Annotated in this window: 35 protein-coding genes and 1 other RNA gene; 13 read left to right on the forward strand and 23 right to left on the reverse strand. The window is 64.9% G+C overall.

Annotated features, from left to right (window positions below):
- Positions 1-79: 79 nt before the first annotated feature.
- The 3 genes from recR to dnaX form a co-directional block, all read right to left on the reverse strand.
- A complete protein-coding gene (gene recR, locus ACO6VM_RS21550; protein WP_110991795.1) occupies positions 80-682 on the reverse strand; it encodes a recombination mediator RecR in 603 nt (200 codons plus the stop codon).
- An 88-nt stretch (positions 683-770) separates the two neighbouring features.
- Complete coding sequence (locus ACO6VM_RS21555) at positions 771-1,106, reverse strand: YbaB/EbfC family nucleoid-associated protein (protein ID WP_110991796.1); 336 nt, start codon at positions 1,104-1,106, stop codon at positions 771-773.
- Positions 1,107-1,170: 64 nt separating this feature from the next.
- Complete coding sequence (dnaX, locus tag ACO6VM_RS21560; protein ID WP_422403799.1) at positions 1,171-3,237, reverse strand: DNA polymerase III subunit gamma/tau; 2,067 nt, start codon at positions 3,235-3,237, stop codon at positions 1,171-1,173.
- 132 nt (positions 3,238-3,369) lie between these two features.
- Between dnaX and ACO6VM_RS21565 the strand changes: the two genes are divergently transcribed.
- Positions 3,370-4,137, forward strand: a complete 768-nt coding sequence (locus ACO6VM_RS21565) for a substrate-binding periplasmic protein (RefSeq protein ID WP_401056308.1) — start codon at positions 3,370-3,372, stop codon at positions 4,135-4,137.
- Here the strand turns inward: ACO6VM_RS21565 and ACO6VM_RS21570 are convergent.
- The gene (locus tag ACO6VM_RS21570; protein WP_422403800.1) at positions 4,134-4,628 is read right to left on the reverse strand and encodes a DUF2938 domain-containing protein; all 495 of its coding nucleotides are present in this window, start codon (positions 4,626-4,628) and stop codon (positions 4,134-4,136) included. The genes ACO6VM_RS21565 and ACO6VM_RS21570 overlap by 4 nt on opposite strands.
- Before the next feature lie 85 nt (positions 4,629-4,713).
- Here ACO6VM_RS21570 and ACO6VM_RS21575 point away from each other — a divergent pair, with 85 nt between their 5' ends.
- Entirely contained in the window at positions 4,714-5,115 is a 402-nt protein-coding gene (locus ACO6VM_RS21575; protein ID WP_390967315.1) for a helix-turn-helix domain-containing protein, read from the forward strand.
- Between the two features lie 4 nt (positions 5,116-5,119).
- On the opposite strand, the gene ACO6VM_RS21580 is transcribed toward ACO6VM_RS21575, so the two are convergent.
- The 7 genes from ACO6VM_RS21580 to ACO6VM_RS21610 form a co-directional block, all read right to left on the reverse strand.
- Positions 5,120-7,069, reverse strand: a complete 1,950-nt coding sequence (locus tag ACO6VM_RS21580; RefSeq protein ID WP_422403801.1) for a hypothetical protein — start codon at positions 7,067-7,069, stop codon at positions 5,120-5,122.
- A 29-nt stretch (positions 7,070-7,098) separates the two neighbouring features.
- Positions 7,099-7,494 (reverse strand): hypothetical protein, encoded by a 396-nt coding sequence (locus ACO6VM_RS21585; protein WP_422403802.1) that lies wholly within the window; start codon positions 7,492-7,494, stop codon positions 7,099-7,101.
- A 161-nt stretch (positions 7,495-7,655) separates the two neighbouring features.
- Positions 7,656-7,752: signal recognition particle sRNA small type (gene ffs, locus ACO6VM_RS21590), an RNA gene on the reverse strand.
- A gap of 145 nt (positions 7,753-7,897) precedes the next feature.
- Positions 7,898-10,252: an NAD-dependent DNA ligase LigA gene (gene ligA / locus ACO6VM_RS21595; RefSeq protein WP_422403803.1), complete on the reverse strand. Its 2,355-nt coding sequence runs from the start codon at positions 10,250-10,252 to the stop codon at positions 7,898-7,900.
- A gap of 102 nt (positions 10,253-10,354) precedes the next feature.
- Positions 10,355-11,248, reverse strand: a complete 894-nt coding sequence (zipA, locus tag ACO6VM_RS21600; RefSeq protein ID WP_125464940.1) for a cell division protein ZipA — start codon at positions 11,246-11,248, stop codon at positions 10,355-10,357.
- Between the two features lie 204 nt (positions 11,249-11,452).
- Positions 11,453-14,941, reverse strand: coding sequence for a chromosome segregation protein SMC (gene smc / locus ACO6VM_RS21605; protein WP_422403804.1), 3,489 nt, complete (start codon positions 14,939-14,941; stop codon positions 11,453-11,455).
- A gap of 3 nt (positions 14,942-14,944) precedes the next feature.
- Complete coding sequence (locus tag ACO6VM_RS21610) at positions 14,945-15,604, reverse strand: GntR family transcriptional regulator (protein ID WP_153785085.1); 660 nt, start codon at positions 15,602-15,604, stop codon at positions 14,945-14,947.
- Between the two features lie 270 nt (positions 15,605-15,874).
- On the opposite strand from ACO6VM_RS21610, the gene xdhA reads away from it, so the two are divergent.
- The 4 genes from xdhA (at position 15,875) to guaD (ending at position 21,991) form a co-directional block, all read left to right on the forward strand.
- On the forward strand, positions 15,875-17,329 hold the full coding sequence (xdhA, locus tag ACO6VM_RS21615; RefSeq protein ID WP_401056341.1) for a xanthine dehydrogenase small subunit: 1,455 nt from the start codon (positions 15,875-15,877) through the stop codon (positions 17,327-17,329).
- The gene (gene xdhB / locus ACO6VM_RS21620; RefSeq protein WP_401056343.1) at positions 17,322-19,721 is read left to right on the forward strand and encodes a xanthine dehydrogenase molybdopterin binding subunit; all 2,400 of its coding nucleotides are present in this window, start codon (positions 17,322-17,324) and stop codon (positions 19,719-19,721) included. The genes xdhA and xdhB overlap by 8 nt, the downstream gene beginning before the upstream one ends.
- A 108-nt stretch (positions 19,722-19,829) precedes the next feature.
- Positions 19,830-20,675, forward strand: a complete 846-nt coding sequence (gene xdhC / locus ACO6VM_RS21625) for a xanthine dehydrogenase accessory protein XdhC (RefSeq protein ID WP_110991815.1) — start codon at positions 19,830-19,832, stop codon at positions 20,673-20,675.
- 11 nt (positions 20,676-20,686) lie between these two features.
- On the forward strand, positions 20,687-21,991 hold the full coding sequence (gene guaD / locus ACO6VM_RS21630) for a guanine deaminase (protein ID WP_401056345.1): 1,305 nt from the start codon (positions 20,687-20,689) through the stop codon (positions 21,989-21,991).
- An 89-nt stretch (positions 21,992-22,080) separates the two neighbouring features.
- On the opposite strand, the gene aqpZ is transcribed toward guaD, so the two are convergent.
- Together aqpZ and ACO6VM_RS21640 are read right to left on the reverse strand one after the other, a co-directional pair.
- Positions 22,081-22,779 carry an aquaporin Z gene (aqpZ, locus tag ACO6VM_RS21635; RefSeq protein ID WP_422403805.1) on the reverse strand — a complete coding sequence of 233 codons (699 nt, stop codon included), beginning with the start codon at positions 22,777-22,779 and terminating at the stop codon, positions 22,081-22,083.
- A 230-nt stretch (positions 22,780-23,009) separates the two neighbouring features.
- Complete coding sequence (locus ACO6VM_RS21640) at positions 23,010-23,765, reverse strand: GntR family transcriptional regulator (RefSeq protein WP_110991818.1); 756 nt, start codon at positions 23,763-23,765, stop codon at positions 23,010-23,012.
- Positions 23,766-24,120: 355 nt separating this feature from the next.
- Between ACO6VM_RS21640 and ACO6VM_RS21645 the strand changes: the two genes are divergently transcribed.
- Positions 24,121-25,470: an NCS2 family permease gene (locus ACO6VM_RS21645; RefSeq protein WP_110991819.1), complete on the forward strand. Its 1,350-nt coding sequence runs from the start codon at positions 24,121-24,123 to the stop codon at positions 25,468-25,470.
- 42 nt (positions 25,471-25,512) lie between these two features.
- On the opposite strand, the gene ACO6VM_RS21650 is transcribed toward ACO6VM_RS21645, so the two are convergent.
- Both ACO6VM_RS21650 and rlmKL read right to left on the reverse strand, forming a co-directional pair.
- Complete coding sequence (locus ACO6VM_RS21650; protein ID WP_401056348.1) at positions 25,513-27,909, reverse strand: sensor domain-containing diguanylate cyclase; 2,397 nt, start codon at positions 27,907-27,909, stop codon at positions 25,513-25,515.
- Positions 27,910-28,004: 95 nt separating this feature from the next.
- Complete coding sequence (gene rlmKL, locus ACO6VM_RS21655; protein WP_401056350.1) at positions 28,005-30,197, reverse strand: bifunctional 23S rRNA (guanine(2069)-N(7))-methyltransferase RlmK/23S rRNA (guanine(2445)-N(2))-methyltransferase RlmL; 2,193 nt, start codon at positions 30,195-30,197, stop codon at positions 28,005-28,007.
- 550 nt (positions 30,198-30,747) lie between these two features.
- Here rlmKL and rmf point away from each other — a divergent pair.
- Complete coding sequence (rmf, locus tag ACO6VM_RS21660) at positions 30,748-30,963, forward strand: ribosome modulation factor (protein ID WP_023533691.1); 216 nt, start codon at positions 30,748-30,750, stop codon at positions 30,961-30,963.
- 95 nt (positions 30,964-31,058) lie between these two features.
- Here rmf and ACO6VM_RS21665 read toward each other — a convergent pair whose 3' ends face one another.
- A complete protein-coding gene (locus ACO6VM_RS21665; RefSeq protein ID WP_110991823.1) occupies positions 31,059-32,084 on the reverse strand; it encodes a quinone-dependent dihydroorotate dehydrogenase in 1,026 nt (341 codons plus the stop codon).
- Positions 32,085-32,210: 126 nt separating this feature from the next.
- Between ACO6VM_RS21665 and ACO6VM_RS21670 the strand changes: the two genes are divergently transcribed.
- From ACO6VM_RS21670 to cobA, 5 genes are all read left to right on the forward strand, one after another.
- Entirely contained in the window at positions 32,211-33,425 is a 1,215-nt protein-coding gene (locus tag ACO6VM_RS21670; protein WP_422403806.1) for a CmpA/NrtA family ABC transporter substrate-binding protein, read from the forward strand.
- A gap of 10 nt (positions 33,426-33,435) precedes the next feature.
- Positions 33,436-34,011 (forward strand): ANTAR domain-containing response regulator, encoded by a 576-nt coding sequence (locus tag ACO6VM_RS21675; protein WP_125859503.1) that lies wholly within the window; start codon positions 33,436-33,438, stop codon positions 34,009-34,011.
- Positions 34,012-34,336: 325 nt separating this feature from the next.
- Positions 34,337-35,548: a nitrate/nitrite transporter gene (locus ACO6VM_RS21680; RefSeq protein WP_422403807.1), complete on the forward strand. Its 1,212-nt coding sequence runs from the start codon at positions 34,337-34,339 to the stop codon at positions 35,546-35,548.
- A gap of 9 nt (positions 35,549-35,557) precedes the next feature.
- Positions 35,558-37,228 (forward strand): protein kinase domain-containing protein, encoded by a 1,671-nt coding sequence (locus tag ACO6VM_RS21685; RefSeq protein WP_422403808.1) that lies wholly within the window; start codon positions 35,558-35,560, stop codon positions 37,226-37,228.
- Positions 37,229-37,255: 27 nt separating this feature from the next.
- Positions 37,256-38,002, forward strand: a complete 747-nt coding sequence (gene cobA / locus ACO6VM_RS21690) for a uroporphyrinogen-III C-methyltransferase (protein WP_401056357.1) — start codon at positions 37,256-37,258, stop codon at positions 38,000-38,002.
- 69 nt (positions 38,003-38,071) lie between these two features.
- Here the strand turns inward: cobA and ACO6VM_RS21695 are convergent, their stop codons facing one another.
- From ACO6VM_RS21695 to ACO6VM_RS21725, 7 genes are all read right to left on the reverse strand, one after another.
- Complete coding sequence (locus ACO6VM_RS21695) at positions 38,072-39,106, reverse strand: OmpA family protein (protein ID WP_110991830.1); 1,035 nt, start codon at positions 39,104-39,106, stop codon at positions 38,072-38,074.
- Between the two features lie 110 nt (positions 39,107-39,216).
- Entirely contained in the window at positions 39,217-39,783 is a 567-nt protein-coding gene (gene sigX, locus ACO6VM_RS21700) for an RNA polymerase sigma factor SigX (protein WP_110991831.1), read from the reverse strand.
- A 113-nt stretch (positions 39,784-39,896) separates the two neighbouring features.
- Entirely contained in the window at positions 39,897-40,721 is an 825-nt protein-coding gene (locus ACO6VM_RS21705; RefSeq protein ID WP_110991832.1) for a mechanosensitive ion channel family protein, read from the reverse strand.
- A 2-nt stretch (positions 40,722-40,723) separates the two neighbouring features.
- Positions 40,724-40,987, reverse strand: coding sequence for a CrfX protein (locus ACO6VM_RS21710; protein WP_110991833.1), 264 nt, complete (start codon positions 40,985-40,987; stop codon positions 40,724-40,726).
- Between the two features lie 106 nt (positions 40,988-41,093).
- A complete protein-coding gene (locus ACO6VM_RS21715) occupies positions 41,094-42,089 on the reverse strand; it encodes a zinc transporter ZntB (protein WP_422403809.1) in 996 nt (331 codons plus the stop codon).
- A gap of 27 nt (positions 42,090-42,116) precedes the next feature.
- Positions 42,117-42,608 (reverse strand): ribonuclease E activity regulator RraA, encoded by a 492-nt coding sequence (gene rraA, locus ACO6VM_RS21720; protein ID WP_390967293.1) that lies wholly within the window; start codon positions 42,606-42,608, stop codon positions 42,117-42,119.
- Positions 42,609-42,802: 194 nt separating this feature from the next.
- Positions 42,803-43,795 (reverse strand): alpha/beta fold hydrolase, encoded by a 993-nt coding sequence (locus ACO6VM_RS21725; RefSeq protein WP_401056362.1) that lies wholly within the window; start codon positions 43,793-43,795, stop codon positions 42,803-42,805.
- Positions 43,796-43,884 lie beyond the last annotated feature (89 nt).

A 43,884-nucleotide genomic window follows, 5' to 3' on the forward strand; every position in this document is an offset into this window, starting at 1 on the left:
GCAGGAAAAGAACAGGGAACACCCTCTACACGGGTGGTGCCGTGTCCATACCCCCCCCCCCGCGATGCTTTACGAAGACTTACAGCGAAATCGGTCTGCGCCCGGCAAACGCATGGGCCAAGGTCCCGCCATCCACCAGCTCCAGTTCGCCACCCAGCGGTACGCCATGGGCGATACGCGTAGCGCTCAAGCCCTTTTCGGCCAGCAGCTGGGCGATGTAGTGAGCCGTCGCCTCCCCCTCCACCGTGGGGTTGGTTGCCAGGATCACCTCACTGAAGGTGCCCTGCTCTTCGATCCGCGCCATGAGCTGCGGAATACCGATCGCATCCGGCCCCAGGCCATCGAGCGGCGACAGGTGCCCCTTGAGCACGAAGTAACGGCCGCGATAGCCGGCCTGCTCCACTGCAAACATATCCATCGGCCCTTCGACCACGCACAGCTGGCTGTCATCACGGCGCGGGTCGGCGCACTGCGGGCACAGCTCCTGCTCGGTCAGGGTACGGCACTGGCGGCAATGGCCAACGCCGTCCATGGCCTGGCTCAGGGCCTGGGCCAGGCGCGTACCGCCACTGCGGTCGCGCTCGAGCAGTTGCAGGGCCATGCGCTGGGCGGTTTTCTGGCCGACACCGGGCAGAATGCGCAGGGCGTCGATCAGTTGGCGGATCAGGGGGCTGAAGCTCATGTATGCGGGCCTGCCAGTTCAGGAAACAGAATGAACAAGGGAGCAACGACCGCCTGGCCGTTGCTCCCCCGGGGTAACGCAACGCCGATCAGAACGGCATCTTGAAGCCAGGCGGCAGCTGCATGCCGGCAGTCATGCCGCCCATCTTCTCCTGGCTGCTCTGCTCGATCTTGCGCACGGCATCGTTGAGCGCGGCGGCGATCAGGTCTTCGAGCACTTCCTTGTCGTCGGCGTCAGCCGACATCAGGCTGTCATCGATGCTGACGCGCTTGACGTCGTGGCGACCGGTCATCACCACGCTGACCAGGCCACCACCGGACTGGCCGGTGACTTCGGCGTTAGCCAGCTCTTCCTGCATCTTCTGCATCTTTTCCTGCATCTGCTGGGCCTGCTTCATCAGGCCGGCCATGCCACCTTTCATCATGGGGGTATACCTCGATTGGTTCATGTAATGCGGCCGCGCACAGGGCCGGCCGCATGGTTATCCGTTATTGGCCCTGGCTGGCCAGGGCATCCACAGGCTCAATAGTATCCTGCCGCACCGTTGCGCCGAACTGCTGGATCATCTGCTGGATCAATGGATCCTGCTCGATCGACAGCACCGCGTCCTGCTGGCGTTCGGCGCGCTTGCGGGACGCGGCCTGGGCCGGGGTTTCCTGTTCCGGGCGAATCAGTTCGATCTTGAGCCGGATGTCGCGCCCCAGCTGCTGGTTGAGCGCATCGTTGAGGCGCCGCTGTTGCGTGCTGTTGAACAGCGCACCCTGGCCCGGATCCAGGTGCAGCAGCCAGTCGTCGCCATCGGCGGCGATCAAGGTACAGTTCGCGGCGATGTTGCCTGTCATACCCGAGACAGGCAACTGTGGGAATAATTCCAGCCATTGCAGGGCCAGGCCCGTGGCGGGCTGAGCGGCCGGCAGAGGTTCGGGCGCCTTGGCGGGCTGATCTTCCTGCACATGCTCGGCCAGTTCATCGAGGTAACTGAAGCCCGCCGGGTCGCTGTCCGCGACATAGTAGTCTTCGTCCGCCGGGGGCTCATCGTCGCGGTCCATGCCCGCCGGGCTGTACGCGGACGGGTCGAAGGGTGGTTCGTCGTAGTCCGGCTGGCTGCTGGCGGTCTCGGCAACGGGCGCCTCGACCACCACAGGCTCGGGCTGCGGCGCGGCCACGACCGGCACAGGCGGTGCGGCGGGCTCTTCCCAGGGCAGGTCGATCACTGCCTCGACCGGCTCAGGCTCAGGCTCAGGTTCAGGCTCGGGCGCCGGGGCTGGCTCTGGCTGCGCGGCAGGCGCTTCAGCCACGGCCTCGGCGACGACAGGCGCCTCTACCGGGACCTGAACGGCGGCTGGCGCGACAACAGGTTCAACGGGCGCTGCGACGGCAACTGCCGCAGCTGCCACCGGTGGGGCCGGATCAGCTGTGGCCTGGCTGATCCCCACCGGCTTTAGTACCGGTTTCGGTGCATCGTCGCTGTCGGCCGGGCGGAACGCCAGCATGCGCAGCAGGACCATTTCGAAGCCGCCACGCGGGTCGGGTGCCAGCGGCAGGTCGCGACGGCCGATCAGGCCCATCTGGTAGTAGAACTGTACATCCTCGGCGGGCAGTGCCTGGGCCAGCGCCAGCACCCGATCACGGTCGCCCTGGCCGTTGTCGACCGCCTCGGGCAGCGCCTGGGCGATGGCCACACGGTGCAGCACGTTGAGCATTTCCGAGAGCACGCCGTTCCAGTCCGGCCCCTGTTCGGCGAGGTGGCGCACCGCTTCCAGCAATGCCCGGGCATCGCCGTCGAGCAGTGCCTGCAGCACACCGTACACCTGGCCGTGGTCAAGCGTGCCGAGCATTGCCCGCACATCAGCCGCCAGCACCTTGCCTTCGCCAAAGGCGATGGCCTGGTCGGTCAGGCTCATGGCGTCGCGCATCGAGCCGTCGGCAGCGCGGCCCAGCAGCCACAGGGCGTCGTCTTCGAATGGCACGTTCTCGGCGCCCAGCACATGGCTGAGGTGCTCGACCACCCGCTCCGGGCTCATGTTCTTCAGCGAGAACTGCAGGCAGCGCGACAGGATGGTTGCCGGCAGCTTCTGCGGGTCGGTGGTGGCGAGGATGAACTTGACGTAGGGCGGCGGCTCTTCCAGCGTCTTCAACAAGGCGTTGAAGGAGTGGGTCGAGAGCATGTGCACTTCGTCGATCAGGTAGACCTTGAAGCGCCCACGGCTGGGGGCGTACTGCACGTTGTCGAGCAGCTCGCGGGTATCTTCGACCTTGGTGCGGCTGGCGGCGTCGATCTCGATCAGGTCGACGAAGCGGCCTTCGTCGATCTCGCGGCACACCGAGCAGGTCCCGCAGGGCGTGGAGGTGATGCCGGTTTCGCAGTTCAGGCACTTGGCGATGATCCGCGCGATGGTGGTCTTGCCCACCCCACGGGTGCCGGTGAACAGGTACGCATGGTGCAGGCGCTGGTTGTCCAGGGCGTTGATCAAAGCCTTGAGCACATGGGTCTGGCCGACCATTTCGCGGAACGAGCGCGGACGCCATTTACGTGCAAGAACCTGATAACTCATCAAAAAACCATCGTGACCGGAGCGGGCGGAAAGAGCGCTAATGCTAGCGGAGCGAGGGGGAAATTGCACCCTGCGGATCTCGTCTAAGCTCAGCAGCAGGCATAGCTCCGGGCTGATCAGGGAGGATGAGACGTGCGGCGAGCCTTGGTCCTCCTGTGGTTATGCAGTGCGTACAGCCTGGCCGAGCCGCCAGTTTTGCGCTTTTCCGTGGCCGAGAGCTGGAGCATGCCGCTGATGCGCATCGAGCAGGGGCAGCCGGTGGAGGGCATTCTGTTCGAGCTGATGCAGGCTGCGGCCCGCGAAGCGGGGGTGCGGGCGCAGTACCATGTGATGGCCCGACTGCGGCTGCAGGAGGCCATGGAGAGCGGCGACATCGACGTGCGCTGCTACGTCTCCCCGCAATGGCTGACCAGCCGCAACGGCGACTACCTGTGGAGCATCCCGCTCATCGAGCAGCGCGACCTGCTGGTCGGCCGCCCCGGCGACAGCGCCACCACCGCCGACGCCCTCCCCCCACAGGCGCTGGGCACCGTGCTGGGCTACAGCTACCCCAGCCTCGCCCCGCTGTTTGCCCGTGGCCAGTTGCAGCGCGAAGACAGCCGCAATCAGGAGCTGGCCCTGCAAAAGCTGCAGGCCGGGCGCTATCAGCATGCCGTGAGCAACCAGCTGTCGCTGCAATGGTTCAACCGTGGGCTGCCGCCGGCAAAGCAACTGCATGGGCTCGCGGTGCTGGAAGAACAGGCACTGAGCTGCATGGTGCGCAACGATCCGGCGCTACCGACACAGGCAGTGCTCAGGGCATTTGTGAGGCTCAAGCAGTCCGGGGAGGTCGAGCGGATCATCGAGCGTTACACCCAAGCGTTGCCGGCGCCACCTGTCGCCGACAGCAAAGACCTCTAGCCTACGAGCCACAGCGCACCCAGCGCGGCCAGGTACAGACCACTGCCAAACACACAATGCGTTGCCAGGCTGCGCAAGCAGCTCTTCAGCGGCGCTGGCGTATTGGCGGCAAAATACCCCGCGCCCAGTGCCGGCTGAATCACGCACAGCGGCACCAGCACCGAGATGACCCCGAACGACAACGCCGGGAGCAGCGCAGGCTGACCCAGCCACGCCTCCCCGACCAACGCGATCAGCAGGCCGGCAAACAGCAGCCCGGTGGCATAGTGCAGCACCCACCCCCACGCCAGCTCACCGCGAACCGGTGCGGCCTTGCCGATCGCTGGGTGCCGCCAGCGCCCTTGCAGCAGATGCCCCGCCCAGCGGCCGACCATGGCGTAGTTCAGGGTCGTAACGCCCAGGCGCCTGAGCAGCAGCGTCCACAGGTCCATCACCAGCGTGGCGCCGATGCCGATGAGCAGGATGGAGTAAATCAATGAGGAGACGGTCATGGCGAAGGCCCTGGGCAGATTGACGGAAATGGTCTTTGCCAAGCAGCATGCAAGTTGAAGTCAACTTCAAGTCAAGGGGCCCCAGATGGATATTGCCGATGTCGCCAGGCGCAGTGGTGTACCGGCTTCGACCTTGCGCTACTACGCCAACAAGGGCCTGCTCACGGCATTGTCCGGCCGGGGCCAGCGCCGTCAGTTCCCGGCCGATACGCCCGAGCGCCTGGCGTTGATCGCCCTGGGCCAGGCGGCCGGGTTTTCGCTGGATGAAGTGGCGGCGATGCTGGCCGAGCAGCAGGTCGACCGGCAATTGCTGCTGGCCAAGGCCGACGAGATCGACCAGCGGATCAAGCGCCTGCAGGCGATGAGCAAGGGGTTGCGGCACGCGGCGGTGTGCCCCGAAGAGCATCACCTGCAGTGCCCGACCTTCCAGCGCTTGATGAAGGTGTCCGCCAGCCAGGGCAGGCCCGGCCGAGCGCCGCGCAAGTGAGCCTTCAGTAACCGTGCAGTTCGCGGAACGGCTGGCCCTTGTGGTAAGCGATCCACTCCTGCACGTCATAGGGCAGATACAGCTGGCGCCGCGCCCGCGACAAAGCGATGTACACGGCGCAGATACGCGCGTCGAAAGCGTAGGCATCCTTGAAGCGGTTGGTGGTCATCAGTTCGGGCGTGAGCAGTACATGGTCGAACTCAAGGCCGCCGGCCTCCTCGGCCATCATCAGCAATAGGCTGGCACGCTGCTCGGCGACCCGCGCCGCCAGGGTGGTAAGGTCGGCGAGTTTGTAACCGTCCTGCAACCGCGCCTCGACCCACAGGAACGACTCATCGAAGCGCTCGGCATCGCGTACCTGCTGCCAGTCGAGCATGTGCGCAAAGTGCGGGTGCGGCCCTTCGGCGTCCTGCATCGGGCCATGCAATGCCGCCCGGAACAGTCCGACCGCAGTGGCCATGAAGCGTCGCATGTCGGGCCAGTCGGGGAATTTCAGCAGGCAACCGGTCTCGGCCAGTTCCATGGCCCAGCGCATGCTATCCCAACGCGAGGCGGTCAGCACCACGCAGCCTTCAGGTGGAATGAAGCCCTGGGGGAACAGCTCGATACCGACATCCACGTTGCGCGCAGCCTCGAAGGCCACTTTCGACTTCTGTGAATGCACGTCGATCAACGGGTTGATCAGGCGCTCGACCTTTGGCCCGGAGCGAACGGCGAAGGCGATATCCTTCTGCCGCACCTGGCGCTCGCGCCGCACCACGGCACCCGAGGCCTTCTGGTATTCGTCACCCAGGGTGATCAGCACCTGCCGCCCGCGCTCGATGACTTGCAACAGCGAGCCCGGCACGTCCTGGCTCTCGTCGATGATCACGTGGCTGAAGCGCGTGGGCACACTGCAGCCACCCAGGCTGGCACGCTTGATCAGCAGCAGCGCTTCGAAGCCGGTCTGCGCCCCCCAGGCCGGGTGCGTCTCCAGGTAGCGCCATAGCCGGCTGGCGTACTCGAGCAGGACCTGGGCATCGACACCCGACAGCGCCTGCCGGAAGAATGGCAGGTGGCGATTCGACAGGCTGTAGTCACGCGACTCGCAATAGCTGTGCAGCACTTCGAGGCAGATATCCAGGGCATGCTCGGCGTCGTACTGGCGCAGCCCGACGATGCCAAGCTCCTGCGCCAGCTTGAGCTTGCCTGGGCCTCGCGCCGCGGCCCTGGCGTTGGCCGGCTGCGCATCCTTGAGCAGGGCCTTGGCGAACTGGCCGAAGGTCATGCCGACCTTGGCCTGCGGATCCAGCCCCATGCGCTGGCGCAGGGTGCCAAGCTTGGCCGGTGTGCGCGCCAGGGCCAGCACCCGACCGCGTGGCAGGCAATCCATCAGCGCGCCAAGCAGGTAGCTCTTGCCGATGCCGGCGTAGCCCTGGACATGGATGTCTTCGTCCAGGTTGGCGCGGATGACCTTGAGCAGCTTGTCCTGCTCGACGGTCAGCCAGCGCTCGTTGTCGAAACCGGTCACCACCTGCTGGCTGAAGGGGTTGTCGGCTTGCTGTCGGCGGAGCCTGAAGTCGAAATCCCACTTGCCGTCGGCCAGCAGGTAATCGCCCGCCTGCACCTCTTCGTCGGTGAGCAGGCGCAACTTCGACGCCTTGATCACCTCGAGGCCGAAATACAGCTTGCGCGCATCGAACAGCCGGCGCGCTTCCGACAGCAGGCTCACGTCCGGCGAATGGGGGCCATCGACGGACCAGGCCAGCAACTTGCCCAGCACCTTCTCCGCCGCCGGCGCATCGAGCTTGCCCTGGGCCTGGGCAAGGTTCTGGATCACCAGCAAGGCCGCCAGCTCAGGGTCGCTCAGCGCGTCCAGGGCGGGCACGCCTTCGGCCTGCAGCAACCCCTGGCAGCGCTCCAGGGTGATGGGCAGGAAGACAGGGCAGGAGAAATTGAAATGTTCAGGCTGCATGTGCGCTCAATGTCCAGGCAAAGGCTGATTCAGGGCGTGTTGGCATCCGGCGCCTGGCCAACCAGCAGTTCGAACTGGTAAGCACCCAGTGAACCCGCCATGCCGCCAGGGTGGCGGGCACCCGGCTGAGGCTCATCGAACACGCCATCGAGTTCGTGCAGTGCCAGCTCCAGCAACTTGCGCAGGTCACGCACGCTGCCTGCCGATAGGTTCAAATGAAGTTCGAGCAGGGCCTGGGCCGCGGCAACAGGCGCTGGCGGCGTTGCCTCGGCGAGTATGCGCTCGTGCTCCTCTTCCATCTGGTCGAGCACCTGCGACAGTTCCAGCACCCGCTCGGGGCTGGCGGCCATCTGGTCCTTGATCTCCAGGCGGCGCAGTTGCCATTCCCGGATCTTGTGACGGGTGAGGTCGTCGACATGTTCCACGGTCGCTATCTCCTGGCCGAACGGACTGACACGCTGGGTGCATGATAAGGCGCCACGCACGATTGTGCAGGGGTAAAGGCTTGCGCGGGCGTAAAGAGAGGGTACAGGCGGGGTACGAAAGGTACGCGAAGCGAAAATGCCTGCGCCCAAAATGGAGGCGGCCCCACCAGCCACACCCCGGCACTCAATGTCCCCGCCTTGGCTGCTTCCTTCCGGACCTGACCAGGTAAACGGGTAATCAATGCGGGGGGACCGATGGGGCCACCACGACGGCTCGCCAAGTGACGAGCCGCGCCATTGTACCGTTCTGCGCTGAAGTTACAACCTTTGCTTGAGAAAAAACCATCATTTCTCAAGGACTTGTGGTGGCTTCATCGCGGGGCAAGCCCGCTCCCACGGGCGGTTAGAGGTCAATGCCCTGCCCGGCCATGAAGGCCACGAACTGCTCCTCGTCCAGCACCTTGACCCCCAGCTCACCGGCCTTGGCCAGCTTGGAGCCGGCACCGGGGCCGGCGACCACGCAGTGGGTCTTGCCGGAGACCGAGCCCGACACTTTCGCCCCCAGGCTTTCCAGCTTCTCCTTGGCGACATCCCGGCTCATGCGCTCCAGCGTACCGGTCAGCACCCAGGTCTGGCCGGCCAGGGGCAGGCCCTCGGCGGTTTTCTTCTCGCAGGACCAATGCATGCCGAATTCGAGCAACTGGGCTTCGATGGCCCGGGCCAACTGCTGGTTGGCTTCCACCTTGAAGAACTCGCGCACACCCTCGGCCTGCTTGGTATTCAACGCCTGACGCAAATCGATGCCATCGGCGGCGATGATCTTGTCCAGCGTGCCCAGCTTGTCCACCAGCTTCTCGGCGCCGGTCGGGCCGACCGAAGGGATGTCGAGCTTGGCCAGCATCCCGGCCAGGGTGGTGCAGGCGGCGAACTCGGCGGCCAGCTCGCCCTCGTCCTGCAACTGCATGCCACTGGCCAGCAATTGCTCGATCACTTCGCGGTTGTGCTCGGCCTCGAAGAAGTTGTGGATCTCGTAGGCCACTTCCAGGCCAATGTCCGGCAGGTAGGTGAGCACCTGGGGCAGCGCCACCTGTACCCGCGCCAGGCTGCCCAGCGAGCGGGCCAGCACCTTGGCGGTCTCCTCGCCGACATCGGGGATGCCCAGGGCAAAGATGAAGCGCGCCAGGGGCGGACGCTTGCTGGCCTCGATGGCTTCGAGCAATTTGCGGCTGGACACCTCGGCGAAGCCTTCCAGCGCGACCACTTGCTCGAACTCAAGCTTGTACAGGTCGGCCGGCGAGCGGATCAGGCCTTCGTCGACCAGTTGCTCGACGCTCTTCTCGCCCAGGCCGTCGATGTCCATGGCCCGGCGCGACACATAGTGGATGATCGCCTGCTTGAGCTGGGCTGCGCAGCTCAAGCGGCCGACACAGCGGTACACCGCACCCTCGCTGGTGGTCGCCCTGCCCTTGCTGCGCTTGACCAACTGCGTGCGCTCGACCTGCGAGCCGCACACCGGGCAGACGCTGGGCACCTGCACCGGCCGGGCATCGGCCGGGCGGCGCTCGGTCACCACTTGCATCACCTGCGGGATCACGTCGCCGGCACGGCGGATGATGACCGTGTCGCCGATGCACAGGCCAAGACGGGCGACTTCGTCCATGTTGTGCAGGGTGGCATTGGACACGGTAACCCCGGCCACCTTGACCGGCTTCAACCGCGCCACGGGCGTTACCGCACCGGTACGGCCGACCTGAAACTCGACGTCGAGCACCTCGGTGAGCTCTTCCATGGCCGGGAACTTGTGAGCGATCGCCCAGCGCGGTTCACGGGCGCGGAAACCCAGCTCGCGCTGCGAGGCCAGGCTGTTGACCTTGAAGACCACCCCGTCGATCTCGTAGGGCAGGCCATTGCGCCGCTCGCCGATATCCCGGTAGTAAGCCAGGCACTCTTCGATGCCGGCCGCGTGCCGCAGCTCGCGGCTGATGGGCAGGCCCCAGCCCCTGAGCTTCTCGAGAATGCCGATATGGCTGTCACCGAAAGGCTCCGACACCTGGCCGACGCCATAGCAGCAGAACTCCAGCGGGCGGCTGGCGGTGATCTTCGAGTCCAGTTGGCGCAGGCTGCCGGCGGCAGCGTTGCGCGGGTTGGCGAAGGTCTTGCCACCGGCTTCGGCCTGGACGGCGTTGAGCCGGTCGAAACCAGCCTTGCTCATGTACACCTCGCCACGCACCTCCAGCACTGCCGGCCAGCCCTCGCCCTGCAGCTTGAGCGGAATGTTGCGCACGGTACGCACGTTGGCGCTGATGTCTTCGCCGGTGGTGCCGTCGCCGCGGGTGGCACCCTGCACCAGCTGGCCGTCGCGGTACAGCAGGCTGACCGCCAGGCCGTCGAGCTTGGGTTCGCAGCTGTAATCGACGGCGGCACGGGCAGCGAACAGATCGCCACTGGGAAGGTCGAGCCCCTCGACCACGCGACGGTCGAAATCACGCAAGTCGTCTTCTTCGAAGGCGTTGCCCAGGCTGAGCATGGGCACCTCGTGGCGCACCTGGCTGAACGCCGCCAGCGCCGCACCGCCCACCCGCTGAGTGGGCGAGTCGGGGGTCACCAGATGCGGGTGCTCGGCCTCCAGCGCCTTGAGCTCATTGAACAGCCGGTCGTATTCGGCGTCCGGCACACTGGGCTCGTCGAGCACGTAATAGCGGTGGTTGTGCTGGTCGAGTTCGGCGCGCAGTTCATGGATTCGGGTTTCGGCGTTCATGTTTTCGTCTTCTCGTGCAAAGCAAAAGAGCAGCCCCAGGCTGCTCTTTTGCTTGAATCATTGCGGTGCGGACCGAGGCAAGGGCCGCCCCGCTGGTGTGTGTCAGCGTTTCTGCGTCAGCGCCCGGCGCTCGAACTCGACGATACGCTGGCGGTAGTGCTCGATGGTCTGGGCGGTAAGCACGCTGCGCTGGTCGTCCTTGAGCTCGCCGTTGAGCTCGTGGGACAGCTTGCGCGCGGCCGCGACCATCACGTCGAAGGCCTGCTTGGGGTGGCGCGGGCCAGGCAAGCCAAGGAAGAAGCTCACGGCACGGGTGCTGAAGTGGTCGATGTCGTCCAGGTCGAACACGCCGGGCTTGACCGCGTTGGCCATGGAGAACAGCACCTCGCCGTGGCCAGCCATGCTTTCGTGGCGATGGAAGATGTCCATCTCGCCGAAGCGCAGGCCGCTTTCCAGGATGTTCTGCAACAGGGCCGGGCCCTTGAAGCCGCCTTCATCGCGGGAGATGACGCTGATCACCAGCACTTCTTCCATCGGCGGCAGCTCCCTGGCTGGGGTGCTGGCGCTGCTGGCTGGGGCGCTGTTGCGGCTGCTGTTGTCGACAACCACTTCATCGTCGCTTTCAGCGAACAGGTCGGGCTCGCGCTCGGCGGCGAGATTGAGGTCACCCTGCTGTGGCTCGCTGTTGTTGCGCTTGCCGCGCTTGGGCTGCTTGGCCGGTTTGGCTTCACGCTCGCGCTCACGCTCACGCGCCGGCGCACTCAGCGACGGCAGGTCGGTCTCGTCCAGCTCGGGCTCTTTATGCGTATCCAGCACACGTGAAGGGCCGAGCACTTCGGCACTGCCCTCATCGTCCTGGGCATTGGCGTAGCTACGGTCCAGACGGAATTTCAACTTGCCCTTGCCGCCGCGCATGCGACGCCAGCCGTCGAAAAGAATCCCGGCAATGACAATGACGCCGATGAGGATCAGCCACTCGCGCAGACCGATTTCCATGTAATCCCGTGCCTCTATAAAAAATATGCTTGAAAACAAAGGCTTCAAAGGCCTTTAACACGTGGCGCCAACTCTATGTTCTGACAGGCGTTTTACCCACGCAAAAACAAGTGACGTAAAGCTAGCACGACCAAAGGCAACTTTACACCGTCTGTCGCACCTGCTGCGGATTTTACCTGCTTGATCGCATCCAATCTTCCTACGTCATGCATCGACCATGGCCAAGGCCTCCTCGACATCCACCGCCACAAGACGTGAACAGCCCGGTTCGTGCATGGTCACCCCCATCAATTGATCGGCCATTTCCATGGCGATCTTGTTGTGGGTGATATAGATGAACTGCACGCTCTCGCTCATTTCCTTCACCAGGCGCGCATAGCGCCCGACGTTGGCGTCGTCCAGCGGTGCATCGACTTCGTCGAGCATGCAGAACGGCGCCGGGTTCAGCTTGAAGATGGCGAACACCAGGGCGAGGGCGGTCAACGCCTTCTCGCCGCCGGACAGCAAATGGATCGTGCTGTTTTTCTTGCCCGGCGGGCGCGCCATGATCGTCACCCCTGTATCGAGTAGATCTTCGCCCGTCAGTTCCAGATAAGCGCTGCCGCCACCGAAAACTTTTGGGAAAAGTGCCTGTAATCCGGCATTTATCTGATCAAAGGTATCCTTGAAGCGGTTACGGGTTTCCTTGTCGATCTTGCGAATGACGTTTTCCAGAGTCTCCAGCGCTTCAACCAGGTCGGCATTCTGGGCGTCCAGGTAACGCTTGCGCTCGGACTGCTGCTCGTACTCCTCGATGGCCGCCAGGTTGATCGCGCCCAGGCGCTGGATACGCCCATCGAGCTGCTCCAGTTCCTGTTCGGTGCCCTGTTCGCTGGCGTGTTCATCCAGTGTGGCAAGCACGCCCGGAAGATCGTAGCCGTCGGCCAGCAATTGTTCCTGCAAGGTCTTGCGCCGTACATCCAGGCCCTGGGACTCGAGGCGCTGCTGCTCCAGCTGGCCACGCAACAACTGCGATTGCTGCTCGGCCTGGGTGCGACGGCGCTCGGCATCGCGCAGTTCGCGGTCGGCTTCATCCATGTGCAGGCGGGCCTGGCGCATCTCTTCGTCGACGCTCATGCGCCGCTCAAGCAGCTCTTCGAGTTTGAGGCGCAGCTCTTCCTGGGGCGCCTCACCCTCCTCCAGGTTCAGGCTCAACTGCTCCTGACGCTCGCCCAGGCGCGCGGCCTGTTGTTCCAGGCGTTCGAGGGCCTGGCGGGTGGAATCGTGCTGAGCGCGCAGCGAGCCCAGGCGCACGGCCAGTTGATGGGCATGGTCCTTGTGCTGGCGGGATTCCTGGCGGATACGGTCGAGGCCTTCGCGCAGGCTGTCGCGCCGGGCCATCAACTGCTCGCGCTGCTCGGTGTCCTGGGCCATCAGGTCGAGGGCGTCCTGCAGCAGCAGGCGTGACTCGCCCAGTTGCTCGTGTTCCAGGGCGCGCTGCTCCTGCAGCTCAGCCAGTTCTTCGTGCAGACGCTTACGGCGCAGTTCGAGCTGCTCGGCGCGGGCGCGGCCGGCGGACAGGCGCGCTTTGAGTTCGCCATGCTGGCGGCTCTCATCCTGGCTACGGCGGCGAAGCTGTTCGCGCTGCTCTTCCAGGTCGAGTTGCTGCTCACGCAGACGCTGCAACTGCTCGTCCAACTGTTCCAGCTGCGCCTGCTGCTCCAACTGTTCCTGACCCAGACGCTCGATTTCCTGGCCACGGGCCAGCACACCGCCCTGGGACTCACCGCCGCGGCTCACACGCAGGAAATGCTGCCCAACCCAGTAGCCGTCGCGGCTGACCAGGCTGTGGCCTTCGGCCAAGGTCGGGCGCAGGGCCAGTGCCTGCTCCAGGCTTTCCACTGGCTTGACCAGGCCAAGCCAGGGCGACAGATCGGTGCGCCCCTCGACCTTGTCGAGCAGGCTGCCGGGGATACTTGCTCCCTTGCCCGCGCTCAGCAGCAGGCGCAGCTCGCCCTGCTCCAGCGCGGCGAATTCGAGGTTGTCGAAGCCTTCCAACAGCACGGCCTGCAGATCGGCACCCAGCACCGTCTCGACCGCCAGCTCCCAGCCGGGCTCGACCCTCAGGCCTTCGGCCAGGCGCGGCTGCTGCTGCAAGCCCTGCCCACGCAACCAGTCGGCGGCGCCGACGCCCGGCTCCAGCGCAGCTTGCTGCAAGGCTTCCAGGGACGCCAGGCGACCACCAAGACGCTGCAGATCGCCTTGCTGTTGCTGCTGCGCCCGGCTGGCCTGCTGCAACTGCTCACGCAGCCCCTCGAGCTGCTCGACCACCTGCTGCTCCTGCAGCTGCAGCTCTTCGAGCAACAGCTCACTGCCAAGCACCTGCTCAGCCAGGTCGAGCGTTTCAGCATCTTGCGGGTCAGCGACCAGTTGCTCGTCTTCCTCGCCCAGCTTGCGCTGACGCTCGCCCAGGCGCTCCAGGCTGGTTTCAAGCTGGGCAAGGCGCGCCTGCTGCACTTCTGCCTGACGGCGCGGCTCGGCGGAGCGAGCATTGAAGCTGTCCCACTGCTCCTGCCAGCCGTGCATGCCCAGCTCGGCCTCCTCCAGCGCCGCAGCGGCTTCTTCGGCGGCGGCCAGGGTAAGCTCCTGTTCGGGCTCGAGCATCTGCAACTCTTCACCGAGGGTGGCCAGCAACGTGCGGTCATGGCCCAGGTGCGATTCGGTTTCCAGGCGGGTGCGCTCGGCCTCTTTCAGGTCGTCCTGCAACTGGCGCAGGCGCTGCTGGCCGTGCTGGATACTCTGCTCGACCCGGGCGATATCGCCGGCCACCGAATAGAAGCGGCCCTGCACCTGGTTGAAGCGTTCGGACAATTCGTGATGACCATCACGCAGGCGCTCGATGCTGGCATCGGCATTGCGTTGCTCGGCCACCAGGGCCTCGAAGGCGATTTCCTGGTCACCGATGACGCTTTCGCGCTGGCGCACGCGGTCATCCAGGTCGCGCCAGCGCAGGGCCGCCAGGCGCGCCTTGAGCTGGCGCTCCTGGGCCTTGTATTCACGGTATTTTTCGGCGGCCTGGGCCTGGCGGTGCAGGCGTTCGAGCTGGCGCTCCAGCTCTTCGCGCAGGTCGGTCAGGCGTGCCAGGTTTTCCTGGGTGCGGCGAATACGGTTCTCGGTTTCGCGGCGGCGCTCCTTGTACTTGGAGATGCCGGCCGCTTCTTCGATGAAGTTGCGCAGTTCTTCAGGCTTGGCTTCGATCAGCTTGGAGATCATGCCCTGCTCGATGATCGAGTAACTGCGCGGGCCCAGGCCGGTACCGAGGAAAATGTCGGTGATATCGCGGCGGCGGCACTTGGTACCGTTCAGGTAGTAAGTGTTCTGCGCGTCGCGGGTGACCTTGCGCCGGATCGAAATCTCGGCGTACGCGGCGTACTCGCCCACCAGGGTGTTGTCGCTGTTGTCGAACACCAGCTCGATGCTGGCCTGGCTGACCGGCTTGCGGCTGGTGGAGCCATTGAAGATGACGTCGGTCATCGACTCGCCGCGCAGGTTCTTCGCCGAGCTCTCGCCCATCACCCAGCGCACCGCGTCGATGATGTTGGACTTGCCGCAGCCGTTGGGGCCGACCACGGCCGCCATGTTGCTGGGGAAGTTGACCGTGGTCGGGTCGACGAACGACTTGAAACCGGCCAGGCGAATGCACTTCAGACGCATCGGTCAGATCCGCGCCAAGGCCGCCAGCACCAGCTCGCAGCTGCGCTGGCAATAGGCGGTGAGCACCTCGCGGATGCGTGGCTGGTCACGGGCAACCACGGCTTCGAGCAGGCGGGCGAACAGGTTGAGGTAATCGACCATGTTGGCCTGGCGCTGGTCGAGGGCCAGGTAGTAGGCGCGGCTCATGGCCGGCTGCAGGTTCTCGACGGTTTCCTGCAGATAGGGGTTGTTGGCGAACGGGTAAGCGGCGCGCATCACCGCGAAACTGTCGGCGACGAAGGCTTTGATGTCCTGCTTGGCGTGAGCCTGGGCCAGGCGCTGCTGGATTTCCAGGAACGGGCGCAGGTCGGCCTCGGTGCGCCAATGTAGGGCAACGGCATTGCCCAGCAGGATGTAGAACTCGCCCATCAGCGCGCACAGGCTACGCACGCTGTTTTCGTCGAGTTCCGTCACATGGGCGCCGCGCCGCGGCAGGATCGCCACCAGGTGACGACGCTCGAGGATCAGCAGTGCCTCGCGCACCGAACCACGGCTGACGTTGAGGGCCTGGGTGACCTTCTGCTCCTGGATGCGCTCGCCGGGCGCGAGTTCGCCGCGGATGATCCGCTCGGCCAGGTAGTGGGCAATTTGCTCGGAGAGGCTGTCCGGCGCCTTGAACGTCATGGTTTTCCTTCAAAATCGGGTCGCTGTGCACAAGCGCGCGATTGTAGCGCACTTGCCTGGCGCTCGCGCAGGGGGGATCACGTGCTTTGTGCGACTGCCCGGTCAACCCTGTTGCCCGGCGCGAACTATGCTTGAGAAAGGTTCCTTGAGGCGGCTCGAACGTGGCGCAGGCAATTTCTTGACCTTTGAGTCAGAAAATTATTGACCAAGAGGTCAGCCCTTGCTTAGAGTCCGCCCGAACAACAATAAAACCATTGCGAGGCCCTCCCCGTGATCCAGTTTCTCGTCAACCAGGAGCTGCGCAACGAGCATGCCCTGGACCCGAACATGACGGTGCTGCAGTACCTGCGTGAGCACCTGGGCAAACCCGGCACCAAGGAAGGCTGCGCCAGCGGCGACTGCGGCGCCTGCACCGTGGTCGTCGGCGAACTCGTCGCCGACGAACTGGGCAGTGACAGCATCCGCTACCGCAGCCTCAACTCGTGCCTGACGTTTGTCTCTTCCCTTCACGGTAAACAGCTGATCAGCGTAGAAGGCCTCAAACACCAGGGCGAACTGCACAGCGTGCAGAAAGCCATGGCCGATTGCCACGGCTCGCAGTGCGGTTTCTGTACCCCCGGTTTCGTCATGTCGCTGTTCGCCCTGCAGAAAAACAGCGAAGGCCACGACCTGCACCAGGCCCAGGAAGCCCTGGCCGGCAACCTCTGCCGCTGCACCGGTTACCGGCCTATTCTCGACGCTGCCGAGCAGAGCTGCGCCCGCCCCTGCCGCGACCAGTTCGACGCGCAGCAGGCGCAGACCATCGCCCGCCTCAAGGCCATCGCCCCGCAACAGACCGGTGAACTCAACAGCGGCGACAAGCGCTGCCTGGTCCCTCTCACCGTGGCCGACCTGGCCGACCTCTACAGCTCGCACCCCGAGGCGCGCCTGCTGGCCGGCGGTACCGACCTGGCACTGGAAGTCACCCAGTTCCACCGCACCCTGCCGGTGATGATCTACGTCGGCCATGTCGCCGAACTCAAGCGTATCGAAAAGACCGCCACCCACCTGGAAATCGGCGCCGCCACCCCGCTGACCGACTGCTACACCGCCCTGAACGAGGAATACTCCGACTTCGGCGAGCTGCTGCACCGCTTCGCTTCGCTGCAGATCCGCAACCAGGGCACCCTGGGCGGCAACATCGGCAACGCCTCGCCGATCGGTGACTCGCCGCCCCTGCTGATCGCCCTGGATGCGCAGATCGTCCTGCGCCAGGGCGAGCGCCAGCGCACCCTGGCCCTGGAAGACTATTTCATCGACTACCGCATCACTGCCCGTCAGGACAGCGAGTTCATCGAGAAGATCATCGTCCCCCGCGCCACCAGCGACTGGGCGTTCCGCGCCTACAAGGTGTCCAAGCGCCTGGATGACGACATTTCCGCGGTGTGCGCGGCGTTCAACCTGAGCATCGAGAAAGGTGTGGTCAGTGGCGTACGCGTGGCCTTCGGTGGTATGGCCGCGATCCCCAAGCGCGCCCGCGCCTGCGAAGCTGCCCTGCGCGGCAAGCCCTGGAACCAGGCCACCGTCGAGCGTGCCTGCCAGGCCCTGGCCGAAGACTTCACCCCGCTCAGCGACTTCCGCGCCAGCCGCGAGTATCGCCTGCTGACCGCGCAGAACCTGCTGCGCAAGTACTTCATCGAACTGCAATCGCCGCACATCGAAACCCGGGTGACCGACTATGTCTAACCATCACGCCGTCAAGAGCCAGGCCGAGATGGCCGCACTGTTCAGCCAGGACCTGACCACCGGGGTCGGCCGCAGCCTCAAGCACGACAGCGCCGACAAGCATGTGGCGGGCGAGGCGGTGTATATCGACGACCGCCTGGAGTTCCCCAACCAGTTGCACGTCTATGCGCGCACCGCTGACCGTGCCCACGCGCGGATCCTGAGCATCGATACCACGCCGTGCTACCAGTTCGAAGGCGTGCGCATCGCCATCACCCATGAAGACATTCCGGGCCTGAAGGACATCGGCCCGGTGGTGGCCGGCGACCCGCTGCTGGCCATCGACAAGGTCGAGTTCTTCGGCCAGCCGGTGCTCGCCGTCGCTGCCCGCGACCTGGAAACCGCACGCCGCGCGGCCATGGCCGCGATCATCGAGTACGAAGACCTGGAACCAGTGCTCGACGTGGTCGAGGCCCTGCGCAAGAAGCACTTCGTGCTCGACAGCCACACCCACCAGCGCGGCGACTCGGCCAGCGCCCTGGCCAGCGCCCCGCACCGTATCCAGGGCACCCTGCACATCGGTGGCCAGGAGCACTTCTACCTGGAAACCCAGATCAGCTCGGTGATGCCCGCCGAAGACGGCGGCATGATCGTGTTCTGCTCCACCCAGAACCCCACCGAGGTGCAGAAGCTGGTGGCCGAAGTGCTCGACGTGCCGATGCACAAGATCGTCGTCGACATGCGCCGCATGGGTGGCGGCTTCGGCGGCAAGGAAACCCAGGCCGCCAGCCCCGCGTGCCTGTGCGCGGTGATTGCGCGCCTGACCGGCCAGCCGACCAAGATGCGCCTGCCACGGGTCGAAGACATGACCATGACCGGCAAACGTCACCCGTTCTACGTCGAGTACGACGTGGGCTTCGACGACAACGGCCGCCTGCACGGCATCAACTTCGACCTGGCCGGCAACTGCGGCTACTCGCCGGACCTGTCCGGTTCGATCGTCGACCGCGCCATGTTCCACTCCGACAACGCCTACTACCTGGGCGATGCCACGGTACATGGCCACCGCTGCAAGACCAACACTGCCTCCAACACCGCTTACCGCGGCTTCGGCGGCCCACAGGGGATGGTCGCCATCGAGCAGGTGATGGACCATATCGCCCGCCACCTGGCGCTCGACCCACTGGCGGTGCGCAAGGCCAACTACTACGGCAAGACCGATCGCAACGTCACCCACTACTACCAGACCGTCGAGCACAACATGCTCGAGGAGATGACCGCAGAGCTCGAGGCCAGCAGCGACTACCATGAGCGCCGCGAGTCGATCCGCCGTTTCAACGCCAACAGCCCGGTGCTGAAAAAAGGCCTGGCGCTGACCCCGGTGAAGTTCGGTATTTCGTTCACCGCCACCTTCCTCAACCAGGCCGGCGCGCTGATCCACATCTACACCGACGGCAGTATCCACCTGAACCACGGCGGCACCGAGATGGGCCAGGGCCTGAACACCAAGGTTGCCCAGGTGGTGGCAGAAGTGTTCCAGGTGGATTTCAACCGCATCCAGATCACCGCCACCAACACCGACAAGGTGCCCAACACCTCGCCGACCGCCGCGTCCAGCGGCGCCGACCTGAACGGCAAGGCCGCGCAGAACGCCGCCGAAATCCTCAAGAAACGCCTGACCGAGTTCGCCGCGCGGCATTACAACGTCACCGAGGAAGACATCGAGTTCCGCAACGGCCATGTACGCGCCCGCGACCAGATCGTCAGCTTCGAGCAACTGGTACAGCAGGCTTACTTCGCCCAGGTTTCGCTGTCGACCACCGGGTTCTACCGCACGCCGAAGATCTTCTACGACCGCAGCCAGGCACGCGGCCGGCCGTTCTACTACTTCGCCTTCGGCGCCGCCTGCGTCGAGGTGGTGGTGGACACCCTGACCGGTGAATACAAGATGCTGCGCGCCGACATCCTGCATGACGTGGGCGACTCGCTGAACCCGGCCATCGATATCGGCCAGGTCGAGGGCGGCTTCGTCCAGGGCATGGGCTGGCTGACCACCGAAGAACTGGTGTGGAACGCCAAGGGCAAGCTGATGACCAATGGCCCGGCCAGTTACAAGATCCCGGCGGTTGCCGATATGCCGATCGACCTGCGCGTGAAGCTGGTGGAAAACCGCAAGAACCCCGAGGACACGGTGTTCCATTCCAAGGCCGTGGGCGAGCCACCCTTCATGCTCGGCATCGCCGCCTGGTGCGCGATCAAGGACGCGGTGGCGAGCATCGCCGACTACCGCGTGCAGCCGAACATCGACGCGCCGTCGACGCCGGAGCGGGTGCTGTGGGGCTGCGAGCAGATGCGCAAGGCGGTGGCTGCGCAGCAACCTGTGGAGCAGGAACTGGAAAGCATCCATCAGTAAAAGCATCCGTGGGAGCGGGCTTGCCCCGCGATCGGGCGTCAATCATCGCGGGGCAAGTCGGGTCGCCGCACCGCCGCTCCCACGCCAGAACTTGCCGAGGATTCAGACATGCACCAATGGATCAACGCCCTCGCCGATCACCAAGCTCGCGGCGAACCCTGCGTACTGGTGACCATCATCGAAGAGCGCGGCTCCACCCCGCGCAACGCAGGCTCGAAGATGGTGGTCAGCGCCAGCGCGCTGTACGACACCATTGGCGGTGGCCACCTGGAATTCAAGGCGCTGCACATCGCCCGACAGATGCTCGAGGAGCACCGCTACACGCCACACCTGGAGCGTTTCAGCCTGGGTGCCAGCCTCGGCCAGTGCTGCGGCGGTGCCACGGTGCTGTTGTTCGAACCGATGAGCGGCGTGCAGGCACAGATCGCCGTGTTCGGCGCAGGCCATGTCGGCCGGGCTCTGGTACCCTTGCTCGCCGCGCTACCCTGCCGGGTGCGCTGGATCGATTCGCGCGAACAGGAATTCCCCGAGCACATACCCAACGGGGTGAGCAAGATCGTCAGCGAGGAGCCGGTCGACGAAGTCGCGGACCTGCCGCCAGGCAGCTACTGCATCGTCATGACCCACAACCACCAGCTGGATCTGGAACTGACCGCCGCCATTCTCAAACGCAATGATTTCACCTGGTTCGGCCTGATCGGCTCGAAGACCAAACGGGCCAAGTTCGAGCACCGCCTGCGCGAACGCGGCTACGAAGACGCACTGATGGCGCGGATGCGCTGCCCGATGGGCCTGGCCGAAGTGAAGGGCAAGCTGCCGATCGAGATCGCCGTGTCCATCGCTGCCGAAATCATTGCCACCTACAACGCCTGCTTCGGCCAGCACGACAGTGCCGCCAACGCAGGCCAGATTACCCAGTTGCTGCCGCCTTCCCGGCGCAGCCAGACCCTTTGACGAGCGTATTCATGACCGCAACCCGCAAAGCCTACCGAGCCGCCATCCTGCACAGCATCGCCGACCCCGCCGAGGTCGGCCTGGAAGCCTCCCAGGAATACTTCGAGGATGGCCTGCTGGTAATCGACAACGGCCGCATCAAGGCCCTCGGCCACGCCAGCGAGCTGCTGCCGACGCTTGAGGCCGACATCGAGGTGGTGCACTACCAGGATGCCCTGATCACCCCGGGCTTCATCGACACCCATATCCACTTCCCGCAGACCGGCATGATCGGCTCCTACGGCGAACAGCTGCTGGACTGGCTGAACACCTACACCTTCCCCTGCGAGAAGCAGTTCGCCGACAAGGCCCATGCCGACAAGGTGGCGAAGATCTTCCTGCAGGAGCTGCTGCGCAACGGCACCACCACCGCCCTGGTGTTCGGCAGCGTGCACCCCGAGTCGGTCAACGCCCTGTTCGAGGAAGCCGAGCGCCTGGACCTGCGCCTGATCGCCGGCAAGGTGATGATGGACCGCAACGCCCCCGACTACCTGACCGACACCGCCGAATCCGGCTACACCCAGAGCAAGGCGCTGATCGAGCGCTGGCACGGCAAGGGCCGCCTGCACTACGCGGTCACGCCGCGCTTCGCCCCCACCAGCACCCCCGAACAACTGGCTCTGGCCGGCCAACTGCTCAAGGAGCACCCGGGCGTGTACATGCACACCCACCTGTCCGAGAACCTCAAGGAGATCGAGTGGGTGAAGGCGCTGTTCCCCGAGCAGAATGGCTACCTGGATGTCTACGACCACTTCGAGCTGCTCGGCGAGCGCTCGGTGTTCGCCCACGGCGTGCACCTGTGCGACGACGAATGCAAGCGCCTGGCGGAAACCGGCTCGGCCATCGCCTTCTGCCCGACCTCCAACCTGTTCCTGGGCAGCGGCCTGTTCAATCTGCCCCAGGCCGAGCGTTTCAAGGTCAATGTGGGCCTGGGCACCGACGTCGGCGCCGGCACCAGCTTCTCGCTGCTCAACACCCTAAACGAGGCGTACAAGGTGATGCAGCTACAGGGCGCGCGCCTGCACCCGTTCAAGTCGCTGTACCTGGCCACCCTCGGCGGCGCCCGGGCACTGCGCCTGGACGACCGGATCGGCAGCCTGCGCCCAGGCAACGACGCCGACTTCGTGGTGCTCGACTACAAGGCCACGCCGCTGCTGGACTACCGCATCCAGCAGTCCAACAGCATCGAGGAAACCCTGTTCGTGCTGACCACCCTGGGTGACGACCGCACCGTGCGCGAAACCTACGCCGCCGGGCGTTGCGTGCACCAGCGCTAAGACAAGCGCCTGTCATCGCAGGGCAAGCCCGCTCCTACAGTTCTACCGCGTGGGAGCGGGCTTGCCCCGCGATGGATCTTGGCTTGGCGCTAAGGTTGTTTTGCCAGCCCCCGGTAAAGCGCACCGCCGATCGCCGCCCCAATCAGCGGCGCCAACCAGAACAGCCACAGCTGCTGCAGCGCCCAGCCGCCGACGAACAGGGCCGGCCCGGTGCTGCGCGCCGGGTTGACCGAGGTGTTGGTGATGGGAATCGAGATCAGGTGAATCAGGGTCAGCGCCAGGCCAATGGCAATAGGTGCAAAGCCGGCCGGTGCCCGGGCATCGGTGGCGCCCATGATGATCACCAGGAACATCGCGGTCATCACCACCTCACTGGTGAAGCCTGCCGCCAGGGTGTAGCCGCCCGGCGAATGTTCGCCATAGCCGTTCGAGGCCAGGCCGCTGGCCAGTTCGAAGCCGGCCTTGCCACTGGCGATGAAATAGATCACCGCTGCGGCCAGGATGGCGCCGATCACCTGGGCGATCACATAGGGCAGCAGTTCTTTTGCCGGGAATCGCCCGCCCACCACCAACCCGAACGACACCGCCGGGTTGAGGTGACAACCAGAGATATGGCCAATGGCGAACGCCATGGTCAGGACAGTCAGGCCAAACGCGAAGGCGACACCGAGGACGCCGATGCCGACAGGTGAGCTGGCGGCCAGTACCGCGCTGCCGCAACCACCCAGTACCAACCAGAAAGTGCCGACCAGTTCGGCACCCATGCGTACACCGAGGGACGTAGTCATGAACCTCTCCTCAAGCCATTGGACGCAACGTTTTGCGCAAGCCCAACCACATTGAAAAGGGGTTTGCAACTAGTAAATCTATCAGGGATCCGGCAGAAGGCCAGTCACGACAAAGGGCCCATTCGCAAGTAAATCCGCCCCCTCAGGTACGCTACCTTGATCGAAGGCAACGACAGTCCTGTGGGAGCGGGTTTACCCGCGAAAGGGCCCTGAGCTATGCAGGCAAACGATCAACCCTTGGCGGTGGCCTTGGGCTTTTTCAGCAGATGCGAGAACACTGCATGCAGGTCGTCCGACGCGCTTTCCTCGTCGAGGTTGAGCTTGCTGTCGATGTGATCCATGTGATGCATCATCAGGCTTACCGCCTGCTGGGCATCACGGGCCTCGATGGCGTCGATCAGTTGCATGTGCTCGTCGTACGAGCAGTGCGAGCGGTTGCCGCTTTCATACTGGGCGATGATCAGCGAGGTCTGCGAAACCAGGCTGCGCTGGAAGCTCACCAGCGGGGCATTGCCTGCGGCTTCGGCCAGCTTGAGGTGGAATTCGCCGGAAAGGCGGATGCCGGCGCCACGGTCGCCACGGGAGAAGCTGTCACGCTCCTCGCGCACCATCTGGCGCAATTCGTTGAGCTGCTCGAGGGTGGCGTGCTGCACGGCCAGCTCGGTGATTGCACGTTCGACCATGCGCCGCGAGAAGAACACCTGGCGCGCTTCTTCCACCGTGGGGCTGGCCACTACCGCGCCGCGGTTGGGCCGCAGCAGCACCACGCTTTCATGGGCCAGGCGCGACAGCGCACGACGGATGATGGTACGGCTGACGCCGAAGATCTCGCCCAGTGCCTCCTCGCTCAACTTGGTGCCCGGCGCCAGGCGCTGCTCGAGGATCGCCTCGAAGATGTGCGCGTAGACGATGTCGTCCTGGGTACCGCTGCGGCCGGCCTTGCCAGTGCGCACAGGTTTTTTCAGAGGTTGCAGCTGTTCGTTCATGGGCTCTCGAGCACAAGGGATCTGCCAGTCGGACCGTGACTGTACTACCTGTCAGCGGGTGGAGGGCAAGTCCTGGAAGTAGGTGGTGGACCAAGGTATGGCGCCATTGTACACAGGCTGACCCGTTTCTGCAGGGGGCCTTTAACCTATATAGCCGTTGTACGGCAGTTTGTGCGCACAAAAGATAAAACATTATTTGCATTCTTTGTACACAAAAGCATAATCCTGCGAGCAACTTCCTGACCCGCAAGTCAACAAAATGGTCGGACGTCTGCCACACCCCCTCGCGGAGCCCCCAAGTGCATTGCTCAGGACCAGGCTTCGAACAACAAGAAAGACTTGAGGAGTACTCGCTGTGGAAAGCCGCAAATCCGAAGCCCCTACGCTGGATATCGCTGCGCCGCCCGAAACGGGTTGGCTGGAGCGGATTTTCAAACTGAAGCGACATGGCACAACCGTCCGCACCGAACTGATAGCCGGGGTGACCACCTTCATCACCATGGCCTACATCATCTTCGTCAACCCCAACATCATGGCCGACGCCGGCATCGATCACGGGGCGGCCTTCGTCGCCACCTGCATCGCCGCGGCGCTGGGCTGCCTGCTGATGGGCCTGTACGCCAACTGGCCGGTGGGCCTGGCGCCCGGCATGGGCCTCAACGCCTTCTTCACCTACACCGTGGTCGGCACCATGGGCTACACCTGGCAGGCCGCGCTGGGTGCGGTGTTCATCTCGGGCGTGCTGTTCATGTTCCTCACCCTGTCACGGGTGCGCGAGTGGCTGCTCAACAGCATCCCGGTGAGCCTGCGCCATGCCATGGGGGCCGGCGTCGGATTGTTCCTCGGGCTGATCGGCCTGAAAACCGCAGGCATCGTCGTCGACAGCCCGGCCACCCTGATCAAGCTCGGCTCGCTGCATGAGCCCGGCCCGCTGCTTGCGGCCGTGTGCTTCCTGATGATCGCGATCCTCAGCTACAAACGGGTGTTCGGTGCGATCCTCATCAGCATCATCAGCGTCACCCTGGCCGGCTGGGGCCTGGGGCTGGTCAAGTTCGGCGGGGTGATGTCGATGCCACCGAGCCTGGCGCCGACCTGGATGGCGATGGATGTGGCGGGCGTGTTCAACGTCAGCATGATCAGCGTGGTCTTCGCCTTCCTGTTCGTGCATATGTTCGACACCGCCGGCACCCTGATGGGCGTCGCCCAGCGCGCCGGCCTGGTAGCGGCCGACGGGCGCATCGAGAACCTGTCGCGGGCGCTGAAGGCCGACAGTGCCTCCAGCGTGTTCGGTGCCGCGGTGGGCGTGCCACCGGTCACCAGCTACGTCGAGAGCGCCGCAGGCGTGGCCGCCGGTGGCCGCACCGGGCTGACGGCCGTGGTGGTTGGCCTGCTGTTCGTCGCCGCGATGTTCTTCGCGCCGCTGGCGGGCATGATCCCGGCCTATGCCACCGCCGGTGCGCTGATCTATGTGGCGATGCTGATGATGGGCAGCATGGCGCATATCGAATGGGACGAAGCCACCGACAGCATCCCGGCGATCGTCACGGTGATCATGATGCCGTTGACCTTCTCGGTCGCTGACGGCATCGCCCTGGGCTTCATCAGCTATGTGGCACTGAAGGCAGGTACCGGCAAGTTGAAGGAAGTTTCGCCGAGCCTGTGGGTGCTCAGCGTGATCTTCATCGCCAAGTTCGTGTTCCTGTAAAGCGCTGACACCCTGGCCTGGCGCTGGTGCCGGGCCAGGGTGTCATGCAAGCTCCGCCTCGACCCGATCCCGGCCGCCCTGCTTGGCCGCATACACCCCCGCATCCGCCCGCAGCAACAGCGCATCGGCCCCCTCCCCGTCGCGCCAGCCTGCCACCCCGAAGCTCGCCGTCACCCGCCCGACACCCTCGATCGGCACATTGCGCACGCCCTGCCACAGCTCCAGCGCCAGCAACCGCGCCTGCTCGGCATTGCTGCCCGGGCACAGCACCATGAACTCCTCGCCGCCCAACCGGCAGAACACGTCAGTGCGCCGCAAACGCTGGCTGATGCGCTGGCACAGGCTGCGCAGCACCAGGTCGCCCACCGCGTGGCCGAACTGGTCGTTGATCCGTTTGAAATGGTCGATATCGAGCATGATCACCGCCAGGTCCAGCCCGTCCCGCTGGGCTCGGTCGAGCTCATTGCGCAGGCGCTCCTGGAAATAGCGGCGGTTGTGAATACCGGTAAGGGAATCGGTGATCGACAGCGCGCGCAGTTCCTCCTCCACCCGTTTAAGGTCGGAGATATCGGTCAGGTAGCCATGCCAGAGGGTGCAACCGTGGTCGCCGATTTCCGGCGTTGCCTCGCCGCGCACCCAGCGCAGGCCGGCCCGGGGCAGGCACACCCGGTACTCCTCGCGCCAGGGTGTCAGGTGCTCGGCGGAATACCGCACCGAACGCCGCACCCGCTCCAGATCGTCGGGATGGATGCGCTCGAACACCACCGTGGCGTCCTGCTGCAGCAGCGCCAGGTCGACTTCATAGATGTCGTGCAGGCCTTGGCTGGCATAAGGGAAACACGAGCGCCCGTCGGCATCCAGGCGGTACTGGTAAATGCCGCCGGGCACCTCGGCACTGAGCTTCTCCAGCAATCGATCGCGCGCTGCCAGCGCCTCGTGCACTCGACGCCGCTCGGTGACGTCAATGCAGATCGCCAGGTAGCCCACCCACAGCCCCTGCTCATCGAGGACTGCGGTCACCAGCATGTTGGCCAGCAGGTGGCTGCCATCCTTGCGCACCAGGGTCCATTCGCCGGGCTCCGCGCCGCCCTCCTGCACGGTCTCGGCGAACATCGCCTGGCCCGCGCCCACCTCGCGCCCATAACGCAGGCTCAGGGCATGGGCGCGACGATGCAGCTCTTCGGGCTGCACCAGGTCCTCGAGGGTGAGCACGCCCAGCGCTTCCTCGGCCGAATAGCCAAGCAGGCGTTCGGCACCGGCATTGAAAGTACCGATCACGCCCTTGAGGCTGGTGGCGATGATCGCCACCTGAGTCGCGGCGTCGAGCACACTGCGCAGCTGGTTGTGGGTTTCACGCAACGACTGCTCGCTGATGCGCAGCTCGGTGGTACGCCGGGCCACCAGATCCAGGGCACGCTGGCGCTGGCTGAACAGGCTGTACAGCAAGGTCGCCAGCAACAGGCTGAGCAAACCGCCGAGCAGGCCGACCACCTGCACCGCCGCCGACCGGTTGGCGGCCATGAAACCCACGCTGGGGCGGATGTCGAGCTGGTAGTGGTGATCGGCCAGGTGCAGCAGGTGGGTGCTGGCCAGGGCCATGCGCGCCATCTGGTTGCCAGAATCGAACAGTACTTCGTGGCCAGCATCGGTGGACAGATCGAGGATCCTTACCACCAGGTTGTCGTCCGCCACCGTCGGCAAGCTCTCAACGATCAACTGCCGCAGGCTGAGCAGCGCCATGACATAGCCGCTGGGTGGGCCACCGACCGGCACCGATTCGGCGAACACCGGCGCCACCATCAGCAGGCCACGGCTGTAGGCCGGGTCGACGCTGAGCATGTCCAGCGGCTCGGACACCGCCATGCTGCCGGGGACCATGGCCCTGGCCAGGGTCGCCGCGCGTTTCGGCTGGCCAAGCAGGTCCAGGCCATAGGGCTGCCCCTGCTGGCTGGAAGCCTGGTTGTACAGCACCGGGTAGTAGTGGTCGCGCGCGGGAGCTGCCTGCCAGCCGCCTTGCGCGCCCTGGTCACGGATCTGGTAGCGCTGCGCCAGCAAATCGCTGGCGCGCTGCTCGAAGGCTTCACGTTGCCCTGCTTCCACCCGTGGCGCCCAGGAATAGGCCTGGGTGCGGTGCAGCAGCGGGCGGGCATAGCCGTCGAACTCGCGGGGGGTGATTTCGTTGGAGAAGTCGAAGAACCGGCGCAGGCCATCCAGGCGCTGCTCCTGTTCCTGGAAACGCTCGGCGATACGGCTGTAGCGCTCGCCGGCCAGCAGTTCGAAGCGTTGGCGCAACTGCTGCTTGTAGAAGCTCTGGGTGGCAATGGCCAATGCAGCCGTGAGCAGGCCGCCGGCGACCAGCGCCGCCAGGGCCACGCCCCAGGCCGTCAGCTCGTCACCGAGCAGGCCAAACCACTTCGCAGGTACACCCGCATTCGCCATAAAGGACTCTCGACAACATCAGCGTCCTGCGAATGGATTAACCCTTAAGTGCTTTATAGCCACTGGCCAGCAGTCGCGCAATGTACCTCATCGTCTCAGCGCAGACGCAGTTGCCAGGCGCGGTGGATGCGGTTGTTGCGGGCGAAGTCCGGGTCCAGGGTCTGGGCGCTGATTTCCTCCACCGCATAACGCGTCGCCAGGTGCTCGTCGAGCTGGAACTTGCGGAAGTTGTTGGAGAAATACAGCACCCCGCCCGGCGCCAGGCGAGCCATGGCCAGGTCCAGCAGCTCGACATGGTCACGCTGCACGTCGAACACACCTTCCATGCGCTTGGAGTTGGAGAAGGTCGGCGGGTCGATGAAGATCATGTCGTAGCTGTCCGTGGCGCTCTGCAGCCAGGCCATGACATCGCCCTGCTCCAGGCGGTTGCGCTCGGAGAAGCCGTTCAGCGACAGGTTGCGCCGCGCCCAGTCCAGGTAGGTTTTCGACAGGTCGACGCTGGTGGTGCTGCGCGCGCCGCCCTTGGCCGCGTGCACGGTGGCCGTGGCGGTGTAGCAGAACAGGTTGAGGAAACGCTTGCCTTCGGCCTCGCGCTGGATGCGCATGCGCATCGGGCGGTGGTCGAGGAACAGGCCGGTGTCCAGGTAATCGGTGAGGTTGACCAGCAGCTTGACGCCGCCTTCGCTGACTTCCTGGAAGCGCCCTTCGGTGGCCTGGCGTTCGTACTGGCGCGTGCCGCTCTGGCGCTCACGGCGCTTGAGCACCACGCGCTGCTGATCGACACCCAGCGCCTGGGGAATGGCCGCCAGGGCATCGAGCAGGCGCGCCTGGGCCTTGTCCGGGTCGATGGAACGCGGCGCGGCGTATTCCTGCACATGCACCCAGTCGTGGTACAGGTCGACCGCCACGGCGTACTCAGGCATGTCGGCATCGTAGACGCGGTAGCAGTCGATTTTTTCGCGGCGGGCCCATTTGCCCAGCTGCTTGAAGTTCTTCTGCAGGCGGTTGGCGAACATCTGCGCGCCTTCGGACAGGCGCGCCGGCTCGCTGGCCTGCGGCGCCGGGCGACGCTCCTGGCCTTCTTCAACCTGGGCCTGGCGACGCTCGCCGGTGACGAACTGGTCGGGCTGCAACTTGAACAGCAGCAGTTTGCAAGGCAATGCGCCGTTCCAGAACGCGTACTGCTTGTGGCTACGGATACCCATGCGCTTGCCCAGCTCCGGCGCGCCGGTAAACACCGCCGCTTCCCAGCCCATGCAGGCCTGGCGCAGGCGCTCGCCAAGGTTCTGGTAGAGGTACAGCAGACTGGCTTCATCACCCAGCCGCTCGCCATAGGGCGGGTTGCTGATCACCAGGCCTTTCTGGTTCTGGTCCGGGCGCGGCTCGAAGCTGGCCACCTCGCCCTGGTAGATCTTCACCCAGTCACCCAGGCCTGCGCGCTCGACGTTGTTGCGCCCCGGCTGGATCAGCCGCGGGTCGGCTTCGTAGCCGCGAATCCACAGCGGCGGCTTGGCCAGGCCGGCCTGGGCACGGGCCTGGGCTTCTTCGTGCAGCTTGCGCCACAGCGCCGGCACATGGCCGAGCCAGGCGCTGAAACCCCAGCGCTCGCGCTTGAGGTTAGGGGCCATGTCGGCGGCGATCATCGCCGCCTCGACCAGGAAGGTACCCACACCGCACATCGGGTCGGCCAGGGCGCCGCCCTGGGCGGCAATGCGCGGCCAGCCGGCGCGGATCAACACCGCCGCCGCCAAGTTTTCCTTGAGCGGCGCCGCGCCTTGCTGCAGGCGGTAGCCGCGCTGGTGCAGGCTGTGGCCGGACAGGTCCAGGGAGAGGATCGCCTCGCCACGGTCCAGGCGCAGGTGCACGCGCACATCCGGGTCGATTTTTTCCACCGACGGGCGCAGGCCCTCACGGTTGCGCAGCTTGTCGACGATCGCATCCTTGACCTTCAGCGCGCCGAAGTGGGTGTTGTCGATGCCCGAGCCATGGCCGCTGAACTCCACCGCCAGGGTGCCATCGGCTGCCAGGTGGTCGGCCCAATCCACCGCGTTGACCCCGTCATAGAGGTCATCGGCGTTCTTCATCGGGAAGCGCTTGAGCACCAGCAGCACGCGGTTGGCCAGGCGCGACCAGAGGCACAGGCGGTAGGCGGTTTCCATGTCGGCCTCGCCGCGGATGGCCGAGGTGTGCTCACGCACCTCGGTCAGGCCCAGCTCCCGGGCCTCTTCGACGAGCAGGCCTTCGAGGCCCTTGGGGCAGGTGAGATAAAGTTCGATACGGTCCGACATGGGTAATCCAGAGCCTTTGGCTAAGTAGATGGCAGCCGACGCATCGGCCTGCCGAGGTTTTCCCGCACGCCCTTTCAGCAGGCGCCCGGGTGGCCCGCGAGCGGTCTCGCCAGGCCTGGCCGCCCGACGCAACCGACCTTCGCCGGGTGGCGAAAGAGGCTTTGATCGTCGAGCAGTATGAAAATTCGCGCACTGCGGGCCCAGATGTGACCCTTCGTCGCATTACCAATTATTACAAGCCATCGACCAGACACGCTGGCCAATTGACGTCAAAGCTGACTAAACCCTGATCATAGCGGGCCCAACGGCAAACAAGGTTGAGTCGCATTTATTTACTTATCCTTTCACCCTCGGAAAGGTTACGTCCTTATGACAAAACGATCATTCACACTGTGACTCGCATTCGTTAGAACTGATCTCAGGTCGCTTCGCAACGGGGCGACACCTTCAGCCCGCCACGCCGGCAGCGGGCGCACACCGGCAGAACGATTCTGCCCGGCCTCGTAGAGGCCGACGGGACATTACAGTCAACAAGTGAGGGCAACACCCTATGAGAAGACTTAAGCGTGATCCGTTGGAAAGAGCATTTTCACGTGGCTACCAGTATGGGGTCACCGGCAAATCCCGCGAACTTTGCCCATTTACTCTACCTTCCGTACGCCAAGCCTGGATCAACGGCTGGCGCGAAGGTCGCGGCGATAACTGGGACGGCATGACCGGCACCGCTGGCATCCATAGACTCAACGAAAATCACGCCGTTGGCTGATCGAGGACACTGAATTCGAGTTACCATGCGCGCCCCATCCGGGCGGCGGGCTACGGCCCAGGGGGCCCCATGCGGGGCCCCTTTTTTATGGCCGCTTATTGCCGAGGCATGGCCGCGATGGCATCCACCGCCTCGCGGATCAGCGCCGGGCCCTTATAGATGAAGCCCGAGTAAATCTGCACCAGGCTTGCACCGGCGGCGATCTTCTCAGCCGCGTGACGGCCTTCGGTGATGCCACCGGCGGCGATGATCGGCAGCTTGCCACCCAGCTCACCCGCCAGCACTTTCACTGTGTGGGTGCTCTTTTCCAGCACCGGCGCACCCGACAGGCCGCCCGCCTCGCCACCGAACGGCAGCCCTTCGACACCCTCACGGCCCAGGGTGGTGTTGGTGGCGATCACCGCGTCCATCCCCGACTCCATCAGCGCAGCAGCCACCAGCGCGGTTTCTTCATCGCTCATGTCCGGGGCGATCTTGATCGCCAGTGGCACGCGCTTGCCGTTGCTCACCGCCAACTGCTCACGGCGCTCGGCCAGGGCATCGAGCAACTGCTTGAGCGAGTCACCGAACTGCAGCGAACGCAGGCCCGGGGTGTTCGGTGAGCTGACGTTGACGGTGATGTAGCTGGCGTCGTTGTAGACCTTCTCCAGGCAGATCAGGTAATCGTCCTGGGCCCGCTCGACCGGGGTGTCGAAGTTCTTGCCGATGTTGATACCCAGCACGCCGGTGTAGCGTGCGGCCCGCACCCGCGCCAGCAGGTGGTCGACGCCCATGTTGTTGAAGCCCATGCGGTTGATGATCGCGGTGGCTTCCGGCAGGCGGAACAGCCGTGGCTTGGGGTTGCCCGGCTGCGGGCGCGGGGTGATGGTGCCGATCTCGACGAAACCGAAGCCCAGCTGGGCAAAACCGTCGATGGCCGCGCCATTCTTGTCCAGGCCAGCGGCCAGGCCCACCGGGTTGGCGAAGTTCAAGCCCATGACGCTCACCGGCAACGCCGCCGGCTGCTTGCACAGCAGGCCGTTGAGGCCAAGGCGGCCACCGGCACCGATCAGGTCCAGCGACAGGTCGTGGGAGGTTTCCGGGGAGAGCTTGAACAGCAGCTGGCGGGCCAGGGTATACATGGGCGGGCGAACTCGCGGTGTGTGAGGGGTGCGATTATAGCCAGCGCATCGCCGGGGCGACAGGGCCATGGCACATGGGTTGCTTCAACAACCCATGCAGCCCCCGCAGAACGCCCGAGGATCCACGTGAATACAGCTCCCCCGACATCGCCACTGGCCTGGGTCAAAGGCAGCGACGCACCGGAAAAACCCAGCCTGAACATCGGTTTCATGGCCCTGAGTGATTGCGCTTCGGTGGTGGTCGCTGCCACCCAGGGCTTCGCCCAGCAACAGGGCCTTACCCTCAACCTGCAGCGCCAGGCCTCCTGGGCCGGGCTGCGCGACAGGCTGGTCAGTGGCGAACTGGACGCTGCGCACTGCCTGTACGGCCTGGTCTACGCCGTGCAGTTGGGCGTGGGCGGCGGGCCGGCCAGTGACATGGCGGTGCTCATGGGCCTGAACCAGAACGCCCAGGCCATCAACCTGTCCGCGGCCTTGCAGCGCAAAGGCGTGACCAACCCCGAGGCACTGGCGCGGCTGGCGCACCAGAGCGGTGCGCGCCTGACCTTCGCCCAGACCTTCCCCACCGGCACCCACGCCATGTGGCTGTATTACTGGCTGGCCAGCCAGGGCATCCACCCCTTGCATGACGTCAACAGCGTGGTGGTGCCGCCGGCACAGATGGTCGCCCACTTGCAGGCCGGGCGCATCGATGGCTTTTGTGTCGGCGAGCCGTGGTCAGCCGAGGCCATCGCCCAGGGCCAGGGCTTCACCCTCGCCACCAGCCAGTCGATCTGGCCGGACCACCCGGAAAAGGTCCTGGCCTGCGCGCGCAGTTTCGCCGAGCAATACCCAAACAGCGCACGCGCCCTGGTCAAGGCGATCCTCGCCGCCAGCCGCTTCATCGAAAGCAGCACCGAGAACCGTCGCGGCGCCGCTCAGTTGCTCAGTGGCAGCGCCTACCTGGACACCCCGGCCAGCAGCATCGAGCCACGCCTGCTGGGCGATTACCAGGACGGCCTGGGCAACCGTTGGCAAGACCGCCATGCCCTGCGCCTGTTCGACCAGGGGCGGGCCAACCTGCCCTACCTGTCCGACGGCATGTGGTTCATGACCCAGTTCCGCCGCTGGGGCATCCTGCGCGACGACCCGGACTACCTCGCCGTGGCGCGTCAGGTCCAGCAACTGGCGCTGTACCGTGAGGCCGCCGACGCACTGGGCGTGCCCTGCGCCGACCTGCCGATGCGCAGCAGCCAGCTGATCGACGGTAGCCGCTGGGACGGCAGCGATCCGTATGGCTACGCGCGCAGCTTCAAGCTGCACGCCCTGGACGCGGCGCCCGACGCCCGCGTCGGCCTGTGAGGAGCCGACCATGCTGCGCATCCTGCTGATCGACGATACCGAAAAGAAAGTCGGCCGCCTCAAGGCCGCATTGGTCGAGGCCGGCTTCGATGTGATCGAAGCCCCTGGACTGACCATCGACCTGCCGGCCTGCGTCGAAACGGTGCACCCCGACGTGGTGCTGATCGATACCGAGTCACCGGGCCGCGATGTGATGGAGCAAGTGGTGCTGGTCAGCCGCGACCGGCCCCGCCCCATCGTGCTGTTCACTGACGAACACGACCCGGGGGTGATGCGCCAGGCGATCCAGGCCGGGGTCAGCGCCTACATCGTCGAAGGCATCCATGCCGCGCGCCTGCAGCCGATCCTCGACGTGGCCATGGCCCGCTTCGAAAGCGACCAGGCGCTCAAGGCCCAGTTGCTGGCCCGCGACCTGCAGCTGGCCGAGCGCAAGCGCATCGAGCAGGCAAAGGGCTTGCTGATGAAGATGAAAGACTGCAACGAAGAGCAGGCCTACACCCTGATGCGGCGCCAGGCCATGAGCCGCCAGCAGAAGCTGATCCAGGTGGCCGAACAGATCATCGCCATGTCGGAGATGCTCGGCTGAAGGCCAGCCCTGAAAGGCGCAAGAGCAGGCTTGCCTAGAAGGCGTGGGAGCGGCGGTGCGCCGATGCGACTTGCCCCGCGATGACGTAAGGTGCGCCATCCCGTGTTGCTACGGCTGGCGCCATCGCGGGGCAAGCCCGCTCCCACGCCCCCTGTAAAAACCGGCAGGCAACATTGGCCCGCCTCTTGCTCAGTCAAACCCAGGTAGCCAACGGCGGTTGCCCCCATACCTCGACAAAGACGTCGCTCCCCCTCCACGCCAGTGGACCGGGCAGCGGCGTCTTTTTCGTTTCCGCCCCTGTGTTGCACGCCGAACGAGGTGTTCGATGAATACGAGCTTCTGGAAATCCGGGCATGTGCCCACCCTGTTCGCTGCCTTCCTGTATTTCGACCTGAGCTTCATGGTCTGGTACCTGCTCGGCCCCATGGCGGTGCAGATCGCCACCGACTTGCAACTGAGCGCCCAGCAACGCGGCCTGATGGTCGCCACGCCAATCCTTGCCGGTGCGCTGCTGCGCTTCGCCATGGGCCTGCTGGTCGATCGCCTGTCGCCCAAGACCGCCGGCTTGATCGGCCAGGTAGTGGTGATCGTCGCCCTGGCCTGCGCCTGGCACCTGGGCGTGCACAGCTTCGAGCAGGTGCTGCTGCTGGGCGTGTTCCTCGGCGTTGCCGGTGCGTCGTTCGCCGTTTCGCTGCCCCTGGCGTCGCAGTGGTACCCACCCCAGCACCAGGGCAAGGCCATGGGCATCGCCGGCGCCGGCAACTCCGGCACCGTGTTCGCCGCGCTGCTGGCGCCAGTGCTGGCAGCGGCCTACGGCTGGAACAACGTGTTCGGTTTCGCCCTGCTGCCGCTGGTGCTGACCCTGGTGCTGTTCGCCCTGCTGGCCCGCAACGCACCCGAACGGCCAAAACCCAAGGCCATGGCCGATTACCTCAAAGCGCTGGGTGACCGCGACAGCTGGTGGTTCATGTTCTTCTACAGCGTCACCTTCGGCGGTTTCATCGGCCTGGCCAGCACCCTGCCCGGCTACTTCAACGACCAGTACGGCCTGAGCCCGGTGACCGCCGGCTACTACACCGCGGCCTGCGTGTTCGCCGGCAGCCTGATGCGCCCGCTGGGCGGCGCCCTGGCCGACCGCTTCGGTGGCATCCGCACCCTGCTGGGCATGTACAGCGTGGCGGCGGTGTGCATTGCCGCAGTCGGCTTCAACCTGCCCAGCGCCGCAGCGGCACTGGCCCTGTTCGTCAGCGCCATGCTCGGGTTGGGCGCCGGCAATGGCGCGGTGTTCCAGCTGGTGCCACAGCGCTTTCGCCAGGAGATCGGGGTGATGACCGGGCTGATCGGCATGGCCGGCGGTATCGGTGGTTTCCTGCTGGCCGCAGGCCTGGGCACCGTCAAGCAACACACCGGCGACTACCAGATGGGCCTGTGGCTGTTCGCCAGCCTGGGCCTGCTCGCCTGGTTCGGCCTGCACGGCGTCAAGCAGCGCTGGCGCACCACCTGGGGCTCGGCGGCAGTCACTGCGGCGCGGGTCTGAGTGGCCGCCATGAGCCTGCAACTGAGCTTCGCCCAGGCCTCTGCCACCGGGCCCCGCGCAGAGAACCAGGACGCTCTGCGCCTGGTCACGCCGGCACCGGAACTGGCCGCCAGCAAAGGCTATCTGTTCGCCCTAGCCGACGGTGTCAGCCAGTGCGCCGATGGCGGCCTGGCGGCTCGCGCCAGCCTGCAGGCTCTGGCCCTGGACTACTACGCCACGCCCGCCACCTGGGGCGTGGCCCAGGCCCTGGACCGGCTGTTGCTGGCCCAGAACCGCTGGCTGCGCGCCCAGGGCAACGGCCAGCCGCTGCTGACCACCCTCAGTGCCCTGGTACTGCGCGGGCGACGCTTCACCCTCGCCCACGTCGGCGACTGCCGCGTCTACCGCTGGTACGACGGCCAGTTGCACTGCCTGAGCGAAGACCATGTCTGGGACCAGCCCGGCATGCAGCACGTCCTCAAGCGCGCGTTGGGGCTGGACCAGCACCTGCTGGTCGATTACCTGGACGGCGAGTTGCACCACGGCGAACGCTTCCTGCTGCTCAGCGATGGTGTCTGGGCCAGCCTGGGCGACCAGCGGATCCAGGCCATCCTGCGCGAACACCCCGACCTGCAGGACGCCGTCGACACCCTGGTAGCCACCGCCCACCACAGCGGCAGCCAGGACAATGCCAGCGCGCTGCTGGTGAGTATCGACGAGCTGGGCGCCGCCAACCTCGGCGACACCCTGGCGCAATTGCAGCAGTGGCCCTTGCCCGGCCCGTTGCGTGACGGGCAGATGATCGATGGTTGGCGGGTCGAGGGGGTGCTGGCACAGAGTCGGCAATCATTGCTGTACCGGGTACATGACACACTTGGCCAGGCCTGGCTGCTCAAGACCCTGCCGCAAGCCCGTGATCATGAAGCGGGGGCCGCCCAGGCCCTGTTGCTGGAGGAATGGTTCCTGCGCCGGGTGGCCGGCCGCCACTTCCCCGAGGTGCACCCGGCGGGCCAGCGCCAGCATCTGTATTACCTGATGCGCGAATACCCAGGCACGACACTGGCCGCCGTGCTCGCGCAGCACGGCCCGCTGCCCCTGCCCCAGTGGCTGGAGATGGCGCGCCAGTTGCTGCAGGCCGTCGGTGTGCTGCACCGGCGCAACCTGCTGCACCGCGATATCAAGCCTGAGAACCTGCACCTGGGCAGTGACGGTCAGCTACGCCTGCTGGACTTCGGCCTGGCGTACTGCCCGGGCCTTTGCGAGGACCAGCCGCACAGCCTGCCCGGCACTCCGTCCTACATCGCCCCAGAGGCGTTCGATGGCCAACCGCCGAGCCCCCGCCAGGACCTCTACGCCGTGGGCGTGACGCTCTACTACCTGCTGACGGGCCACTACCCCTATGGCGAAGTCGAGGCATTCCAGCGCCCGCGCTTCACCGTACCGGTCAACCCCGGCCGCTACCGCCCCGACCTGCCCGATTGGTTGCAACGCAACCTGGAGCAGGGGGTGGCCGCTGATCCTGCGCAACGTTTCGAGACCGCCGAGCAGTGGCTATTGCTGCTCGAACGCGGCGACCGCCAGGTGCTGCCCGACCGCCCGCGCCCCCTGTTGGAGCGTGAGCCACTGAAGGTCTGGCGCAGCCTGGCGCTGCTGTCCTTGCTGTTCAACCTGATCCTGCTGTTCGCCCTGCTCAAGGGTTGAATGGCACCTGTCGATGAGGAACACCCGATGAATGCGAAAGTCTGGTTGGTTGGCGCCGGCCCTGGCGACCCCGAACTGCTCACCCTCAAGGCTGTCCGCGCACTGGGCCAGGCCCAGGTAGTGATGATCGACGACCTGGTCAACCCGGCCCTATTGGCGCACTGCCCGCAGGCACGGGTGATTGCCGTGGGCAAGCGCGGCGGTTGCCGCTCCACCCCCCAGGCCTTCATCCAGCGCCTGATGTTGCGCCACGCCCGCCAGGGGCGCTGCGTGGTGCGGCTCAAGGGTGGCGACCCGTGCATCTTCGGCCGCGCCGGCGAAGAGGCGCTGTGGCTGCGTGGCCACGGCATCGAGGTAGAGGTGGTCAACGGCATCACCGCCGGGCTGGCCGGAGCCACCCAGTGCGACATTCCACTGACGCTGCGCGGCGTCAGCCGTGGCGTGACGCTGTTGACCGCGCACACCCAGGACGACAGCGAACTGAACTGGCAAGCACTGGCCCAGGGCGGCACGACCCTGGTGCTGTACATGGGCGTGGCGCGGCTGGAGCAGATTCGCCGTGGCCTGCTGCAAGGCGGGATGGCGCCCGGCACGCCGGTGGCGATGATCGAGAATGCCTCATTGCCGCAGCAACGCGAGTGCCGCAGCCACCTGGCGGCGCTGGAGGAGGACGCATTGGCCTTTGGCTTGCGCAGCCCGGCAATTCTGGTGATCGGTGAGGTGGTGGGGGCGGTGCAGGCGGGTATCGAGCGTTTTCGTGCTTTGGCGGGCTGACACGCCCCACAAATCCCAGGCAAAGAAAAACCCGGCCGAGGCCGGGTTTTTCGTGAAGCTTCAAACCAATTACTTGGCCTGGGCTTCTACCTGAGCTTCTACGCGACGGTTAACGGCGCGGCCAGCTTCGGTGGCGTTGTCGGCGACCGGACGGGTCTCACCGTAGCCAACCGAGTCAACACGGCTCGATTCGATGCCGTACTGCTGGGTCAGGACCTGCTTGACAGCGCCAGCACGACGCTCGGACAGCTTCTGGTTGTAAGCGTCTGGGCCGACGGAGTCAGTGTGACCTTCCACGGTGGTGGTGGTCTGTGGGTACTGCTTCATGAAGTCAGCCAGGTTCTTGATGTCGCCGTAGCTGTTAGGCTTGACGACCGACTTGTCGAAGTCGAACTTGACGTCCAGCTCAACGCGAACGACTTCGGCAACAGCCGGGCAGCCATCAGCGTCAACGGTAACGTTGGCTGGGGTGTCAGGGCACTTGTCGACGTTGTCGCAAACGCCGTCGTTGTCGCTGTCGGAGCAGACTTCAGCAACTGGAGCTGGAGCGGCTTCGGCGTGCTTCGGGCTACCGCCGAAGTTCAGGCCGATACCAACGCTCGGGGCCCACTCGGTGTCGCCCTGGTCGATGTTGTACTGAGCTTCAACGCCGGCACGGGCGTAGAACATGTCAGTGATGTACCACTTGGCGCCAGCGCCAACGTTGGCGAAGGTGGACTGGTTACGACCACCACGGCCGGTCTGGCCGAGCGACTGGTGGGAGAAACCGGCCGAAACGTATGGACGGATGGCGTCGTACGGGTTGTTGAAGTGGTACAGAGCGTCCAGGGCGGTGTTCGAGCCCTTGATGTTCTTGCCGTCTTCGCCACGAGCGTTGTGGACTTCGTCGTAGCCCAGACGCAGTTCAACGTCGTCGGTCAGGAAGTAACCAACCGAACCGCCGAACAGGTTGCCGTCGTTCTTGAAGTCGCGCTGGCTGTCGAAGAATTCTTTCTTGTAGAAGCCTTCAACCTCAACGGCGCCTTGACCTTGTGCCAGAGCGCCAAACGAAGTGGCGGCTACAAGCGAACCAATGGCCAAGCCCAAGGTGTTTTTCAATTTCATCCGTTAAATCCCCATCTGGTGATAGTTAAGCAGTCCCACCAACATCCGGGGGACAACTCGACGGCAAGTCTAGCAGAACTCGCCGGTTGGTTAGAGATATTTGAACGCCACTAAGTTTCAGTGAGCCCAGCAAATTTCTCTCTAAGCTTGTCGAGCGCGCGCTTGTAGCGCATTTTCGTAGCGCTCAGGCCCATGTGCATGATGTCGGCGATCTCCTGGAATTCCAGCTCTGCGACAAATCGCAGCACCAGGATTTCCCGGTCGATCGGGTTCACATGCACCAGCCATTTATCCAGCCCGCCTTTCTCTTCTGGTTTCGGAGCCTTGTCCTCGGACGCCTCTTCGACAGGGTCCAGGCTCAAGGCATCCATCAGCCTGCGCTTGCGGCGCTCCTTGCGGTACTGGGTGATGCATTCGTTGTAGGTGATGCTGTAGAGCCAGGTCTTGAACTTGGATTTACCCTCGAAGTTCTTCAGCCCGTACAACACCTTGAGCATCACCTCCTGACAGACATCGTCAGCATCCCGGTCGTTCCCCAGATACCGCGCACACACATTGAACAGCGTGCGCTGGTAGCGCCTCATGAGCTCCTCATAGGCGCGGGTAACGTGAAACAGCTCCTCATGCGAACGCGCCACCAACTCCTCGTCGGTGAGCTCCCGGGGGTCATAGCGCATGGGCGGCAAATGAACTTTATTCAATGCGGATCTGGCCGACAGTCGGGTCAATGTCGCCGCTCAGCCCCAAGGGCCGATTTTCGCGGCGGCATACATTAACAGCTTTTGTGCGGTTAGCGGCTATTTACGCGCTGCTCGAGCAACTCGCGATTCGACAGCGACACCAGTTCGCCATCATCGGTCAGCAGCGTGGTCTTGACCGTGCCGATCTCTTCGATATGCCCTTCGACCTCTCCAATCCGCACCTGCTGGCCGACCTGATAGAGTTCGCGCACGTAGATTCCAGCAAGAATCTGCCCGGCGATTTCACGGCTGCCGAGGCCCATTGCCAACGCAATTGCCAGACCAACGGTTATCAAACCGATGACGATCACATGGTTGAGCAGGTCGGTCTTGACCTCCAACTGGCTGATCGCCACCGAGATGCTGATGATGATCACCAGGCCCTGAGCGATCCGCCCGACACCAGCGGCGTATTCCAGCCCAATGCCTTCGGCAGCGCCGCGCACCAGGCCGTTGACCAGCTGCGCCAGCAGCACACCGGCCAGCAGCACCAGCGCCGCACCGAACACCTTCGGCAGGTACAGGGCGAGCATGTCCAGCGTTGCCGAGACCCGCTCCAGGCCCAGGGATTCCGCAGCAGATACCAGGAAGATCAACAACACGAACCAGTAGACGATCTTGCCCACCAGCGTCGAAATCGGCACCTGGATCCCCGCCCGGGCAAGGATCTTGGTCAGCCCGGTACCGCTCATCAAGCGATCCAGGCCAAGTTTGGCCAGCAGCTTGGACAGCAGTGTGTCGAGCAGCTTCGCCACGACGAAACCAAGCAGCACTACCACCAGCGCCCCGAACAGGTTGGGGATGAAGTTCGCCACCTTGGTCCAAAGGGCAGTCATGGCGGTGACCAGACTCTGGGTCCAGAGATCGAGTTCCATATTCAATCGGCCTTATCTACGTTTCTGCCGGAGGCAGGGTTGCGGGTGGCATTGCGACGCACTGGCGCGACATGCGCCGAGCCATTGTTGACAGCGATCATCAGTGCCTGGCTCCAGCGGCCCAGCAGGCTGAACAGATCGCCCACGCCGACCTGGCGGTTGGCAGTCTTGAGCACGCGACCCAGGCAGGCGGCGTCATCGCGCTCCTGGCCGGAGGGTGACGCCTTGAGCAGGTCACGCAGGGATTCTTCAAACGGATCGTGCATGGGCACCTCGCGCAGTGTCAGTCAAAGACGAGAGCTGCGAGCGATGGGTCACACAGGGATGTGGGACGAATGTTTCAGGATGAGAACAGAACAGGCCCCAGGCCATCTAGACCCACCGCAGCTTGCGGAACAACAGCCACTGCCCCACCGCCAGGCCGAGCACGATCAAGCTGGCGAACAGGAAACCATAAGGGCTGTTCGAGCCCGGTATGCCGCCGACATTGATGCCCAGCAAACCGGTGATGAAGCTCATGGGCAGGAAGATGCAGGTAATGATGCCGAAGCGGTACATGGTCCGGTTCATCCGCTCACTGCGGCGCCGATCCTCGCTTTCCAGCACCAGGGCAGCGCGCTCGCGGGCCAGCTCCAGCTCTTCGAGATAACGGATCAGGCTGTTGTTGAGCTCGTTCCAGTAGTCACTGTCGGGGTCGGCGAACCAGCTGCACTTGTTACGCGACAACTGCGCATAGATATCCCGCTGCGGTGCAAGGAAACGGCGCAGGCCGGCGGCACGTCGACGGATCTGCTGCAGGCTGCCCTGCTCAGGCGCATACCGTTCGTCGGCTTCCACCTTCTCTTCTTCGAGATCGACCGCCTCGGACAGGTCGCTGACCAGCGCCTGGACCTTCTCGGTGAGCAACTCGCCCATCAGCAGCAACAGCTCGGACGCCGACTTCGGCCCCCTGCCCTCGTCCAGTAGCTGGAGCACCTCGTCGCTGGCACGCAGCGGCCGCAGGCGCAGCGAGATGACCCGCCGCGCTTCGGCGAAAATACGCACCGAAACCATGTCCTCGGGCTCGGCACCCGGGTTGAGGTTGACCCCGCGCAGGAACAGCAGCATCTGTTCGTTGGCCAGCTGCAGCAAGCGCGGCCGGGTGTTCTCTTCCAGCAGCAGGTCGCAGGCGAACTCGCTCAAGCCACTCTCTTGCAGCAGCCAGGTGCGGGTCTGCGGATGGCTACGATCCCAGTGCAGCCACAGGCTCTCCAGCGGCTGCAGCTGCAAATCATCCAGCTCGGTACGGGCTATCGAACGCGCGCCGCCTTTGCCATCGAGCACCAGGGCATGCACCAGCCCCCACTGCGCGTTGTCTTCCTCGAACATCAAAGCTCCATCAGCGCGCGCCGCGCGTCACTCGGGCATCTTCAGCGGGCTTGGCGAGACGATGACGCCATTGTTGTCGGCGTACACATATTCGCCCGGGCGGAAGGTCACCCCGGCAAAGGTCACCGCGACGTTGAGATCGCCAATACCGCGTTTGTCGGTCTTCATGGGATGGCTGGCCAGGGCCTGCACACCCACATCGGTCTGCACCAGCACGTCGACGTCGCGTACACAGCCGTAGATCACCAGGCCTTCCCAGCCGCTCTTCGCCGCCTTTTCGGCGAGCATGTCGCCCAGCAGCGCACGGCGCAGCGAACCACCGCCATCGACCACCAGCACCTTGCCTTTGCCGTCGAGTTCGACCTGCTCTTTGACCCGCGAGTTGTCCTCGAAGCACTTGATGGTGACGATCTGGCCGCCGAACGAGTCGCGGCCACCGAAGTTGCTGAACATGGGTTCGAGCACCTGGACGAGGTCTGGGTAGGCGTCGCAGAGGTCGGGCGTTACGTAATGCTGCATGGGAAACTCCTGTCAGTCACAACGAAAGCGAAGGTGGGATCAAGGCTACACCTTGCAAGGCATGGCAGTCATCCGGGACCGAGCAGTCAATTTACTTTTGCCTGCTCCGGCCTCTTCGCGGGTAAACCCGCTCCCACAGGAGAGGTGTGAAATCCTGTGGGAGCGGGTTTACCCGCGAAGAGCCCAACGCAGAATCAACTGGCAGGCACCGGCTCCATCACCACCGTCGAGGCATGCACCGGCACCTGCGGATCCCTCAACCAGCGCTCCACCAACGGCCACACCTGGGCCTGCGCCGCCTTGCTGACCAGCATGTCGACGTGCCCGAAGGCATCGAAGCCCTGCTCCTGCCCCAGACGCAGGAACTGTTTGCTGTCACCGCCCAACTGATCGAACAGCTTGCGGCAAGCCCACACCGGGTCCTGGAAGTCCCCTGCCCCGGCCACGGCCAATACCGGCACATCGACCTCGGCCAGCCCCGCCCACCAGTCGCGGTCCTTGTCGCCGAACCGGCCGAACAGGCCATTCCAGCGCAGGCTTTCAAGCGCCAGGCCAATCGGCTCGTCTTCCGGGCCACGCTTGAGCCGCGAACCGCTGATCTGGTCAAAACGCTTGAGCAGCAGCTTCGCCCCCCACGCCACCGGCGGCACCTTGAGCGGCCAGTACACGCGGCTGACCTGAGCGCCGAAGAAGGCCGCACTGGCCACCTGGGCGCTGGCCAGGTAGCCACCGCCCAGCGCAGCGGCCAGGGTGGTGCCGCCCAGGGAATGGCCCAGCCAGTGCGGCGCCTGCCCAGCCTGCTCCTGGACGAAAGCGCCAATTACCGGCAAGTCATAGCGGGCATAGTCGGCCACACGGTTGTGCTGCCAGGCGCGGTTGCGTGGCGACAGGCCATGGCCGCGCATTTCCGGGATCCATACATCGAAACCGGCGCGGGCGAGGTAGGCACCCAGGCCGATGCCCTTGGGTGAGTACCAGAAGCGCCGGTTGGAAAAACTGCCGTGCAGGAGAATGACCGGCACGCCCTGGGCACGGCCCTGGTCGGCCAGGCCCAGGCGAGTGACGGCCAGCTCGACGCTCGAATCGGGGCTGTTGCCGGCCTTGATCCGGTAGACGTCTTCGCTGAGGTCGCCGCGGCGCTCGGCACTGAGCAACGCGACGGGGAATTGGGTGCTGCTGCTTTGCATGGTTTCACAAACTTGTAGAGGGTCAGAACGTGGGAGCGGGCTTGCCCCGCGATGGCGCCAAGCCAGACGACACAAGTGTCTGCGCTGGC

Source organism: Pseudomonas sp. GZD-209 (assembly GCF_049310485.1).
In the GTDB taxonomy this organism is placed as follows: domain Bacteria; phylum Pseudomonadota; class Gammaproteobacteria; order Pseudomonadales; family Pseudomonadaceae; genus Aquipseudomonas; species Aquipseudomonas sichuanensis.

Bases quoted from the DNA above. Each gene is read 5' to 3' on its own strand.
- recR (WP_110991795.1), bottom strand. From the start codon at position 682: ATGAGCTTCAGCCCCCTGATCCGCCAACTGATCGACGCCCTGCGCATT.
- ACO6VM_RS21555 (WP_110991796.1), bottom strand. From the start codon at position 1,106: ATGATGAAAGGTGGCATGGCCGGCCTGATGAAGCAGGCCCAGCAGATG.
- dnaX (WP_422403799.1), bottom strand. From the start codon at position 3,237: ATGAGTTATCAGGTTCTTGCACGTAAATGGCGTCCGCGCTCGTTCCGC.
- ACO6VM_RS21570 (WP_422403800.1), bottom strand. From the start codon at position 4,628: ATGACCGTCTCCTCATTGATTTACTCCATCCTGCTCATCGGCATCGGC.
- ACO6VM_RS21575 (WP_390967315.1), top strand. From the start codon at position 4,714: ATGGATATTGCCGATGTCGCCAGGCGCAGTGGTGTACCGGCTTCGACC.
- ACO6VM_RS21580 (WP_422403801.1), bottom strand. From the start codon at position 7,069: ATGCAGCCTGAACATTTCAATTTCTCCTGCCCTGTCTTCCTGCCCATC.
- ligA (WP_422403803.1), bottom strand. From the start codon at position 10,252: ATGAACGCCGAAACCCGAATCCATGAACTGCGCGCCGAACTCGACCAG.
- zipA (WP_125464940.1), bottom strand. From the start codon at position 11,248: ATGGAAATCGGTCTGCGCGAGTGGCTGATCCTCATCGGCGTCATTGTC.
- smc (WP_422403804.1), bottom strand. From the start codon at position 14,941: ATGCGTCTGAAGTGCATTCGCCTGGCCGGTTTCAAGTCGTTCGTCGAC.
- ACO6VM_RS21610 (WP_153785085.1), bottom strand. From the start codon at position 15,604: ATGACGTTCAAGGCGCCGGACAGCCTCTCCGAGCAAATTGCCCACTAC.
- xdhB (WP_401056343.1), top strand. From the start codon at position 17,322: ATGTCTAACCATCACGCCGTCAAGAGCCAGGCCGAGATGGCCGCACTG.
- xdhC (WP_110991815.1), top strand. From the start codon at position 19,830: ATGCACCAATGGATCAACGCCCTCGCCGATCACCAAGCTCGCGGCGAA.
- guaD (WP_401056345.1), top strand. From the start codon at position 20,687: ATGACCGCAACCCGCAAAGCCTACCGAGCCGCCATCCTGCACAGCATC.
- aqpZ (WP_422403805.1), bottom strand. From the start codon at position 22,779: ATGACTACGTCCCTCGGTGTACGCATGGGTGCCGAACTGGTCGGCACT.
- ACO6VM_RS21640 (WP_110991818.1), bottom strand. From the start codon at position 23,765: ATGAACGAACAGCTGCAACCTCTGAAAAAACCTGTGCGCACTGGCAAG.
- ACO6VM_RS21650 (WP_401056348.1), bottom strand. From the start codon at position 27,909: ATGGCGAATGCGGGTGTACCTGCGAAGTGGTTTGGCCTGCTCGGTGAC.
- rlmKL (WP_401056350.1), bottom strand. From the start codon at position 30,197: ATGTCGGACCGTATCGAACTTTATCTCACCTGCCCCAAGGGCCTCGAA.
- rmf (WP_023533691.1), top strand. From the start codon at position 30,748: ATGAGAAGACTTAAGCGTGATCCGTTGGAAAGAGCATTTTCACGTGGC.
- ACO6VM_RS21665 (WP_110991823.1), bottom strand. From the start codon at position 32,084: ATGTATACCCTGGCCCGCCAGCTGCTGTTCAAGCTCTCCCCGGAAACC.
- ACO6VM_RS21675 (WP_125859503.1), top strand. From the start codon at position 33,436: ATGCTGCGCATCCTGCTGATCGACGATACCGAAAAGAAAGTCGGCCGC.
- ACO6VM_RS21680 (WP_422403807.1), top strand. From the start codon at position 34,337: ATGAATACGAGCTTCTGGAAATCCGGGCATGTGCCCACCCTGTTCGCT.
- ACO6VM_RS21685 (WP_422403808.1), top strand. From the start codon at position 35,558: ATGAGCCTGCAACTGAGCTTCGCCCAGGCCTCTGCCACCGGGCCCCGC.
- cobA (WP_401056357.1), top strand. From the start codon at position 37,256: ATGAATGCGAAAGTCTGGTTGGTTGGCGCCGGCCCTGGCGACCCCGAA.
- ACO6VM_RS21695 (WP_110991830.1), bottom strand. From the start codon at position 39,106: ATGAAATTGAAAAACACCTTGGGCTTGGCCATTGGTTCGCTTGTAGCC.
- sigX (WP_110991831.1), bottom strand. From the start codon at position 39,783: ATGCGCTATGACCCCCGGGAGCTCACCGACGAGGAGTTGGTGGCGCGT.
- ACO6VM_RS21705 (WP_110991832.1), bottom strand. From the start codon at position 40,721: ATGGAACTCGATCTCTGGACCCAGAGTCTGGTCACCGCCATGACTGCC.
- ACO6VM_RS21710 (WP_110991833.1), bottom strand. From the start codon at position 40,987: ATGCACGATCCGTTTGAAGAATCCCTGCGTGACCTGCTCAAGGCGTCA.
- ACO6VM_RS21715 (WP_422403809.1), bottom strand. From the start codon at position 42,089: ATGTTCGAGGAAGACAACGCGCAGTGGGGGCTGGTGCATGCCCTGGTG.
- rraA (WP_390967293.1), bottom strand. From the start codon at position 42,608: ATGCAGCATTACGTAACGCCCGACCTCTGCGACGCCTACCCAGACCTC.
- ACO6VM_RS21725 (WP_401056362.1), bottom strand. From the start codon at position 43,795: ATGCAAAGCAGCAGCACCCAATTCCCCGTCGCGTTGCTCAGTGCCGAG.